Source organism: Mesorhizobium sp. B2-1-3 (assembly GCF_006442495.1).
In the GTDB taxonomy this organism is placed as follows: Bacteria; Pseudomonadota; Alphaproteobacteria; order Rhizobiales; family Rhizobiaceae; genus Mesorhizobium.
Window position 1 is genome coordinate 1 of the sequence record NZ_VFWL01000005.1, and the last position, 55,524, is coordinate 55,524.

Consider the following 55,524-nt stretch of genomic DNA (forward strand, 5'->3'; position numbering starts at 1 on the left):
TACCGGTCGCGGTAGCGTCGGAATTGCCGCTCCGACATGCCAAGCAACTCGCCTGCCTCCATCATCGAAAGATCGCCGCCATTCCAGCGGCTCAATACGTCCCGAAACTTTTGCATTCTCCGGTCCTGTAGCCATGCTGTCCGCTTCATCCCCAGCCTCCATCCGCTGGCGATAAAACCGGACAACTCACGTGCTACCTAATCCGGACAACTCATGTGCTTACGACACCTCTGTCGACTTCCTCTTGGCAATGGGCCGGCCGGCTTGTATAGAGCCCGCCACTCCCAATCCAACCAGACAAGGACGACCCAATGGCGCTCGAACGCACCTTTTCCATGATCAAGCCGGACGCAACGCGGCGCAATCTCACCGGCGCTATCACCAAGATGCTGGAAGATGCCGGTCTGCGCGTCATCGCTTCGCGCCGCGTTTGGATGAGCCGCCGTGAGGCGGAAGGTTTTTACGCCGTCCACAAGGATCGTCCGTTCTTCGGCGAGCTGGTGGAATTCATGTCGTCGGCGCCGACGATCGTGCAGGTGCTGGAAGGCGAGAACGCCATTGCCAGGAACCGTGAGGTGATGGGCGCCACCAACCCGGCCAACGCCGCCGAAGGCACCATCCGCAAGGTGCATGCGCTGTCGATCGGCGAGAATTCGGTGCACGGTTCGGACGCGCCGGAAACCGCCGCGCAGGAGATCAAGTACTGGTTCTCCGACACCGAGATCGTCGGCTGAGCCGACCCTGGCATTGTGACCGAAAAAGGCCGGCGGATTGCCGGCCTTTTTCATTGAAACGGATCGATCCGGCACTGCCGTTGAACCCTTGCCCGCGCTAAAGTCGGTCAGGCACAGGGAGCCGGCGAAGCATGACCAGCACCATTCCCGGCTTCTTCCAGGGCACCGAGATGCCATCGAGCGGCTGGTGGGAGGTGCTGTGGCCCGACCCCGGTGCCGTGCTTTCGTCAACGGGATTGAAGCCGGGCATGGAGGTGGCCGACCTCTGCTGTGGCGACGGCTGGTTTACGTTGCCCATCGCCAGGGTCGCCCGCCATGTCGTCGGCATCGATATCGATACCGACCTGCTCGACGTCACCCGTCGCCGGCTCAATGAAAACGGCACGAGGAATTTCGATCTCGTAGCGGGCGATGCCTATGAACTCGCGAGCCTGATATCCCGCCCCGTCGATTTCATCTTCATGGCAAACGCCTTCCACGGCGTGCCGGACCGGCCACGGCTGGCGCGAGCCGTTAGCGAAGCGCTCGTCCCTGCCGGACGCTTTGTTGTCGTCAACTGGCATCAGCAGCCGCGTGAACAAACCACGGTGCTCGGCGAGCCCCGCGGACCGAAGACCGAATTGAGGATATCGCCGGAACAGACCATCACGGCCGTCGAGGCGGCCGGCCTCAAATTCATCGAGCTGGTCGAGGTGCCGCCCTACCACTATGGCGCCGTGTTCGAAAAAATGAGCGGCTGACCTCCGCCGACAGCCGTTTCACGGCATCAGCTCGCGGCGCTGAAACGCAGGATCTCGCGGCCGTTCCCGTCGGCGATGGTCAACTTGCCGGCATCGACTTTATACGAAGCCGCCTTTGCCAGAGCCTCGAACAGCGCCTTTTCCTCCGCCATCACCTCGGGCGCGCAGGCTTTGTAGGTCGAGCCGATGTCGCTGATCGCGATCTTCTGGCCATCGAGGTTGGCGGTGGCAAAATAGCTGTTGCAGGGACCGTTGCCGTCGGCCTTGCCTGCTTCACTCACCCGGAATGTCGCTTGCGATGCGGTGATGGCTACGCCGTCGACATAATCGAGAAGCCAAAGCTGATCGAGAACGGAAGCAGTGGGCTCGGGACTTGGCGTCACCATCTTGAGCATGATTGTTTGCGGCGCATCGGTCAGCGGATCGACTTGATGGCGCTCATCCGAGATGAACAGGAGCCTGTCGCCGACGGTGATGCGGGCCTGCAACGCATAGGTCATCCGCCGCTGGATCCGGGACGGATCGAATTTGACCGCAAAGCTGATCGGCACCTGGCCTGCCGGCGTCAGCTTCTGTTCGCCGACGATTTTGGCGGGCGCGTCGGCCAACGAGACATCGGCAAGCTGGACCGAGAGCACGGCATTGGGCGGCAAAGCGATGCGCTCGCGGTAGGTCACCTCGCCTTTCAGGGCTTTTTCGGCGGCCACGGAGAGTTCCGGCACGGCCAGTATACCGACGACCAGAGGCACGAAACCGAAGACGAAGAACTCCGCTATCCTGTCCAGCACGACCATCTCCCTTCCCCGGGCTGGCCACAGCCCAGGCTGACCAACAACGAATTGGCCAAAGGATTGCGGTCAATGCGTGGCTGATGCAAAATTATTCGGACGGTGGCCTTTTCCAGCGCCCTGCCGCCTGCTCGTCTTTCTCCTTGGCCTCGACCCAGCCGCCCTCGGAGCCGTCGGCATGATGCTCCTTTTTCCAGAAGGGAGCCTGCGACTTCAGATAATCCATGAGGAAATTCGCCGCCTCGAACGCGGCTTGCCGATGCACGGAGGCCGCCACCACCAGCACGATGTTCTCGCCTGGCCGGATCTTGCCATGACGGTGGATGGCGGTGATGCCCTGCAGCGGCCAGCGCTGAACCGCTTCGGCCGCGATGCGGGCGATTTCGGCCTCGGCCATACCCGGATAATGCTCGAGCTCAAGGGCCGAGAGCGTCCCCTGCTCGTCACGGCACAGGCCCGAGAAGGTGACCACAGCGCCGATGTCGGCGCGGCCTTGCGTCAGTCTGGCGATTTCGGCGGCGACGTCAAAATCCTGCGCCTCGACGCGCACGACAGGTACGACCGCGCCGGCCATCTCAGCCCCCGGTCATCGGCGGAAACAGCGCGATCTCGCGCGCGCCAGATATCTTTTCGCCGTGCTCGACATGTTCCTGGTTGATAGCGACGCGGATCACGTCGGGATGTTGCAGCGCATGGTCGTATTCCTCGCCGCGCGACTTCAGCCAGCGCAACAGGTCCGCAACCGTGTCGACGCCATGCGGCAAGTCCACGTCTTCGTCCGGCTTGCCGATTCGCTCCCGCACCCAGGCGAAGTAGATGAGCTTCGTCATCCTATTCGTCCATGATGTGCTTGAGGCCGGCACGGAAATAGTCATAGCCGGTATAAAGCGTGACCAGGGCAGCGATCCACAACAGCACCAGGCCGGTCTGTGTGGTCAGCGGAAAAATCTTGTCGCCGGCCGGACCGGCGAGCAGGAAGGCGATGGCGACCATCTGGATAGTGGTCTTCCATTTGGCAAGCTGCGTCACCGGCACGGAGACCTTGAGCGCCGCCAAATATTCGCGCAGGCCCGAAACCAGGATTTCGCGGCACAGGATGATGATCGCCGCCCACAGAGACCAGCCGGCAATGCCGGCATGGCGGTCGGTGTCGGCGGCAAGCAGCAGCAGGCATGTCGCGACCAGCAGCTTGTCGGCAATGGGGTCGAGCATCTTGCCGATGTTCGAGGTCTGCTTCCAGGCGCGGGCGAAATAGCCGTCGAAATAGTCGGTGATGGACGCCAGCAGGAAAATGATCAGCGCCGACCAGCGGGCGAAGTCGCTCGACTTCAGATGTCCCTCGAGGAAAAAGCACAGCACCACCAGCGGCACCGCGATAATGCGGGCGTAGGTGAGGATGTTCGGAAGGTTGAACGCGCGCTGAGCCATATCCGGGGGAACTCTTTCTGCCTGCGTACTCAAATCAGAAGCTGATGTAGGGGGTCAACAGGCCAAAATCGATTGGCCAGCAAAAATAGGCCAATCTTGTCATCTCGCGGGCTACGCCGCGCCGCTCCTTGCTTCGCCCGGGAGCCGACGGTCGCTTTCGGGCGACATGCATCAGTTCTCGTGGAAATGGTTGTAAACCAGTCTGGCCACCTGCTCGGAAATGCCTTCGACCTTTACCAGGTCCTCGATTGCCGCGCGACCGACCGCCTTGGCGGTGCCGAAATGCATCAGCAGCGCCCGCTTGCGGCTGGGGCCGATGCCGCCGATCTCGTCGAGCGGGCTCTTGACCATCTCCTTCTTGCGGCGGGCCCGGTGCGAGCCGATGGCGAAACGGTGAACCTCGTCGCGTAGGCGCTGGACAAAATAGAGCACCGGGTCGCGTACCGGCAGCGAAAACGAGTCCCTGCCCTTGACGAAGAAGCGCTCGCGGCCCGCGTCGCGGTCCTGGCCCTTGGCGATGCCGATGGCCACGACCCGGTCCTCGATGCCGAGATCGGCGAGGATCTTGCGCACGGCGCTCATCTGGCCCTGGCCGCCATCGATCAGGATGACGTCGGGCCAGGCAGGGAAGCCGCCCGACATGTCGCCCTCATCGCTGTCCGCCTCGCCTGCCGCGGCATCGTTGGGCGTCACATCGCCATGCTCCTTGAGCAATCGTGAAAAGCGCCGCTCCATCACTTCGCGCATCATGCCGAAATCGTCGCCGGGCGTGATCTCGGTCGAGCGGATATTGAATTTCCGGTACTGGTTCTTCACAAAACCTTCCGGCCCGGCGACGACCATGGCGCCGACGGCGTTGGTGCCCATGATGTGCGAATTGTCGTAGACCTCGATGCGCACCGGCGGCTTTTCGAGCCCGAAGGTCTCGGCGAAGCCGGCGAGCAACCTGGCCTGCGTCGAGGTTTCGGCCAGCCGACGGCCGAGCGCCTCGCGGGCATTTTGCAACGCGTTGTCGGTCAGGTCCTTCTTCTCGCCGCGCTGCGGCACCGAGATCGATACTTTGCGGCCGGCGCGGGTCGAGAGCGCCTCGGCCAACAGTTCCTGGTCCTCCACGGCGTGCGACAGCAGAATGGCGCGCGGCGTCGGCTTGTCGTCATAGAACTGCGCCAGGAACGAGCCCAGCACCTCGGCCCCTTCCAGCGCCGGATCGGCCTTCGGGAAATAGGCGCGGTTGCCCCAGTTCTGGCCGGTGCGGAAGAAGAACACCTGGATGCAGACCTGGCCGCCCTCCTGATGGATTGCGAAGACATCGGCCTCGTCGACGGTCTGCGGATTGATGCCCTGGTGGCTCTGCACGTGCGAGAGTGCCGCCAGCCGGTCTCGATAGATGGCGGCGCGCTCGAAATCGAGGTCTTGCGAGGCCTGCTGCATGGCGGCCGAAATCTCGGTCTTCACCTTCTGGCTGCGGCCGGAAAGAAAATCCTTCGCCTCGGCAACCAGCTCGGCATAGTCGCTATGCGAAATCTCGCCGGTGCACGGACCGGCGCAGCGCTTGATCTGATAGAGCAGGCAAGGCCGCGTGCGGTTCTCGTAGAAGGAGTTGGTGCAACTCCTCAGGAGGAAGGCGCGCTGCAAGGAATTGATGGTGCGGCCGACCGCGCCCGCGGAAGCGAAGGGGCCGAAATAATCACCTTTGCGCGAACGCGCGCCGCGATGCTTGTAGATGCCGGGCGAGACATGGTCGCCCGTCAAGAGAATGTAGGGAAACGACTTGTCGTCGCGCATCAGCACGTTGAAACGTGGCCGCAGCCGCTTGATGAGGTTGGCCTCCAACAGCAGCGCCTCGATCTCGGTGCGGGTGACGACGAACTCCATCGTCGCGGTCTCGCGCACCATGCGGCCGATGCGGTTGGTGTGGAAGCGGCCTTGCGCGTAATTGGTGACGCGCTTCTTCAGGCTGCGGGCCTTGCCGACATAGAGCACGTCGCCATTGGCATTCATCATGCGGTAGACGCCCGGCGCATTGGGCAGCCGCTTGACCAGCGTCTGGATCACTTCGGCGCCGACCATGCCGTCGGCATCGCCGGCATGCGGCGTCCAGTCGATGGCGGTGAAGGCGACGTCCGGGCCGGCCGGTTCGACGATCTCCTCCGCCGCCTCGTCCTCGAGGTCGATTTCGGGTGGCAGATCGTCGGCGCCGCCACGCATCTTGTGTTTCTGCTCTGCGGGACTCATTCCGTCATGCCTGTCACATCAGGTGTGCGCCATGCAAGATGCTGGCCGCCATCAAGCGCGATCATCTGCCCGGTAACCGAGCGGGCTTCCCAGAGATAGCGGATTGTGGCGCCGAATTCCGGCAATTGCGGGCCGCGTTTCAAAATGAGACCGGCGAGCTGCGCGGCAAAGTCACTGTCGTCCTGGTGCGCGTTCTTCAAGGTCGGGCCGGGACCGATGGCGTTGACGCGGATGCGCGGGCCGAGCGCCTGCGCCATCATCTGGGTTGCCGTCCACAAGGCGGACTTCGACAGCGCATAGGAGAAGTAGCGCGGCGTCGGCCGCCAGACACGCTGGTCGATCATGTTGACGATCAGCCCCTCCTGCCCGTCCGGCAGGGCCCGGGCAAAGTTCTGCGTCAACAGTGCCGGGGTCTTCACATGAATGGCGAAGTGGCGGTCCCAGCCCTGCCAGTCGAAATCAAGAACCGAATCGTCCTCGAACAGCGAAGCGTTGTTGACCAGCAGCGAGATCGGCCCGAGCGCGGCTTCGGCGCGGCCGACCAGGTAGCCGACCTCGGCCATATCGGTCAGATCGGCGGCGACCACGGCGGCGTGGCCGCCGGCGCGGTTGATCCGCTGGGCAAGCGCATCCGCGTCGTCGCGCGAGCGGTTGCAGTGAATGGCGACGGCAAAACCGTGGGCGGCGAGATCCTCGACAATCGCGCTACCGATCCGTTTTGCCCCGCCCGTCACCAGCGCCGCGGTGGCTTTGCTCATCTGTTGTCAATCCTCGGTTTCGGCGCGAAGGAGGGCGCCGGCAAATTATGGCCCGCCACCCGTTAAATGGCGTTCGCAGCTGCGGCAACATTGTGGCGAAACGGCCGGTTCGGCATTTCGAGCCGGCCGGCAATGAGCCGGCCTCAACACAATATAGGAGGCTGGACTCCTTGCACCAAGCCACCTGCGGTGCAGCACGGCCAATCTGCTGACATTTCGCTGTTGCGAAGATGCAACGCCAAATTTCTGCCTCATTCGCGCCGGGGAATGACCCAAGTTCAGGTTCGCTTCAGCCGTATTTCGACACGACATTTGGAACCGACGAACGCCAGATCCGTTTCACCCCCCGGACGGGTTGATGGGCGATCGTAAGAACAAGCCTGTGTCCTGTGGCTTAAGGAGTAAACAACAATGCAAGCCAATCTCAAATTCGCACGGCCGCTGGCCGTAGCGCTCGGGCTCTTCGCCCTCGGTGGAACTGCCTATGCCGCCGATGTGGTCCAGGAAGAGCCGCCGGCCCCTGCCCCGGTCGCCGAACTGCCCGTCGCGTCCTGGGCCGGCCCCTATGCCGGTCTTAATCTTGGCTATGGCTTCAGCGGCCGTACCAAGGAAAAGGATTTCGACGTTGAAACCGATACCAAGGGCTTCATCGGCAGCGTCTTCGGCGGCTATCAGTGGCAGCAGGAGAACTTCGTCTACGGCGGTGAAGCCGAACTCGGCTACAACGGCGTCAAGGGCGACGACAATGGCATCGACTCCAAGGCCGGCTTCGAAGGCTCGCTGCGTGCCCGTCTCGGCTACGCTGTGACCCCGGAAATCCTGCTCTACGGCACCGGTGGTCTCGCCGGCAGGAGCCTGAAGGTGGAGGACAGCGTCCTCGGCGCCAGCGACCGCGCCACCCTGATCGGCTGGACCGCCGGTCTTGGTACCGACATCAAGCTGACCGACAATGTGTTCGGCCGCGTCGAATACCGCTACACCGACTTCGGCAGCAAGGACTTCGATGGCATCGGCAAGGTCAAGGCCACCGACAACCGCGTCACCTTCGGCGTCGGTATGAAGTTCTAAGTCGTTCAAGCCACGACACGAAGAAGCCGGGCCTCGCGCCCGGCTTTTTTATTGTCGGCCGCTCACGCGGGAACGCAGGGTTTCAGGTCCGGGAATTTCTCATCGAAGCGCGCGGCCCAGCGGACCAGCCGGTTGCGGCCTTTTTCCCATTTCCCGGCGAAACGCAGCGCCAGGTAGCCAAGGCAGGCGCGCAGCGCCATCTGGCCGGCGGTGATCTTCTTCGGCAGTTTCGGCGGATTGGCGTTGAGTAGATCGAGCGCGGCGGTGATCTTCGCCCACTGGCGATCGAGCCAGGGCTGGTAGACCATCTCCTCGGGCCGCGTGCGGCGCTCATAAACCATCGACAGCGCACAGTCGCAGATGCCGTCCGCCAACGCTTCCAGCACTTCCGCTTCCAGCCGCTTGTCGGGATTGCGCGGAAACAGCGCGCTCTTCGACATCCGGTTGAGCTGCTGGGTGATGGCTCGGCTGTCGTGGATCGAGCGGCCGTCGTCGAGCACCAGCACGGGGATCTTGCCCAGCGGATTGGCGCCGATCAGTTCCGCCGGCTTGTCTTCGGTTTTGACAGGCGCCAGGTCGACCGCGATGCCGGCATAAAGGGCCGCCATTCGTACCTTGGAACTATAGGGGGACGTGGAGGCGTAAAGCAGCTTCGGCATGATCGGGTTCCTGTTGGCAGCCCGTCACTGTTGACCGGGCGCCCTTCCCCGCGCAACAGCCAGAAGCGGAAAAACCAGCCGCCAGCAGCCGGCGACCACTCCTGCATGCCCTGGTCTCTTGTACGCCTTGATCAGGATGCGCCACATGGTGACGGCGGCAACACTCCGACAGGCCGGACAAGACCAACGATCGTTCCGCCGCCGCACGATAGCGCGCAACAAAAAGCCCACCGGACTTCGCCCTGCGGCGAAGTCCTGGGAGCTGCGAAAGATATCTGGCGTCCGCCCCTCTCGTTGCGCCCCAATGCCAGAGCAGAGGGCGCGAGGCCTCAACGGCACCTGCCCTCATTTCTGCCGACACCGTCCCCGGCGCGAAGAAACGCGACTACTTCTTCGCGGCCTTCGCCGGCGCTGCTTTCTTGGCGGCTGGCGCCGCCTTCTTCACCGGTGCCGAAGACTTCGCCGCGGCAGCCTTGGCCGGAGCCTTGGCAGGGGCTGTCTTCTTTGCAGCGGGCTTGGCCGCGGCCTTCGCAGCCGGCTTCCTGGCCGGAGCGGCTTTCTTTGCCGGAGCGGCCTTCTTGGCCGGTGCAGCCTTCTTTGCGGATGCGGCGCTGGCCTTGGCGGGCGCTGCCTTCTTCGCCGCCGGTTTCGCGGCGGCCTTGGCTGCCGGCTTTTTGGCCGGTGCCGCCTTTGCCTTCGGCGCTGCCGCCTTCGGTTTGGCAGCGGGTGCTGCTTTCTTGACCGCGGTCGCGGCTTTCGCCGCCGCCGCTTTTACAGGTGCTTTCTTTGCCGGTGCCTTGGATGCCGGCGCTTTTGATGACTGCTTAGCCATGCGATGCCCCTTGCGTTATGCCGACGACCGTTAATGGCCCGGCGTGTCATGCTTATCTGACTCGCGCCTCGCTAGCCAGCGAAGCAATGATATGATTTTCTCAGCTTAAATTTTCGTTGCGATCGACACATGATCACACTCATCATCGCAAAAATATGGCGTTATCTTCCGATATCGCCAGCAATTTGGCATCGACATTCTCGATGCGCTGCGTCGGCGCGCCTGCCATGAAGCTGCAAAGATCAGCAAGCAGCTTCGCGCATTGATCTTCGGCCGCGAATATCATGAGCTGCGGCTTATAGAGAATGATCATCTTTTGCAGGCGACCGGTCCCTTCGGATTACAAGTGCAATGCGATGCGCCGATCTGGAGATCACCTTGTCAAGCCTGGCTTCATCACTGAATTGACAGATTACTCTGTATACCAGAGTATTCTGGCAAGTGTGTTCGATGTCGTTCACAAAGGCGAATGGTTAGTACTGCCCGAGGCTGCAGAGCCGTAGGGTGACAGCTCAAGGTCCGCAGCATTGGAGCCATTGATGAGTGCCGACGACATCATCCATCAGGGTACACGGCTCAGGATCATGGCCGCCCTGAACACGCTGGAAAGACGCGAGGCGCTGGAGTTCACGCAACTGAAAGCCATGATCGAAACCACCGACGGAAATCTCGGCGCGCATCTCGATACGCTGGCCAAAGCGGGCTACGTCGATGTTGAAAAGCTTTTCGTCGGGCGGCGGCCGCGGACACGGATCAAAGCAACGACGATCGGGCGCCGCGCTTTTCGCAGTCACGTTGCCTTTCTTCGAAAGATCATCGGTGAAGCCGAGGCGACGCGAGGCAGGAAATAGCACTGCGATTGGCAAACATTGTCGGCGCGTGCCGCGCGGCACATATTTTCGTCAGGGCCGATACCCCGAGTCGCAGAAAAGGCCCGCGGCTTGAGCCGCAGGCTCTAACGAAATCGAGACTGGAAACCGCCCGCTAGCGCAGGATGCGGCAGCGGCCGTTGTAGACCATCCAGCGGTCGAAGCCCGAGACGCAGAATTCGACATTGTCGCCGATCGAGGCAAAGCCCTGGCCTTCCTCGATCAGGTACCAGATGGCGCGGTCGCGGCCATCTGACAGGGCGACCGTGGCGCCGCAATAGCGCCGGCCGATCGGCCATTCCTCGCTGGCCGGCAAGTAGCGGTGCTGGTGGATGCGGTGGAAATCGGTGATCGCGACATCCGGCAGGTGCGGGACGTGCCGCACCTGATAGGAGAAGCGGCTGGTGATCTTGTTCAGCACCCAGGCTTCGCCGCAAATGCCGCTGTCCTCGTCAGAATAGACGGCAAGATCGGCGGCTTGCGCCGCCTGGGTGAAGCCAAGCGATGTGCCAAATGGCGTGCAGAGCGAGATCAGGGCGGCAAGGGCGGAGCGGGCGAAGCGAGTCATGGCAGCCTCTCAAGGTCGATTGCGCGCACTGTGCGGGATTCGCCGGGCGGCGGTCAAGCGATTGCATTGACAATGGTTTCCAGGGCGTGGCCGCCGACTTTGGCCGCCGGCCATCAGCCGGGGCGCGCCGCCAGCAGCAGCCCGCCGATAACGGCGATGTTGACCAGGAAGGCGGACCTCAGCGCCTGCCTTTCCGGCCCGTGATGGCGCCAGAAGGGCAGGACGAGCAGGTTCGCCGCCACCGTGAACAGGATGAGCGCGCCGGCGGCATAGGGCACCGCGGCGCCGATGGCGAGGCAGAAGCCGGCCACCAATTCCAGCGGAGCGGAGCCGGGCCGGCCGCAGACCCGCTTTAACTGTTTGTCTTGGCGCATCTGTAAGGACGCCGCTCGCAGCCTGCATCCCGCTGCTACTCCCCTGCCAGCCAGTTCAGCGTCCAGTGCGCCGGCTTTTCCAAGACCAGCAATTTGTGCAGGGCCGGCAGGAGAATGCGCAATTCACCTTCCAGCGTGAAAGGCGGGTTGGCCACGACCAGGCCGCTGCCGTCGAGGCTGGGCTCTTGCGACGCGGGCCGGATTTCGAATTCGATGTCGAGCAATTTCGGAACGCCGGTTTCCTTCAGTGCCTTGCGGAAGCCAATCACCGCCTTGCGGTCCTTGATCGGATACCACAGCGCATAGATGCCGCCCGGCCAGCGCTTGTGCGCCTTCGCCAGCCCGTCGACGAGGCGGCCGAACTCGCCCTCTTCCTCGAATGGCGGATCGATCAGCACCAGTCCGCGCTTTTCCTTCGGCGGCAGGTGTGCGCCGAGCGCCAGCCAGCCGTCGAGCTCGATCACCCTTGTCTGGAAATCGCCGGCGAATTCCGTCTTCAGCTTCGCGACATCCTTCGGGTGCAGCTCGATCGCCGATAGCCGGTCCTGCTTACGCAGAAGGTGCCGCGCGACCAGCGGCGAGCCCGGATATTTTTTCAATGGACCGTCTGCGTTGCACGCACGCACCGCGTCGAGATAGGGCGCGAGCAGCATTGCGGCCTGGGCTTCGGGCGCAGCATCGACCAGCCGGCCGATGCCGCCTTGCCATTCGCCGGTCTTCTGCGCCTCGAGCGAGGACAGATCGTAGCGGCCGATGCCTGCATGAGTGTCGATAACGCGGAACGCCTTGTCCTTCTGCTTCAGATATTCAAGCAGCCGCGTCAGCACGACGTGCTTGACGACGTCGGCAAAATTTCCGGCGTGATAGGCGTGGCGATAGTTCATGTGGAACCCCTGCCCCAACGTGGCGGCGGTGGCTGTGAATTCGGATTTTGCGGCCGGCCGCCGGCAGAACGCAAGGACAGCAGGAAGCCGATCAAGCCGATCGCCATCAGCGCGAAGCCAACCGGTCGCGCACGGCTGTCGGTCTCGCCCACACCGGAGCGCAAGACAAGATCGACCGCGCGTATCGGGATGTCGTCAGCGTCGCCGGGACCGACGGTGAAGACATAGGGGCCGGGGCCGACGGTCCGGATCACGCCAGCCTCATCGCGGAAGATCTTGTCGGGCAGTTGCGGGCTCGCCTGACGCGGATTGTCGGAATGATTGAACTGAAGCGTCGAGGCAAGCACCGTGCGGCCGCCGGAGGCGGCTGTCAGCGTCAGCACCGTGCGCTGCTGCGAAACGATGCGCTCGGCCCTCGCGGTCAAGTCGACCAGCACCCTGACCGGCGCATCGCGCGCGGCAAGCGGCACTGTGACCTGCCTGAAGCGGCCGCCCTCATAGACCCGCCAGCTGCCGATCTGGTGACCGGAGAAATTAGTCATCGCCCATGGATAGATGGCGCCGACGCCGATGCCGGCGAGCAGGATCAACAGGAACAGAAAGCGCATTCAGGGAATCACCTTGTAATCGGACGTTGCCGGACAATTAGGCTGCATTGGCGCTGTCGCGCAGGCGCTCCATTTCGTCCAATAGCATGTCAAGGCCGAGTTCGAATGTCTTGTCGAAACCGCCGGTGCCGAAATAGGTCCCGGCCGCCATGACACTGGGGAAATCCTTCGCCAGTTGCTCGTCGTCGACGGTGGTCACCGCCGACGGGCCCTTGGCGTAGCCCGCGGTCTCGTCGAGGATCGCGCCCATGAGATAATAGCTGGCGGTGCGAAACAGCCTGGCGCTGAGTTCCGGGCCGAAACCGCCAGCCTCGAACAGGCCGATGACGCCGTTCAGCATCGCAAGGCAAGGCGGCGAATTCATCCGGTAGACGACAAGGAATGGCGCAAAGGCCGGGTGCTCCCTCGCAACACGGCGAAACTCATGCATGACCATCCGAATCCTGTCGCGCCACGGCATGCTGTCGTCGGGGATAACCATCCCGCTGACCTGGCGATCGACCAACGCCTCATAGAGGTGCGCTTGCGAGGGGAAGTGATGATAAATGCTCATCGCCTCGCAGCCGAGCACGGCGGCGAGCTTGCGCATCGAAAAACCGGAAAGGCCCTCCTTCTCGATCACCTCGAAAGCGGCATTCTCGATCATCTCGCGGGACAGCCGTCCGCGTGCTCGCTTTTTTTTGATCGATGAGTCCATGGCCGCGCTTGACAACTTACAGCGTAAGGTTCATTTTTCACTTCACCTTACACAGTAAGGCTAACAAAGACCAGAGGAGGAAAACATGTCACACCATCGCATTGCCAAATCCGTGCATTCGTCCCTCCATCGTGCGTTGGCTCTAACCGCCCTAGCCTGCGTCCTCGCCGCGGCCCCTGCCTATGCCGACGACTACGATGCAACCATAAAGGACATCCAGTCGACCATGGGCGGCGTGCCGAGCTTTGTGAAGCAACTTCCCAAAGCCGGTCTGCCCGGCGCCTGGGCCGAGGTCAAGGCCATCGAACTCAGCGACAAGACGGCGCTGCCGCCAAAGGTAAAGTCATTGATCTCGCTGGCAGTGGCGGCGCAGATCCCGTGCAACTACTGCATCTGGTCGGACACGCAAAACGCCAAGCGCGCCGGCGCTACCGATGAGGAAATCCAGGAGGCGGTGGCGATGGCGGCGCTGACCCGCCATTGGAGCACCATCTTCAATGGCATGCAGGTCGATTTCGACACGTTCAAGAAGGAAATGGGCGGGCAGTGAAACGACACCCGCGGTGGTCCGCGCCTGCGGGCCACCGCAGAACTGCCCTCATCCGACAGCCGTCATCTTCGCCTTCGATTGTCATCCAGCGGGAAATGCCGCATTGAAAGTGCAATCGCAAAGCATGGACGAGGCCGCAAATGGCGCCGGTCAAGGTCGACCCCGACAAGGTGCACGAATTCGAGGACGCCGAGAGCTTTTATACTTGGCTCGGTGAACATCATGACAGGGAAACCGAGGTCTGGATCAAAATCCACAAGACCGGCTCGGGACTGAAGTCGATCTCGGCAAAGGAGGCGATCGAGGTCGTGCTGTGCTGGGGCTGGATCGACGCGGTGCGCAAGGGGCTCGACGACAAGAGCTTCCTGCAGCGTTACACGCCGAGGACGAAGAAAAGCATCTGGAGCCAGATCAACATCGACAATGTCGCCCGGCTGATCGACGACGGCCGGATGACGCGGCATGGGCTCGCCGAGGTCGAAGCCGCCAAGGCCGATGGCCGCTGGGCGCGTGCCTATGCCAGCGGCAAGGACATGAAAATTCCCGATGACCTGCAGGCCGCGATCGATGCCGAGCCAGAGGCTCGGCAAATGCTCGAAAAACTCAGCGCGCAGAACCGCTTCGCGCTCGCCTTCCGTATCCACAACATGAAGACCGAAGCCGGGCGCAGGAAGAAGATCGAGACTTTTGTCGAGATGCTCAAGCGCGGGGAGACGATCCATCCGCAAGTGAAGAAGTAAGGCTGCTCATGTGACGAGCGACAGGTTTCTTCCGGCTCGATGATCGCGATCCACATTATCAACAAGGCAGTGATCAGCCGCCGCTGACGTCCCTCAAGCCTTGCGTTCCCAGCGGCGGTCGGGCGTCTGCTGCCAGTAGGTCACCGCGTGGCCGGCGTCTTTCATCGTCTTCCAGTGCCCGCGGGCGGCCTCGACCTGGGCGGCATCGTGACCGTCGAACAGGAATACGGCGCGCTCGTAGCCGCCAAGGTCAGGCGGCGCCGCTCCGTCCACCAGAAAGCGTATCTGCGCCGCGTTCGGGTTGGCTTCGCCGGTGGTCAAAAGGATCGGCTGCTCGGCGGGATGGGCTTCGCGGTCGGTGGCGTGCGCGAGGAAAGAATCGTCACGGAACGTCCACAGATGCTGGTCGAGCGCGTCGCGCCGCTCCTCGGTGCCGGTCTGCACCACGGCGCGCCAGCCGCGATCGACGCTGCGCTCAAGGAGGCCGGGCAGCGCATCCTCCAGCGTCGATTCAGTCAGGTGATAAAACAGCACGTCGGCCATGGGTCCCGATCAGCTCTCGTAGTGGTCGCGCACGAGCCGGTCGAGCAGCCGCACGCCAAAGCCGGAACCCCAGGACTGGTTGATTTCGTTCGACAGCGCCCCCATGGCGGTGCCTGCGATGTCGAGATGGGCCCAGGGCGTGTCCTTGACGAAGCGCTGCAAGAACTGCGCGGCGATGATGGCGCCGCCATAGCGGCCGCCGATGTTCTTCATATCGGCATTCTTGGAATCGATCAGCTTGTCATATTCAGGACCGAGCGGCATGCGCCACAGCCGCTCCTGCGTCGACTGCCCGGCTGTCGCCAGGCGTTCCGCCAGTTCGTCATTGTTGGAGAACAGGCCGGCATAGTGCTGGCCGAGCGCGACCATGATCGCGCCGGTCAACGTCGCCAGATTGACCATGAACTTCGGCTGAAAGCGGTCATTGCAGTACCAGAGCGCGTCGGCCAGCACCAGGCGCCCCTCCGCATCGGTGTTGAGCACCTCGATGGTCTGGCCCGACATCGAGGTAACGATGTCGCCGGGACGCTGCGCATGGCCGTCGACGGCGTTTTCCACCAGCCCGATGATGCCGACGACATTGGCCTTCGCCTTGCGGGCGGCGAGCGCATGCATCAGTCCGGTCACCGCCGCGGCGCCGCCCATGTCGCCCTTCATGTCCTCCATGCCGGATGCCGGTTTCATCGAATTGCCGCCGGTGTCGAAGGTGACGCCCTTGCCGATGAACGCGACGGGGCTGTCCTTGGCCTTGCCGCCGTTCCACTGCATGACGGCCATGCGGGCGCCGCGCGGCGAGCCTTGTGCGACGCCGAGCAGCGACCCCATGCCGAGTTTCTTCATTTCCTTCTCGGCCAGGATCTCGACCTTGACGCCGAGGGCCTCCAGTTCCTTGGCGCGGGCGGCAAACTCGACCGGTCCCAGGACGTTTGCCGGCTCGTTGACGAGGTCACGCGCCAAAAGCACGCCGTCGATCACAGCCTCAGTCTCGGCGAAGGCCTTCTTCGCGCCCGCCGGATCGGCGGTGTGGATGGTTATCTTGGCCGGCTTTTTCGGCTCGGCCTTGTCGCCTTGGCCATCGTCCTTGTCTTTCCTGGTCTTGTACTTATCGAAGGAATAGCTGCGCAGAAGAATACCCGCGGCAAGGCTGGCCGTCTGCGCACCGCTTGACGAGGCGCCGACCACGTCGAGCACCACCGCCACGTCCGTCGCCTTGCGTAGCGACCCCGCGATGGTGCCTCCAAGCTTCGTCCAGGCGTATTCGTCGAGCCCGGATACCTTGCCGGCGCCGATCGCGACCAGCCTGTCGAGCGAGCTTGCCTGTGGCGTCAGCACTTCCACCACGCTGGCGAACTTGGCCGTGAATTCGGCCACAGGGAAGGCCCGTTCCAGCGTCTTGCCGGGATCATACGCCGCGGCGGTTTCGCTCAGGCCGCCATCATCCGCCGCCAGCACGAAGACCGTCCCCTTCCTGTTCGCGGCGGTCTGCGGCGCGGCGAATTTTGCGAAGGCGATCGAGGGTCTCTGGTTCATCATGTCCTGCTTTCGGGGAATGCGCGGCTCGCGCGAAGCGGTTGGAAGCGATCCGCGACATTTGGTCGTTTTCCGGCATTTGGCAAGACTTTGCCAAACGGGCTCCCCATATGGCACATGAATCGACGGCGATTCGTCGCGGCACGGCTCCGCTTTTTGGCCGCAACCTGTTGTTAACCATCGATGTTCGCCCTTTCTTATCCAATCCCGCCGACACTCCGGCCCAACTTGGCGCGCGATGTGGGACGGGAACCGGATCGTCTGCCTGACAGAGCCCGACGCAGCCAGTTGTGCGGGCGTCGCCGGACGGCTACCCTTATCCGGTGGCATGATGCCGTTCGAGAAAATTGAGAAAAGCCTTCATGAAGGTCGTTGAACGCTACATCATGCGCCGCGCTTTCGTGGTCTTTATTGCAGCGCTGGCCTGGACGCTGGCCATTGTCTGGACGACGCAGGTGCTGGCCAAGATCGACCTCGTCACCGACAGCGGCCAGTCGGCGCTGACCTTCTTCGAGGTTGCGGCCCTCATTCTTCCCTCGATCATTCCGATCGTGGTGCCCTTCGCGCTCGTGGTGGCGGTTGCCCAGACGCTCAGCGTCATGAATTCGGATTCGGAGCTCGCCGTCGTCAACGCAGCGGGCGCCTCGCGCTGGACCATCGTGCGGCCGATCATGATTCTCGCGGCCGCGGCCAGCGTCTTTTCCTTCGCCGTCGACAACGGCATCGACCCTTACGCGCGCCAGAAGAACCGGATGCTGGTGGCGGAGTCACGCGCGGATCTTCTGTCGCTGATCATCCAGGAGGGCACATTCCGCAAGATCGATGATGGGCTGTTCCTGCAGATAGGCGAGCGGCTTCCCGACAACCGGCTGGGCGGCATCTTCGTCGCGGATTCGCGCGAGGAAGGCGTCAACCTCGTCTACTATGCCAAGACGGGCAGCATCATCGAACGCGGCGGCGAAAAGGTGCTGATGATGAATGACGGCGTCATCCATCGAAAGACACTGACCGGCGACCTCTCGGTCATCCGCTTCACCTCCTATGCCTTCGACATGTCGGCCTTCATGGCGGCAGCGTCGGAGGTGACGCTGATGCCAAAAGACCAGACGACCCAGTACCTGCTCAACCCGAGTGCCAACGACAAGGTCTACCAGCAGCGCCCGAACGAATACCGGGCGGAGGTCGACCAGCGGTTCTCGGAATGGCTCTATTCCATGGTTTTCGCCTTGATCGCACTCGCGGTCGCCGGAGACGCACGCTCGCATCGCGAGGCGCGCGTCAATCCGCTGATCACGGCCATCGCGATATCGCTGTTCGTGCGCTGGCTGGGCTTCTTCGCCGCCAGCAAGGCCGACGAGGTCCCGCAATATGCGTATATGGTCTACGGCGTGCCCATCGTGTCGTCGGCGGTGGCAATTTGGTTCATCGCATCCAACCGGACGATGGAACTGCCAGTGGCCTGGGCAGATTGGCTGACGAATCTCGCCAGCCGGATGGCTGACGCCTGGAATGCCGTCAAGCTGCGCCTGTCCCGGCGCAGCGCCTCGGGCCAGGGGGTCAGCTAATGGGCTGGACGCTGGGACGCTACTTCTTCTTCCGCTATGTCACGATCACCGTGTGGTTCTTCATCGGCCTGCTTGCGCTGGTGTTCCTGATCGATTTCACCGAGCTTTCCGGCCGCACGACCGGCCTGCCCGGCTTCACCTATGGAACGGCGCTGGCCATTTCCGGACTCAGGATGCCGATGATCATGCTGCAGACCGTGCCGTTTGTCGGTCTCTTCTCGGCGATGGCGACGCTGGTCTCGCTCAACCGCAGATATGAACTGGTCATAGCGCGCTCAGCCGGCGTTTCGGCCTGGCAGTTCCTTCTGCCGTGCTGCATCGGAGCGCTGTTGTTCGGCGTCCTGTCGGTCGGTCTCATCAACCCGCTCGCAGCGCACGCCTTTTCCTGGTCCGAACAGATCGAAACCCAGTTGCGCTCGGGCAAGTCGAATACGGTGTCGGCCGACGCCGCGCCCTGGATCCGGCAGAAAACCAGCTCCGGAGACACCATCATCGGAGCGCGCGCCATCCTCAATCAGGGCCTGGAGATGGCTGACGCTGTCTTTTTCATCCTCGACCCGCAAGGCGATATCGTCGAGCGCAAGGATGCCGCGCGCGCCTATCTGCGGGACGGCTACTGGGAATTGCAGGACGTCAAGACCTTCAGGAACGGCACCATCCAGCCTGCGGCAAACGATCGCGTGCCGACCAATCTGAAGCCCGAATTCGTGCAGGAGCGGCTGGCGCGCCCGGAGACCATTCCATTCTACGATCTGCCGGGAAAAATCGAGGTTGCCCGTTCTTTCGGTCTCAAGGCAAATGCCTTTGCCATGCAGTTCGATTCGCTGGTGGCGTTGCCGTTCCTGCTCGTCGCCATGACGCTGATTGCGGCAACAGTTTCAATGCGATTTGCGAGGATGGGGCAATCAGCAACGATGATTCTGGGTGGCGTCGTTGCCGGGTTTCTGCTTTATGTCGTTTCGGTGCTGGTGAAGGCATTCGGCGTGGCGGGGTTCGTGCCGACTGTCGTAGCTGCCTGGGTGCCGGTCGTGGTAGCTATGTTCTTCGGGGTGACTTTCCTGCTATACAAGGAAGACGGCTAGTGAGGGAGGCCTTTTTGCCCAGTAACAGGCAGGCCGGTTTGGCGCGCCTTTATGCGGCGACCGCCTTGGCATGCCTGTTTGCATGCGCGGTTCCGCTGCCTGCGATCGCGCAGGATGTCGGCGACATGGCGACCAAGGTGCCGTCCGGCTCGCAGATGCTGCTGGCGGCCGATACGCTGGTCTATAACAACGACAATCAGACCGTGACCGCCGTCGGCGGCGTGCAGATCGACTATGGCGGCAACCGACTTGTCGCGCAGAAGGTCGAGTACAACCGCAACACCAAGCGCATGGTCGCAAGCGGCAATGTCGAGGTGATCAACAGCGACGGCACCAAGATCAATTCGGATCATATCGACATCACCGACGACTTCGCCGACGGTTTCGTCAACGCGCTCCGCGTCGAAACCATCGACAAGGCCTATTTCGCCGCCGAAAGCGCCGAACGCATGGGCGGCGTGCTGACCACCTTCCACAATGGCGTCTACACTGCCTGCGAACCGTGCGAGGACAAGCCCGACAAGGCGCCGACCTGGCGTGTGAAGGCCAGGAAGATCATCTGGAACGGCGAAAAGAAGACGGTCCGCTTCGAGAACGCGAATTTCGAATTCTTCGGCTTCCCGCTCGCCTACCTGCCGGCGTTCGAGATCGCCGACCCGACGGTGAAGCGCAAGAGCGGCTTCCTGATCCCCGGCATCGTCTTCAAAAGCGATCTGGGCGTGGGGGTAAAGGTCCCCTATTATTTCGCGCTCTCGCCGACCTACGACCTGACCGTCACCGGCACCGGCTTTACCAAGCAGGGCTTTCTCGGTGAGGCCGAGTGGCGCCAGCGCTTCAACAATGGCGAATACAGCCTGAAGATCGCGGGGATTCAGCAGCGAGACCCCGATGCCTTCATCGACGCCGCCGGCCGCAATATCGATTCGGGCGAGGCCGGCGATCCCAACAAATTCCGCGGCATGATGGGCACACAAGGCCAGTTCGCCATCAATTCGCGCTGGAATTTCGGCTGGGACGTGCTGCTGCAGACCGACAAGAACTTCTCGAATACCTACGCCATCGACAAATACAACGGGTACGTTCACCAGTCGTCGGTTTACCTGACGGGGCTCGACGGCCGTAATTATTTCGACCTGCGCGCCATGCATTTCGAGGTGCAGGAAAACACGCTCGACAGCAGCATCGCTGCGCGAAGCGGCCAGCAGCCCTGGGTGCTGCCCTCGCTCGACTATGCCTACATTCCGGATACATCGGTCGCAGGCGGCCAGCTGTCGTTCAACGTCAATTCGCGCGTCATCCGCCGCGATGACCTCGACGAGACCTATTTCACTCCCTACTTCCCCCCTTCAGGCACCCAACGTGTGCGCGGCATCGAGGGCGAATCCGGCCGGCTCACCGCCCAAGCCGAATGGAAGCGGTCATTTGTCACCGATGACGGGTTGGTGCTGACACCCTTACTGGCGCTGCAGGGCGACGTCGACTATGTCAACGCGTCATCAGCTTCACTCGCAGCCGTCAACCAGATGGCGACCAATTTGGGCGAGCAGGATGATATGCGCTCCTCTTTCGCCCGCTATATGGCAACCGCCGGACTCGAGATGAGCTGGCCGCTGCTGTTTTCCATGACCAGCGGCTCCAGTCATGTGTTCGAGCCGATGGCGCAGGTGTTCTTGCGCCCGAACGAACAATATGTCGGCGGCCTTGCTGTGCCGAACGAAGATGCCCAGAGCATGGTCTTCGACGCGAGCACCTTGTTCGAGCGCGACAAGTTCTCCGGCTATGACCGCATCGAAGGCGGCTCGCGCGCCAATGTGGGCCTTCGCTATTCCGGTTCCTACATCAACGGCTGGGGCACCAACGCCATCTTCGGCCAGTCCTACCAGATCGGCGGCGAGAACTCCTTCGACGCGCCGGACCTGGTCAATGTCGGCGCCTATTCGGGCCTCGAAAACACCAAGTCGGACTATGTTGGCCTGTTTGGCGTCAGCAGCCCGAACGGGTTCGCCGCCTCGGTCAGCGGCCGTTTCGACGAGCAGAGCTTCGAGGTTCGCCGCGCCGAGGTAAAGGCCGCCTATTCCGGCCTGCCGGTATCGCTGAGCGCCAAATACGCCTTCATCCAGGCTCAGCCGCTCTATGGCTTCACCACCGACCGCCACGAGGTCACGCTCGGCGCGTCCACGCATCTTGCCGAGAACTGGCGCGTGTTCGGGACGGGAACCTATGACCTCGAGGAAAGCCTGCTGGTCAAGGACGGGGTCGGTTTCGCCTACAATGATTCCTGCTTCACCTATCTGATGACGTACTCGCAGTCGCGCGACCTGAACACCAGGGAGGTGACGCAGAGCATCGGCTTCAACCTGTCGTTCCGCACCCTCGGCGATTTCGGATCGTCGAGCAGCGCCTTCGACACCACCCAGTAGCCCGCGACATCGTTTCGCCGCATAGGGCTGGCAGGGACTTCACAAACCCCGAAGAAGGATGAAGTTGGGCGGGACCGGGATAGAATTGGGATGTTTGCGATGAGGAAATACCTCTTTTCAGCAGGGTTGGCGCTGCTTGTGGCGGCGACATCCGTGTCGATGACCGTCATCACGCCGCCGGCTTTCGCCAGCGAGATCAAGTACGTCGTCAACGACATACCGATCACCAGCGGCGACATCGCGCATCGCGCCGCCTTCCTCAAGCTGCAGCGCAAGAAGGGCGACGCCGGCCAGGAAATGATCGATCAGACCTTGCGCATGGCCGAAGCCAGACGGCTTGGGATTCACATCAGCGACGCGCAGGTCGAGGCCGCGTACCAGCGCTTTGCCTCGAGCAACAAGATGCAGCTCAGCCAGCTCGACGGCGTCATGGAAAAGTCCGGCGTCAGCAAGGGCCATTTCAAAGAGTTCATCCGCGCCCAGATGGCCTGGAATCAGGCCTTGAGCGCGCGGTACCGTTCCGGCGAGGGCGGCAGCGTGACCGAGCAGGACGCGGTCAGGCGCATGCTCGACAAGGGCGGCTCCAAGCCGAGCGCCACTGAATACATGCTCCAGCAGGTCATCTTCGTCGTGCCGGCGGCCGAACGCAGCGCGACGCTGGGCAAGCGCAAGCGCGAAGCCGACGCCATGCGTGCCCGCTTCAATGGCTGCAACACGACGCGGCAGTTCGCCAAGGGCCTGATCGACGTCACGGTTCGCGATCTCGGCCGGGTGCTGGCGCCGCAACTGCCGCCGGACTGGGCCGAGCAGATCAAGGCCACCAAGGTTGGCGGCGCCACGCCGACCCGCCAAACGGAGCGCGGTGTCGAGTTCATCGGCATCTGTTCGTCGCGCGAGGTGTCCGACGACAAGGTCGCCCAGATGGTGTTCCAGAGCGAAGGCTCCAACGACAAGGCAGCCGACGATCTCAGCAAGAAATATGTCGACGAGCTGAAGGCAAAAGCCCGCATAGTCAAGCGCTGAGGTGGACAGGGCGATGCGCGCGCTGGCGTTGAGCGTCGGCGATCCATCCGGCATCGGGCCGGAAATCGCGATTGCCGCGTTTCTGGCGCGTACAGCCGCAGCCCTTCCGCCCTTCTATCTCCTCGCCGATCCCGCGCTGATCGCCTCGCGGGCGCGCCGCCTCGGCGTTTCGCTGCCTATCGAGGAAACGACGCCAGCGCAGGCAACCGAGGTCTTTGGCCACGCACTGCCGGTCGTTACGCTGGCTGCCCGCTTCATCGACAGCCCCGGCCAGCCGGACCCGGCCAATGCGGCGGGCATCATCGAAGCGATCGATCGGGCGGTGGCCGCTAGCCTCGCCGGCGACGCCGCGGCCGTCGTCACGTGCCCGATCGCCAAGAAGCCGCTCTACGACGCCGGCTTCCGCTTTCCCGGCCACACCGAATATCTGGCGTATCTGGCGGCGCGGCACAGCGGCGTGGAAGCGATGCCGGTGATGATGCTGGCAGGCCCCGACCTGCGCACCGTTCCCGTCACCATTCACATCGCGCTGGCCGAAGTGCCGAAGGCGCTGACCACCGACCTGATCCTCGCCACGACGCGGGTCACCGCCGCCGACCTCAGGGACCGCTTTGGCATCGCCAACCCACGGCTCGCCATCGCCGGCCTCAATCCGCATGCGGGCGAGGATGGCTCCATGGGCCAGGAGGACCAGCGCATCATCCGACCGGCGATCGAGATCCTGCGAGCCGAAGGCATCGACGCGTTCGGGCCATTGCCCGCGGATACCTTGTTCCATGCCCGGGCCCGGGCAGGCTACGACGTGGCGCTGTGCATGTATCACGACCAGGCGCTGATACCGGCCAAGGCGCTGGCCTTCGATGAAGCGGTCAATGTCACGCTCGGCCTGCCCTTCATCCGCACCTCGCCCGACCACGGCACCGCCTTCGGTATCGCCGGCAGGGGCATTGCCCGGCCCGACAGCCTGATGGCGGCGCTGCGGCTCGCACGGCAGCTGGCCGACACCGACGCCAAACTTGTCACGCAATGAGGCTCAACTCATGAGCATGGATGGGCTGCCGCCGCTGCGCGAGGTCATCGAGCGCCACGGTTTGCAGGCAAAGAAGGCACTGGGCCAGAATTTTCTGTTCGACCTCAACCTGACCGGCAAGATAGCGCGCGCCGCCGGCAGCCTGGCGGAGACGACGGTGATCGAGGTCGGCCCCGGCCCTGGCGGGTTGACAAGGGCCCTGCTTTTCAACGGCGCGCGCAAGGTCGTCGCCATCGAGCGCGACGAACGCTGCCTGGCGGCCCTCGCCGAGATATCGGCCCATTATCCCGGACGGCTGGAGGTCGTTTCCGGCGACGCTCTGAAGATCGACTTCCCGACGCTTGCCGCGACCGCCGGAGACGGCGGTCCGGTCAGGATCGTGGCCAACCTGCCCTACAATATCGGCACGGAACTGCTGGTCCGCTGGCTGACCGTCGCGGATTGGCCTCCCTTCTATGCCTCGATGACCCTGATGTTCCAGCGTGAGGTGGCCCAGCGTATCGTCGCCGCGCCTGGCAGCGAGGCCTATGGCAGGCTCGGCGTGCTGGCGGGGTGGCGCACGCAGGCCAGGATAGCGTTCGACGTGCCGCCCCAGGCGTTCACACCGCCGCCCAAGGTGACCTCCTCCGTCGTGCATCTCGAGCCGCGCGCGACACCGCTATGCGCCGACGTGAAAAAACTCGGCCGCGTCACGGAAGCCGCCTTCGGCCAGCGCCGAAAGATGCTGCGGCAGAGCGTTAAGAGCCTCGGCGGCGAGGCCCTGCTCGAACGCGCCGGGATCGACCCGACCCGGCGCGCCGAGACGCTCGATGTCGAGGAGTTCGTGCGGCTGACCAACGCGGTGTAACACCGCCGGCCATGGAAGCGCCGCGCAATTTGATCCGTGTCGAGCGCACAATTCGAACTACACGCCCAACACCGCTTTAACGCGCTCGCGCGTGTAGGGCAGGTCATAGATGCGTTTTCCCGCCGCATGGCGGAAGGCATTGGCGATCGCGCCGGCTGTCGGGCCCTGCGCTGCTTCCGCGACGCCGAGATAGGGCGTGCCGGGATTGTCGACGACATGCACTTCCACGCTGTCCGGAACGGCGCTGAAGCGCAGGATCGGATAAGCCGACCAATCCGCGCTCAGGATGCGGGTGTCGTCGAAATGGACGGCCTCGAAAAGCGTCCAGCTCAGCGACTGCAAGATACCGCCTTCGGTCTGGTTGATGATCGAATCCGGCGCCACCGCTTCGCCGCAGTCGACCGCCGAGACCACATGCGAGATAGCGATCGCGCCGCTGTCGCGATCGACCTCCGCTTCAAGCGCGACTGCGAGATAGGCGGCGTGGTTCTTGTACTTGGCGAAGGCGAACCCCCGGCCGCGGCCCTCCGGCATAGGATCATTGCTCCAGCCGAATTCTTGCGCCGCAACCTCGATCACCTTCCTGGCGCGCGGGTCCTTCATGTGCCTCAACCGGTATTCCACCGGGTCGGCGCCGGCCGTGAGCGCCAGCTCGTCCATGAAGCTTTCGATCGAGAAGACGTTGCAGTAGGCGCCGAGACCGCGCAGCGACGAGACGCGCACCGGCATGTCGGCGACGAAATGCCAGTTCACCCGCTGGTTCGGCACATCGTATAGCGGGATGGCGTTGCGGTCGCCATTGCCGAGCGGCGAGATCTGCAGCTTGGCCGGATCGGGCGGGAAATGCTTCGCCACCAGCCGGCCGGCGATCAGCGAACCTGCCGTTCCCGGCCGCGTGCCGTGACTGTTGCTCCACAGATCATAGTGCCAGTTGACGATCTTGCCGCCGGCGTCGAGCGTTGCGCTGGCGCGCGTCAGCATGCCAGGGCCATAGGGCTCCCACAAATGCTCCTGATCGCGCATCCACTGCACGCGCACCGGCGTGCCGGGCAGCGCCTGCGCGATCAGCGCGGCGTCGGCCGCCGCGTCGTCGGCGCCATTGTGGCCGTAGCAGCCTGATCCCTCGGTGTGGATGCAGCGCACCTTTTCCGGTCCGACGCCGAGCATCTCGGCGATCGCCTTGCGGTCTGGATAAACGCCTTGAGTGTGCGTCCACACCGTGATGAGACCCTTGTCCGACAGGGCAACGGCAGCGGAGGGGCCGATCGACCCATGCATCTGGTAGGCGCGGGTGAACTGCGCCTGCAGCGTCTTTGCGCCGGCTGCCGTTTCCGCGCCGACCGAAGTCACGGTGCCGACCTCGGCGACCGAGCGTTCGAGGAAGGCGGGGATATTGTCCTGGTCCGGCAAGGCCGGCTGCACCTGCCACTTCGCCTTGGCGGCCATGGCGCGCATGGCCTGGACCGCCTGGAATTCCTGCCTGGCCACCACGGCCAGGAAGTCGCCGTCGCGGATCACCGCCACCACGCCCGGCATCGTCTTGATGGCGGCCTCGTCGACGCTGACGAGCTTGGCCAAATAGCTTGGTGGGCGAACGACGCGGGCATGCACCATGCCGGGAAGCCGCATGTCCTGGACGTAGGCCTCGCCGCCCGTCACCTTTGCCGGAATATCGACGCGGGCGAACGGCTTGCCGATCGCGTGATAGCTGTCCGGCGATTTCAGCGCCGTGTCGGCCGATGCGTCCACATGCAGCAAATCCGCTACCACGAGTTCGCCATAGCCCACGGACTTCCCGTCCGGCCCGGCGATCCTGCCGCTTGCCGCCTTGAGCTGGTCGGCCGGAACACCGAGCTTCTCGCTGGCCTTGGCGACCAGGATCTGGCGCACCTGCGCCGAGGCGTAGCGTATGGCGGTGCCGCTGTTCTGGATCGTCTGGCTGCCGGCGGTATAGCCCTCGTTCGGCGTCAGCGCGGTATCGGCGGTGATGAGCTTGATGGCCGCCGGCTCGACCTCCAGTTCTTCGGCGGCGATCTGGCGCAGCGACGTCCTGGTGCCTTGGCCGAGCTCGGCCTTGCCGGTGAAGACGGTGATCGAACCGTCGGCATCCAACCTGATCCAGGCGTCGAGCGAGGGGGTATCGGCAAGGCTGCCCGGCAGTTTCTTGGCCGGGGCCGGCGTCGCGGGCGTCTGTGCCGAGGGCGCCGCCTCCTGAGCCTGCACGGGAATGGTGAAGGACACGACCAGCGCGCCGGTCCCGGCGAGAAAGCCGCGTCGTGTCAGGTCGGGAAAGGTCGGCGCGTTCATCATGCCCTCCCTGCGGCCGCGGCCGGCGCGAGGCCGGCCGATTTCGATTTCATCAGGTCGCGCGCGCGACTCACTGCCCGCAGGATGCGCATATGCGTGCCACAGCGGCAGAGGTTGGGCTCCAGCGCCTGCCTGATATCGGCCTCACCGGCATCGGGTTTGGCCTCGAGCAGCGCTTGCGCCCGCATCATCATGCCGGCGATGCAATAACCGCATTGCGCCGCCTGCTCCTCGATGAACGCTTTCTGCATCGGACCCGGGTTCTCGATCGTGCCCAAGCCCTCGACGGTCTTGACCTCGCGGCCCTCCACCAGCATCGCTGGCGTCAGGCAGGAGAAGACGGGCTTGCCGTCCACCATCACCGTGCAGGCGCCGCATTGGCCAAGGCCGCAGCCGAACTTGGCGCCGTTCAGCTTCAAATCGTTGCGCAGCACGTAAAGCAGCGGCGTCGCGGGATCGACGTCGACGTGGTGGGAGATGCCGTTGACGTTGAGATTGATCATCTGTCCTTCGCTCCTACATTGTCCGGGCCGCGCTCGATGCCGTCCGAGGGCCGGACGCTGACTTGGTATTTTCCGCTCCTGGTGTCGGCGATCCTGGCGGCCGCATCCTGCCAGGCCGGCTTGCCGGCAAAGGCATCGCGCAGATAGGCCAGCAGGTTATTCACCTGGTCGTCCTTCAGCGTCGCTGCGAATCCCGGCATGATGGCGCTCGGGCGCCCACTCGCCGCCGGCAGGCCAAACAGCACCGTGTTGATGACGTTCTGCGGATCTGGCGCGTTGACCGCGCTCGACAGATGGAAATTGATACCGCCGAAAGGCGGCGGACGGCTGCCGTCGTGGCAGGTGGCGCATGCCGCCTGGTAGATGACGGCTCCACGCGCCGCCGGCGTATCGGCGGATGTCGGCGCCACGCCGGCGGTCGACGCCGGGTCGGCCGCGGCGCGGCCGCGGATGGCCCGCGCGGCGGCCGTCCGTTCGGCGGATGGTTCGCCCATGAGCGACATGACGTAAGTGGCCATGGCGTCGATGTCGGCATCGGGAAGCCGGCCGAGATTGCCCGTCACTTCGCCCATCGGGCCATTGGCGACGCCGTGGTCGGCATGCCAGCCTTGCCTGAGATAGGCAAACAGGCTGTCATGCGTCCACGGTATCGGCGCCGGTGAAGTGCCCTCGAGCGCAAAGGCCGTCCAGCCTTCGGCCTCGCCGCCGGCCATGTGCGACCCCTTCTCTTCCGCGCCGAACCGATTGCGCGGCGTGTGGCAGGCGCCGCAATGACCGAGCCCATCGACCAGATAGGCGCCGCGGTTCCACTGCGTGCTTTGCGACGCATCGTTTTGATAGGCGCCCCTGTCGAAGAACAGCAGCTTCCAGCCGGCCAGCACCAGGCGCATATCGAGCGGGAAAGGCAACTCGTTCGGAGGCGGCGGGTTGTTCACCGGCTGGCGCGTCATCAGATAGGCGTAGAGCGCGCGGTTGTCCTCATCGGAGACACGCGTGAAATGATCGAATGGGAAGGCCGGGTAGAGATGCCTGCCCTCGCGGTCGACGCCTTCGCGCATGGCGCGGTTGAAGGCTGCCTGCGACCAACGGCCTATGCCGGTCTGCGGATCTGGCGTGATGTTGGTCGAATAGATGGTGCCGAACGGCGTCGGCACGGCGAGCCCGCCGGCATAGGACTTTTCACCGGGCCTGGTGTGGCAGGAGGTGCAATTGCCGACCGAGGCCAGCACAGCGCCTTTCTCGATCAACGCCGGGTCGAACGACGATCGTTGCGGCGGCTCGACAGGATCGATTGCCGGCTTCCAGGCATAGGCGAAAAATCCGGCGCCGCAGACAATGATGATGGCAAGAACGCCCAGCCAGAAGCGTTTCAAGATCTGCTCTCCCTCATGGCGGTACGCTGAAACGCTGCCGCCCCGGCCGTTACCGGCGCCGCGGACGCGTTCGTGCGGGAGAAACTAGGGGCGCTGCCCTCTTCGTCAATTGTCTGATTTATGGCGCCGAAAAGCGCATCTTGCAGGCGCGACCTGCCCGGGCACATCGTTTGGTGCTGCCGGCCTTCGGCTTGTCCGCCGGCCCATCTTCGTGGGCAAAGGAAAGGCTAGCTCGTCTTCTCGTCCAAAAGTCCCGAGACGAAGTCGAACAAGCCGGGCCGACGATCGCGCCGCAACCGCTCGGCGACAACGATGCCGCGCACTTCGGCGAAGGCGCGATCGAGATCATCGTTGACGATGACGAAATCATACTCCTTCCAGTGCTCGATCTCGTTGCGCGCGTTCTTCAGCCGCGTCTCGATCACCGCTTCCTGATCCTCGGCGCGGCGCTTCAGCCTTGCCTTCAACTCCTTCATCGACGGCGGCAGGATGAAGATCGAGACGATGTCGGCGCGCATCTTCTCCTTGAGCTGCTGGGCGCCTTGCCAATCGATGTCGAACAGCATGTCGCGCCCTTGAGCGAGCGCAAGTTCCGCCGGTTCGCGCGGTGTCGCGTAGCAATTGCCATGCACCTCCGCCCATTCGAGCAGGGCGTCCGAATCGCGCAGCCGCTCGAACTCGCGCATGGTGCGGAAATGATAGTGAACGCCTTCGATCTCCGAGCCGCGGCGCGGCCTGGTGGTGACGGAGACCGACAGTTCGAGGCTGGAATCGCTCTCCAGAAGGTTGCGCGCAATTGTCGACTTGCCGGCGCCCGACGGCGACGACAGCACGAGCATCAGGCCCCGGCGGCGAATGCGGGACCCTAAATCCCTGGCGACCATCGGCTACTCCAGATTCTGGACCTGTTCACGGAACTGATCGACCACGGCCTTCAGTTCCAGTCCAATGGCGGTGACCGCGGCAGCGTTCGACTTCGAGCACAGCGTATTCGATTCGCGGTTAAATTCCTGTGCTAGAAAATCGAGCTTGCGTCCGATGGCGCCGCCGCCGGAAAGCAATGCACGACCGGACGTCACATGCGTCTTCAAGCGGTCGATCTCCTCGCGAATATCGGCCTTGGTGGCGAGGAAGGCGGCTTCCTGGTGCAAGCGGCCGACATCGAGGTTGGCCGAAGCATCCATCAAGAGCCGCACCTGTTCGGCGAGGCGCTCGCGGATAGCCGCCGGTTCGCGCGACGGATCCGCTTCAGCGCCCAGCGTCAGCGCCTCGATGGCGTCGATGTGGCCCAGCAGAAGCGTGCGAAGTGCCGCGCCCTCACCCTCGCGGGACCGCTCCAGCCCCTCCAGCGCCACATCGAGGGCCGCCATGACGGCGTTGTCGAGCGCCGTGCGCACATCCTCGGTTTCGGTGGTCTCGGGAATATCGAGCACGCCGCGCAGCGACAACAATCCGTCGGCGGTCGCAGGAGCAACACCAAATTGTTCCTCGATCCGCTTGGCGAGCCCGGCCAGGTCCTTGAGGAAGGCCTCGTTGACAACGGGCTGGGACTGCATTCCGGCGGCGCGCGTGATGGTCAGCGTCGCCTGAAAATTGCCGCGCGCGAAACGTTTCTGAAGCGTCTGCCTGATGGCCGGCTCCAGCCGCTCGAAGCCCTGCGGCAGCCGCAGCCGCACCTCGACGCTCTTGCCGTTGACGGATTTGACCTCCCAGGCAATCGAGGTGCCGTCATGCTCGGCGACAGCACGCGCAAACCCGGTCATGCTCTGCAAATTCATGGTGCCTGCATACCCCCTGGCGCGTACTACGGATACTGCTTGATCCGGCCTCGCGCACCTTCAGAAAGCCGAAATGCCCGCCTGCCAATCGGCTTACGAGGCGCCCCGATAAATCCAAACGCTCCTGTCTTCAACCGATAGCGTGGACGAGCTGGAAAAACCGTGCGCCGCTACTGGGCCGCCCCCGCGTCGCCGTCAATGGGCGCGTCGGTCTGCCCCTCCACCTTGGCATCAGCCTTGGCCGCGTCGTCGACTTGCTTCTTCTGCTGGGCTCGATAGCGCGCGACGTTCTCATTGTGCTCGTTAAGCGTGGCGGCGAAGACGTGTCCGCCAGTGCCGTCGGCAACGAAATAGAGGTCGTCGGTCTTTGATGGATTGGCTACCGCCTCCAGCGCCGCGCGGCCGGGATTGGCGATAGGCGTCGGCGGCAGGCCGTTGATCACATAGGTGTTGTAGGGCGTCGGCTTCTGGATGTCCGACTGATAGATCGGCCGGTCGGCGGGTTTGCCCTTGCCGCCGAACAGACCGTAGATGATGGTCGGATCGGATTGCAGGCGCATGCCCTTGGCCAGCCGGTTCAGGAAGACCGCGGCGACGCGCGAGCGCTCATCGCCCTTGCCTGTTTCCTTCTCGACTATCGAGGCCAGCGTGACGAACTCGTCAATGCTGGCGAGCGGCAGGTCGGCGGCGCGCCGCTGCCAGACCTCCTCGACCAGCTTCTTCTGGTCGGCCAGCAGCTTGTCGATCATCTGCTGGCGCGTGGCGCCGCGCGTGAAGCGCAGCGTATCGGTGGCGAGACTGCCCTCTGGAGGCACGGTGGCCGGCATGTCGCCGCTCAAGGCGGGCTCGCCTGCGATGCGCGCCAGCGCCTGCTCGACTGTCAGCCCTTCGGGAATGGTCAGCGAGTACATGACCGACTTGCCGCTCTTCAGCAATTCCATGATGTCGCGCATGGACGCCCGGGGCTTGATCTCGTATTCGCCGGCCTTCAGCGCCGAATCATTGCCGAAGGCCCTAACGCCAAGACGGAATATGCGGGCGTCGCTGATCAGGCCGCGCCGCTCGAGCTGGTCGGCGATATCCTGGACGCCAGTGTTCGGCTTGACCAGGAAGGTGTCGCCATTGGCCGATGGGCCGGGCTCGGTGAATTCCTGCTTGCCGAAGTAAAGCGCGATACCCGCCGCCAGAACCATCAGCATCACCAAGGAGATGACGAAGTTCATGAACACGACGACCTGACTGCGCGAAGCACGCGAGCGCTTCGGCGGCGGCGTGCCGGCCTCCGGCCGCAAGGCTTCGGCGGCTGTCTTCGGTACGATCGGCCCCGATGTCGCCTGCCCTTGCCCGAACTCTCCGTTGCCGGCCGGATTTGTGTTCATTTCGCCCTACCGTTTGATCTCTCAACGAATCCCCTGCGGCAGAGTAGGGGCGAATATGGCAAAATTGACGACACGCCGAAGCGCCGTCCGGCAGGCGGACGGTCAGCCATTGTAGCGCTGGAAGACCAGTGAAGCGTTGGTGCCGCCGAAGCCGAAGGAATTGGACAACGCCACGTCGATCTGGCGGGCACGCGGCTTGTTCGGCACCAGGTCGATCGCGGTCTCACGCTCCGGATTGTCAAGGTTGATGGTCGCCGGCGCGATGTTGTCGCGGATGGCGAGGATCGAAAAGATCGCTTCGGCAGCCCCTGCCGCGCCGAGGAGATGGCCGATCGACGACTTGGTCGACGACATCGAAATCTTCGATGCGGCATTGCCGACCAGCCGCTCGACAGCGCCGAGCTCGATCGTGTCGGCCATGGTCGAAGTGCCGTGCGCGTTGATGTAATCGACATCGGCGGGCGTCAGCTTTGCCCGGTTCAACGCCGCCGTCATGCAACGGAATGCGCCGTCGCCATCTTCAGCCGGTGCGGTGATGTGATAGGCGTCGCCGGTCAGGCCGTAGCCGGTCACTTCCGCATAGATCTTCGCGCCGCGCGCCTTGGCATGCTCGAGTTCCTCAAGCACGACGACGCCGGCGCCCTCGCCCATGACGAAGCCGTCGCGATCGCGGTCATAGGGCCGCGAAGCCGTTTGCGGCGCGTCGTTGCGCTCGGTCGACAGCGCACGGCAGGCAGCGAAGCCAGCGATCGACAGTCGCGTCACCGGCGCTTCGGCGCCGCCGGCGACCATGACGTCGGCATCGCCCCAGATGATCAGCCGGGCTGCGTCGCCGATCGCATGCGCGCCGGTCGAGCAAGCGGTGACGACGGCATGGTTGGGGCCTTTCAGCCCATGCCGGATCGAAACCTGGCCGGAGACGAGATTGATGATCTGGCCGGGGATGAAGAAGGGGCTGATGCGGCGCGGGCCGCGCTCCTTCAGGATCATCGCGTTCTCGGCGATGCCTTCGATGCCACCAATGCCCGAACCGATCAGAACGCCGGTGGCGCACTGCTCGGCATGGGTCTTCGGCTGCCAGCCGGAATCCTTCAGTGCCTCGTCGGCGGCTGCGATCCCGTACAGGATGAAGTCGCCGATCTTGCGCAGTTCCTTCGGCTCGAGCACCGCCTCGGGATTGAAGGTGGCGTTGCTGCCGTCACCACGCGGAACGACATGGGCGATCTTGCAGGCAAGATCCTCCACCTCGAACTCGGTGATGCGCTTGGCGGCGCTGCGGCCGGTCAGAAGTTCCTTCCAGCTGTGCTCGAAGCCCATGCCGAACGGCGACAGCAACCCAAGGCCCGTGACGACGACACGCCTCATCGCAGGTCCTCCCCGGTGATGACTGCGGAAAGCGTCAGGCCGAAGCCTTGTCGATGTACTTCACGGCATCGCCCACCGTCAGGATGGTTTCAGCCGCGTCATCGGGGATCTCGACGCCGAATTCTTCTTCAAACGCCATGACGAGTTCGACCGTGTCGAGACTGTCGGCGCCCAGATCATCGATGAAGCTCGCCTGCTCCGTCACCTTGTCGGCATCGACGCCCAGGTGCTCGATGACAATCTTCTTGACGCGCTCTGCGGTGTCACTCATTTGGGGCATCCTCGTCTTTTGGTTGTCTGTCTTCGTTAGCGGGCGGAATGCCGCTAATCAAGCTGAAAGATGGTCCCGCCGGAAACGCAATGGCCGCAGACCGGTTTTTGCCCGAACCGCCGGGTTGCGGGCCGCATTACACGAAAAATCGTGGGCGTCCAAGCCGAAATGGTCGCTTTTCACAGCCCGCCCAGGCGTTGCCTGTCGCCGTCTCAAAGCCACCGCGAATGCCCGGGCCCGGCCCGAAATGCATGCTTTGGCCGACCCGATCAGATCATCGCCATGCCGCCGTTCACATGGATGGTTTGGCCGGTGACGTAGCCGGCCTCGTTGGAGGCAAGATAAGCGACGGCGGACGCCACTTCGGCGCTGGTGCCCATGCGGCGCGTCGGGATAGCGGCCATGATCGCCTCCTTCTGCTTGTCGTTGAGCTTGTCGGTCATCGCCGATTCGATGAAGCCCGGGGCGACACAGTTGACGGTTATGCTGCGGGTGGCGATCTCCTGCGCCAGCGATTTGGAAAAGCCGATCATGCCGGCCTTGGAGGCGCAGTAGTTGGTCTGGCCGGGATTGCCGGTGACGCCGACCACCGAGGTAATGTTGATGATGCGGCCGTGGCGACGGCGCATCATCGGATGGGTCAGCTCACGCGTCAGCCTGAACACGGCCGTCAGATTGACTTCGAGCACGCTGTCCCAGTCGGCGTCCGACATCCGCACGAACAGCCCGTCCTTGGTGATGCCGGCATTGTTGACCAGGATGTCGACGCCCTCGAGATCGGCCTCCGCTTTCTGGCCGAGCGCCTTGACCTCGTCGCGGTTCGACAGGTCGGCCGGAAACAGCTTCACCCGGTCGCCCAGGTCGGCGGCCAGCGCCTCCAGTCTCTCGACGCGCGTGCCGTGCAGGCCGACGATGGCGCCTTGCGCATGCAGCACCCTGGCGATCGCCTCACCGATGCCTCCCGACGCGCCGGTGACAAGTGCCTTGCGGCCGGTCAGTTCGAACATGTGTTTTCCTCTTTGGTTTCGGAAGCTCAGCGAGCAACCTTATCTGTATACGTCTCGCGGGTATCCGATTGCCATCACCAACGGAATATCTTCAGCGATACAAGCCGCGCCATCAAATTCACACGCGGCGCCTCACCCGAGCGCCGCCAGTGCGGTTTCGACCTCGGCCGCGGAACCGACCGATGCCGTGGCGATTTCGCGGTTGATGCGCCGGGCCAGCCCTGAAAGCACTTTTCCCGCGCCGACTTCATAGAGCGTGGTGACGCCGTTCGCGCCGAACCACTCCACCGTCTCGCGCCAGCGCACGCGGCCGATCACCTGTTCGAACAGACGGCGCGCAATGATTTCGGGATCGCTGGTCGGAGTGACCGTGACATTGGAGACGAGCGGCACGACAGGCGCGTTCTTGGTTACCCCGGCCAGCGCCTCGCGCATGATCTCGGCGGCGGGCGCCATCAGCGCCGAATGGAAGGGCGCGGAGACCTGCAGCATCAGCGCTCGCTTGGCGCCTTTTTCCGTGCACAGCTTGGCAGCCAGTTCGACCGCTGCCTTGGCGCCGGAAATCACCAGCTGGCCACCGCCATTGTCGTTGGCGATCTGGCAGACCGATCCTTTGGCAGCCTCGGCGCAGGCGGCTTCGACATCGGCCTGCTCCAGTCCGATGATCGCCGCCATGGCGCCTTCGCCGGCGGGCACCGCCGCTTGCATGGCATTGCCGCGGATGCGCAGCAGCCTGGCGGCATCGGCAACCGAGACGAAGCCGGCGGCGGCAAGCGCCGAATATTCGCCCAGCGAATGGCCGGCGACGTAGGTAATCTTGTCCTTCAGCGAGAAGCCGCGCGCTTCCAAGGCCCTGATCGCGGCCAGCGATACGGCCATCAGCGCCGGCTGCGCGTTGGCGGTGAGCGTCAGCGTCTCTTCCGGCCCTTCCCAGATCAGCTTCGACAGGTTTTCGCCGAGCGCGTCGTCGACTTCGCTAAAAACCCTACGCGCCTCGGGGAAGGCATCGGCGAGGTCCTTGCCCATGCCGACAGCCTGGCTGCCTTGTCCCGGAAAGGTGAATGCAACGGCCATGTGTGGGCTCCCAAAGCTCGGTTCTGCTTGCCTGATACACGAATTTTCCTGCCTGTGACGCAACGCGGCCTGCCAAGTCAAGCCCGGTTCGACCCGGCCCCTTGGCAGCTTTGCCGGCCGAGTGCCTGTTCCAAAAGGCTTTTTGGCGATCACTCCTGATGAAAACCGCTCACGAATCGTTTGCTGGCTCTTCTTATTTCCGCCACAGGCGCTAGCTTTGCGTGACAATTCCATGACAATCGAGTGACGGGTCTGTCGCTGGGTGGGGAAGTTAAAGTGGCTAGGATTTCGAAAGGCGCAGGCAAAGCCGCGCCACAGTTTCTGGAAGACGATCCTTCCACCGGCTACCTGCCGGGACGGAAGTGGCCGACCATACGCTATGGGCTGACCAGCCTGCTGATCGCGGCCGTCCTGGTGTTCGCCATCGAATTGATCGTGCGCGGCGACTTCGCCGGCACGGTTTCCTTCTTCCTGCAGCCGCTCAAGCCGGGCTGGACCACGATCGTGGTGTTCGCACTGGTTCTGGTCGGCCTCGATGCCGTTTTCGGCCGCAGCTATCAAAGCCTGATGATCGTCGCGCCGCTGACGCTCTCGCTGGCTTTCATCGGTCACCAGAAATCGCATTATCTCGGCGATCCCCTCTACCCGACCGATTTCCTCTACTCCCGCCAGATCGTGGCGCTTCTGCCGCTTCTGGTGCGTGACCGCCCGATGACTGCCCTTGCCATGATTGTCGGCATTGTCGCCGGCCTGTCGCTGCTCATCTATGGCTGGCGGGTCTGGCGTCGAAAGGTGCCCATACTCAGCCGCAAGGGCCGTCTCGCCCGGCTGACGCTGGCGGTGCCGCTGCTCGCCTTCTTCGTCTCGATCATGGACTATGCCACCTTCTCCTGGACCCGGGACCGGCTGCAGATCATCCCGATTATGTGGGACCAGAAGGAAAATTACGCCTCCAACGGCTTTGCGCTCGCCTTCGCGCTCAACGTGCCGATGGCGCATGTCTCGGCGCCGCCAGGCTATTCGGAAAAGGCGATCGCGGCCATCGACAGGCCGCAGGTGACCGCCTCGGTGCCCCAGGAAAAGCCCGACATCATCGTCGTCATGAGCGAATCCTTCTGGGATCCGACCAAGCTGCCCGGGGTCACCATCACGCCCGATCCGATCCCCAATGTGCGGGCGCTGCGTTCGGGCTCCATGTTCTCACCCGAATTCGGCGGCATGACCGCCAATATCGAGTTCGAGGCACTGACCGGCTTCTCCAACGCCTTCCTGCCGGCCGGCAGCATCCCCTACCAGCAATATGTGCGCACGCCGACGCCATCGCTGGCGACCTTCCTGAAGAGGGAGGGCTACAGGGCGCGCGCCATCCATCCGGGCACCAACTGGTTCTGGAACCGCGGCGCGGTCTATGCCGATTTCGGCTTCGACGACTTCAGATCGGAAGAGACGCTGCCGCCGATGCAAAAGCGCGGGCCGCTGGCATCCGACGCGGCGATGACGGACGAGATCATCAGCGAGGCCGATGCCAGCGATGCCCCGGTGTTCTTCTTTGCCGTCAGCCTGCAGAACCACGGCCCTTACGAGCCGAACCGCTACTACAACCCGACCCACACCGTGCAGGCGCCGATCAGCCAATGGGCGCGTGAATCGCTGCTGAGTTACACCGAGGGCTCGGCCGACGCGGACCGCGGTCTCGAACGCCTGATCGAATGGGCAAAGAAACGCTCTCGCCCCACCGTCATCGCCTTCTTCGGCGACCATCTGCCGCCGCTTGGGCCTGTCTATGTGGAGACCGGGTTCATGAAGGACAATGTCGCGCCGCGCAAGGAGGCTTCCGCCGAGGCGGCGCTGGAGCATCATCAGACGCCACTGGTCATCTGGTCAAACCGCACAGGCCCTGCCAAGGACATGGGCGCCGTCAGCCCCGCCTTCCTGCCCTATCACATCCTGAAAACGGCCGGCATCACCCACCCCTACTATACCGGCTTCCTGGGCGAGATGCGCGAACGCTACCGCGTGGTCGACCGCAATCTGCTGCTGACGCCGGCGGGAGAAGCCACGCCCGATTGGGCGCGGCAAAAGCAGATCGACCCGGCGATCCGCGACTTCCGGCTGCTGCAATACGACATGATGTTCGGCAAACGCCACGCGGCGCCCGACTTCTTCCCCGAAACGGTGGACAAGGTCGTCGCCCATATGAGCTGAAATTCGCGGCATCCTTCCAGGATGCCGCCCAGCGGGGTCGAGCGTTCAATTCGTCAGTTGCAATTTCGAGAATTTGTTGGCGATCTGCTGGAACACGTTCGGCAATTTGTTTGGATCGTTGACGGCATAGTAGTCGCTGGGATCCGAGGCGCAGGCGCTGTAGAGCGTGCGGTTGGCGGCGGTGTCGGATTGCAGCACCATCGTGTAGATTTCGGCGCCCTGCTTCTTCAGCTGCGTGCAGACGCTTTTGGTCCATCCGTCGACATTGCGCGCGGCGGTCGTCTGGTTGTCCGATCCAAGCCGACCGGCAGCGCCATAGTCTGAGCCCGCGAGAAAACCATAGGACGTATAGTCGGACTTGGTCGTCTCGTTGCTGGCGCCGTAGACGACATTCTCGCCGTCGGTGAGCAACATGACGATCTTGCTCACCCCAGGCGTCTTCCAAGGCGTCCCCTCGGCATATGGCGCACTCGGCGACAACACTCGCTGGCCCCAGGCCAGGCCCTCGGAAACATTGGTGCCGGACCCCGCCCATGCAAGCATCTTGGCGGCCTCGTTGCGAAGTTTTGTAAAGTCTTCGGTCAAGGGGACGATTGGCGAGGGACAGGACCGGTTTGGCCCCACCGTCAATTGCAAGGCGTTTGGATCGTTTGTGACCGCGGTGGCAATGGCGGTGTTCTGCGGCGCCACATATTTGGCGACTGTTTCAAGATCACCCCGCAAAAGCCCGGCAGCACTTCCAAGCAAGCCGCTCAGGTCTATTCCGAGAATATTCAGTCCGCCATTCCGAGCAAGTTTGGCCTCGTCGGGGGCGTCGTCGATAAAGGAATTGTTGTAGTGATAGGCATCGTTTGAATAGCCGCTGGAAGGTCTCGTCCCCTTTCCCGGACTGTCCGGCGCGAAATAAGGCACGAACAGAGTGTCAGGGTAACGTGGATCAGGCGGCGTATCGGCGATATTAAGGACACCAGGCCGCGCCTCGACGCAGCCTTTCCAACCCGTATCCTCCCCCTTGCCGTCCTTCCACCCCGTCAATTTGGCGGCAGAGGCCGGATCTTTCATCAACTGCCTGAACAGCGCCATATGATTGGGACGCTTGTCGTTGATGACGGGGAAATTGATTCCATTGGTGGATGACTTGCCGTCCATGTCGATCCAGGACGGGTCGAACCCGTCGCCGTTGACATTGACAGCCGTGACGAAGGGGACCAGCGCCACGCGGACCTTGCGCGTCGGTGATTGCGCCGCTTCCAGATATTTGAGCAGATTGTCCGTCGCTGTCTTGAGGGCAGCAATTTTGGCGCCGGCCATCGAGCCGGTGTTGTCCAGAACCAGCACGACTTCGAGCTGGTTGTTCGATTCGACCGCCGAGGCATCGACCACGATGTGCCTGCTCTCACCGAGCAGAAAGGCGAAGTTCAAATCGACGTCAGCCGAGGCGACGGCCTTCGTCTTGACGAAGTTGACGCCCCTGTCGACCGTCAACGTGGCCTGCGCATTTGTGAGTTCGCCATGTCCGGCTACGTTGGCCTGGAAATAGCGGTTGAAGGCGTCGGTGCGGGTGATGTCCAGATCGCCGAGATGCGAGGAGGCGAGATTTGCCGCGTCGAGCGCATTCTGCAGGTTGCTCTTGGCCCGCATGATGGTAGAGACATCGGCTGCGAAGGCCACCGCCGACAGGATGGCCGGCAAGCCGATCCCGAGCAAAAGCGCGAAGTTGCCGCTTTTCGAGCGCCAGAATTTCTTGAGAAGCATCCTTACCCCCGGAAATGCCTAGCCCGTTGCTGACAGCGGGATGCCGCTTTTTGCGCCAGACATGATGAATCGGCGGTTGATGCCGGGGCCGCAACCCCATACAACCTGTCATGGTGGTTAAGGCCTGGTTTCCGGGAACCACGGAGTCCTGTTTCCGCACATGCCGGTTTTTCCGGCCCTGCGACATCCGGGATTGCCGCTTGCTCTTGCCTTCCACGTGGATTGCTATATAGACGCCGCCAATCTGCCGGTCCCAGCTGGGGGCTGAACGGAGGGCCGGAGGTTTTCGAAAACCTTCGCGTGAAGCCAGAAGCGCTTCCGCCTCCCGTGTCTCCGCTCTCGACCGTCTCGTCATGCTCCTTTCTTCCCCGCTCCTGGCGGGTCAGAGAAGTTGCAGAGGCTTTTGCCGCCGGGAACCGGGAGAGAAACGAAGAAAGGCGAAAAGACATAATGGCTCTTTACGAACATGTGTTTCTTGCCCGGCAGGACCTCTCGCAGCAGCAGGTCGATGCGCTTGTCGAACAGTACAAGGGCGTCATCTCCGCCAATGGCGGGTCCGTCGGCCGGGTCGAGAACTGGGGACTGAAGTCCCTCACCTACCGGGTCAACAAGAACCGGAAGGCATACTACACGCTGATGGATCTTGACTGCCCGCCGGCAGCGCTCAACGAAATGGAGCGCCAGATGGGCCTGTCCGAGGACGTGCTGCGTTTCCTGACCATCAAGGTCGATGCGCATGAGGAAGGTCCCTCCGCCATGATGCAGAAGCGCGAAGAGCGCTCGGAACGCGGCGGCTTCGGCGACCGTGACCGCGGCGACCGTGGTCCGCGCTCGTTCGGCGACCGTGATCGCGGCGATCGTCCGCCACGCAGCTTCGGCGGCGACGCCGGTGGCGATCGTGGTCCGCGCCGTCCGCGCGAAGGCTTTGAAGGGGGTGCAGAATAATGGTCGACATCAACCAGATCCCGACCCGGCGCCCGTTCCATCGCCGCCGCAAGACCTGCCCGTTCTCGGGCGCCAACGCGCCCAAGATCGATTACAAGGACGTGCGCCTCCTGCAGCGCTATATTTCCGAGCGCGGCAAGATCGTGCCGTCGCGCATCACCGCCGTCAGCCAGAAGAAGCAGCGCGAGCTCGCCAAGGCGATCAAGCGCGCCCGCTTCCTCGGCCTGCTGCCCTACGTGGTTCGCTAATCCTTGACGCGGGCGGCTCCGCCGCCCGCTTCTGTTCCACGGCGACGGGCGCCGCTGGATTACTCATCAAATCCCGAGTTGAGGTCAAAAGCCTCTAACTGCCGCGACAGGCAGGACAGCGACACCGGCGGCAACGCCCTTTTGCTTCCTGACCTGTTCCAGAGAATTCGGCACCGATCCCTTGATTGGCGCCCTAACGAAAGGAACAAAACCATGGAAGTCATTCTTCTCGAACGCGTTTCCCGCCTCGGCCAAATGGGCGATACCGTCAAGGTCAAGGACGGCTTTGCCCGCAATTTCCTGTTGCCGCAGGGCAAGGCGCTGCGCGCCAACGAAGCCAACAAGAAGAAGTTCGAAGGCCAGCGCGCCCAGCTCGAAGCCCGCAATCTCGAGCGGAAGTCCGAAGCCTCGCAGGTCGCCGAACAGCTCGACGGCAAGAGCTTCATCGCCGTTCGCTCGGCCGGCGAGACCGGCCAGCTCTACGGCTCGGTGTCGACGCGCGATATCGCCGACCTGCTGACGGCAGAGGGCTTTTCGGTCAACCGCAACCAGATCCAGCTCAACCAGCCGATCAAGACCATCGGCGTGACCAATGTGGCGATCGCGCTGCATCCGGAAGTCGAGGTCACGATCACGCTCAACATCGCCCGCACGGCCGACGAAGCCGAGCGGCAGGCCAAGGGCGAGACGCTGACCACCGCCGAGGCCATCTATGGCGAGGACATCAACGACAATGCCCGGCCGGAGAACTTCTTCGACCCGAACGCCGAGTTCGAGGGCGGCGAAGAGAACGCCTGACATCGGCGCGGCGCGCCTGCCGGCGCGCCGCATTCGGCTTCGGCCTCAATCAGTTCAATCAGACTGGCAGCTCCAATCAGACTGGCAGTTCAAGCCAGACTGGACCAATGCCCGGGTTCACCACCTGGGCATTTTTGTGCCAAAAGGAACTTTTCGAAACCCTATATATTGATGCAGAGTAGGACAGCCTGTCTGACCGAGAGGGGACATTTGGGTCATGAATATTCTGTTGAAACGCGTTCTGGACCGCCTGGTGCGCACAGGCAATCTCAAGGTGACCGGCCCACAGGGCACGACATTCGTGTTCGGTGACGGCAGCGGCGAGCCGGTGCACCTGCACATCAAAACCAGGCACGCCGAGCGCGCCATTACCTTCGATCCGATGCTGGCCGTGCCGGAAGCCTACATGGATGGCGAACTCGACATCCTCGAGGGCGGCGTCCTTGGCCTGATGCGCATCGCTTTCCAGAACATGGGCAGCGGCGGCATCGACGCGACGTGGTCGAAAGCCATCGAAGGCCTGCGCCACGCTTTCCGCCGCCTGCAGCAGATCAACACCGCGTCGCGTTCGCGCCGCAACGTGCAGCGCCACTATGATCTGTCGGGTGACCTTTACCGGCTCTTCCTCGATGAGGACATGCAGTATTCCTGCGCCTATTTCGAGCAGCCGGACATGACGCTGGACGAGGCGCAGGCAGCCAAGAAGCGCCACATCGCCGCCAAGCTCAGGCTGAAGGCCGGGCAGACGGTGCTCGACATCGGCTCCGGCTGGGGCGGGCTAGGCCTCTACCTTGCCAAGGCCTTCGACGTCGACGTACAGGGCGTGACACTGTCGACCGAGCAGCACGGCGTCGCCACCGACCGGGCGCATGCCCAGGGCCTGGAAAACCACGTTCACTTCGAGCTGAAGGATTACCGCGAACTCAACGAACGCTTCGACCGCATCGTTTCGGTCGGCATGTTCGAACATGTCGGGGTCAATCACTACCGCACTTTCTTCGACAAGAGCGCGACGTTGCTGAAGCCTGACGGCGTCATGCTCCTGCACACGATCGGCCGCTCCGGCGTGCCGTGGGCGACCAGCGCCTTCATCCGCAAATACATCTTCCCGGGCGGCTACATTCCCGCGCTTTCCGAAGTCATGCCGGCGATCGAGAAGTCAGGCCTCGTCGTCACGGACATCGAAATCCTGCGGCTCCATTATGCCGACACGTTGAAGCATTGGGGCCAGCGCTTCGCCGCCAACCGCGACAAGGCCAAGGCGATCTATGACGAGCGCTTCTGCCGCATGTGGGAATTCTATCTGGCAGCCTCGGAAGCCGCCTTCCGCTGGCAGGATCTGGTCATCTTCCAGATCCAGCTTGCCAGGAAGAACGACACCCTGCCGATGGCGCGCGACTATATGGTCAAATGTGAAAAGGCGCTCGAAATGCGCGACATGGGCCATCGCGAAGCGGCTCTGGTCGAAGAGCCCGCCAAGCCCGCCCGGCGCCGCAAGGTGGCGGAGTAGGAACAGACCGCTTTGCCGCATTGGCGCTTGCCATTCCCGGCTCGTGCCCTGAAAAAGGCCTCGTGATCGTCGCGAGGCCTTTTTCATGACCTACCTCCTCTATGCAGCCGCGGCGCTCGCCGAGATCGCTAGCTGTTTTTCGGTGTGGGCGTGGTGGCGGCTGGAGAAATCGCCGCTGTGGCTGCTGCCAGGTTTCGTTTCGCTCGTTCTCTTCGCCTGGCTTCTGGCCCTGGTGGACACCGGCGCGGCCGGCCGCGCCTATGCCGCCTATGGCGGCATCTACATCGCGGCGTCACTGGCCTGGCTTTGGCTGGTGGAAAGCGTGCGTCCCGACCGGTGGGACCTTGCGGGGGCGGCGCTCTGCATACTCGGTGCCTCTGTCATCCTGCTCGCACCACGAGGGGCATGAGCCGTGGAACTGCCCGCCCCGCTTCGACAGGCCGTCGACCGTGCCCTCGAAAACGTGCCGCTGCCGGTGCTCAGGCAGGCGGCGAAAACCCTGTCGGACCGTTACCGCGCCGAGATGCGCGACGGCCGCCTGCATATGGCGCAGGATATGGCGGTCAAGGCTTATCTGGCGACGCGGCTGCCGGCGACCTATGCCGCCGTCCGCGCCAGCCTTGACGCGGTGAACGAAGCCCAGCCGGAATTCGCGCCGAAAACCCTGCTCGATGTCGGCGCCGGCCCGGGCACCGTGCTTTGGGCCACGGCTGACCTGTGGCCCGATCTTCAGCATGCCGTTTTGCTGGAGGCCAGTGCTGCGGTGCGCAAGGTCGGCGAGGCGCTTGCCGCCGATGCGATCGCTGCCCGGATCGCCTGGCAGGCCGGCGATGTGACCATCGACCTTGACGGTTCGCAGCCGGCGGACCTCGTCACCTGCGCCTATGTGCTGGACGAGATCACACCGGCATCACTGCCCAAAATGGTCGATCGGCTGTGGCAGCTCACGACAGACACGCTGCTGATCGTGGAGCCGGGCACGCCGGCGGGCTGGCAGCGTGTTCTCGCGGTTCGTCGGCAACTGATGGAAGCGGGCGCGCATGTACTGGCACCTTGCCCGCACGAAGCCCCCTGCCCGCTCATCCCGCCCGACTGGTGCCACTTTTCGCGGCGCGTCGCCCGCTCGCGCCTGCACCGGCTGGCCAAGGACGCCGAAGTGCCATGGGAGGACGAGAAGTTCATCTATGTCGCGGCTTCGAGGCAGCCGGCGCCAGTCCGCGCGGCGCGGGTGATCGCGCCACCGAAAACCGGCTCGGGCAAGGCGGCGCTCAAGCTTTGCCGGCCGGACGGCAGTGCCGGAGAGACGCTTTTCAGCAAGCGTGACGGTGAACTGTTCAAGGCGGCACGGCGGTCGGACTGGGGCGATGTGCTCGATACAGCGTAGGGATTCGGGTGACGATCGTTCTTGCTTTGTTCCAAACCGTCGCGTAGAATCAGCACCTTGTCGAGTCAATCGGAATCAGGGCACGGGAATACTGTCCTGTGGACGGTTTTTTGTTTCTGTGAACAGTGGGCATCAAATCTGCTTGGGTGATAACTGTTGCAGATAAGTCAGCACTCAACTTTCCGATTCTGATATCGAGAGACCGGGATCGAAATCGGGGACATCATGGCAGAGGCAGCGCGGAAATTCGGCGTGGCGGAGCAACCGCTCTATCGCGAGGCGCCGAACAACATCGAGGCGGAACAGGCGCTGCTCGGCGCGATCCTGGTCAACAACGATGCCTTCTATCGCGTCTCCGACTTCCTGAAGGCCAGCCACTTTTACGAACCCCTGCATCGCAAGATCTTCGAGATCGCGGCAGAGCTCATTCGCATGGGCAAGGTGGCAACGCCGATCACGCTGAAGACCTTCCTGCCGGCCGACGAGAAGGTCGGCGACATGACGGTAGCACAATATGTCGTGCGCCTGGCGGTCGAAGCCGTCACGGTCGTCAACGCCGCAGATTACGGTCGCGCCATCTATGACCTTGCGACGCGTCGCGCCCTGATCACCGTCGGCGAGGACATGGTCAACATCGCCTATGACGCGCCGGTCGACATGTCGCCGTCCGAGCAGATCGAGGATGCCGAACGGCGCCTGTTCGAGCTGGCCGAAACCGGACGCTATGACGGCGGCTTCGAGAGCTTCACCGACGCGGTCAAGACCGCGGTCGACATGGCCAACGCCGCCTACATGCGCGACGGCCACCTGTCGGGGCTGGCCACCGGCATGCGCGACCTCGACCGCCGCATGGGCGGCCTGCAATCGTCCGATCTGATCGTCCTTGCCGGCCGTCCGGGCATGGGCAAGACGTCGCTCGCCACCAACATCGCTTTCAACGTCGCCGAGGCCTATGTGCCGGCGCAGCAGGCCGACGGGTCGTTCAAGGCGGCGAATGGCGGTGTCGTCGGCTTCTTCTCGCTCGAAATGTCGTCGGAACAGCTCGCGACCCGTATCATCTCCGAACAGACGGAAATCTCCTCCTCGAAGATCCGCCGCGGCGAGATCACCGAAATGGACTTCGAAAAACTGGTCGCCTGTTCGCAGACCATGCAGAAGATCCCGCTGTTCATCGACCAGACCGGCGGCATCTCGATCGCCCAGCTCTCGGCCCGCGCCCGGCGCCTGAAGCGCCAGCGCGGCCTCGACCTCATCGTCATCGACTATATCCAGCTGATGCAGGGCTCCAGCGCCAGGGCCTCGCAGAACCGCGTGCAGGAAATCACCGAGATCACCACGGGCCTCAAGGCACTGGCCAAGGAGCTCGCGGTGCCGATCATCGCGCTGTCGCAGCTCTCGCGCCAGGTTGAAAGCCGCGACGACAAGCGCCCGCAGCTCTCGGACTTGCGCGAATCCGGCTCGATCGAGCAGGACGCCGACGTCGTGATCTTCGTCTACCGCGAGGAATACTACCTCAAGAACCGCGAGCCGAAGCTCGGCACCGACGAGTACATCAAGTGGGAAAACGAGATGAACGAGATGCGCGGCAAGGCCGAGGTGATCGTGGCCAAGCAGCGTCACGGACCGACGGGCACGGTCACGCTAGCCTTCCACGGCGAATTTACCCGCTTCTCGGATCTGGCGGAGGAACATCATATCGCGGAAAGGTTTGAGTAGCTTTTTTGACTCACCGTCACGCTCCGTCACACCCCCTCTGTCCCGCCCACCTATCCAGCATCGGCGATCCCGAAGCAGGCCTCGCTAATGGCTAAATCCCGCGTCCAGTTCATCTGCCAGAACTGCGGATCGGTGCATCAGCGCTGGGCCGGCAAATGCGACGCCTGCGGCGAATGGAACACGCTGGTCGAGGAAGGTACGTCCGGCGGCATCGGTTCCGGGCCGGCCAATACGCGCAACGCCCGCAAGGGCCGCGCGGTGGTGCTGACCACGCTTTCCGGCGATATCGAGGACGCGCCGCGCATCGTGTCGGGCATCGGTGAGCTCGACCGCGCCACGGGCGGCGGCTTCGTGCGCGGCTCGGCGCTGCTGGTCGGCGGCGATCCCGGTATCGGCAAGTCGACGCTGCTCACCCAGGCTGCTGCTGCCCTTGCCTCGAGGGGCCACCGCATCGTCTATGTCTCGGGTGAGGAGGCGGTCGCCCAGATCAGGCTGCGCGCGCAGCGCCTCGGCGTCGCTTCCACACCGGTCGAGCTTGCGGCCGAGACCAATGTCGAGGATATCCTTGCCACGATTGCCGACGGCAAGCGGCCGGACCTGGTGATCCTCGATTCGATCCAGACGCTGTGGACCGACCTCGCCGATTCGGCGCCCGGCACCGTCACCCAGGTGCGTGCGGCCGCCCAGGCGATGATCCGCTATGCGAAATCCACGGGTGCTGCGATCGTGCTCGTCGGCCATGTCACCAAGGAAGGCCAGATTGCCGGCCCGCGCGTCGTCGAGCACATGGTCGACGCCGTGCTCTATTTCGAGGGCGAAGGCGGCCATCACTACCGTATACTGCGCACCGTCAAGAACCGTTTCGGGCCGACCGACGAGATCGGCGTCTTCGAAATGTCGGACAAGGGGCTGCGCGAGGTTGCCAATCCGTCCGAGCTGTTCCTCGGCGAGCGCCACGCGAAATCGCCGGGAGCGGCGGTTTTCGCCGGCATGGAAGGCACAAGGCCGGTGCTGGTCGAAATCCAGGCGCTGGTCGCGCCCTCCTCGCTCGGCACGCCGCGCCGCGCCGTCGTTGGCTGGGACGGCGCCCGGCTGTCGATGATCCTGGCGGTGCTCGAGGCGCATTGCGGCGTGCGCTTCGGCCAACAGGACGTCTATCTGAACGTAGCCGGCGGCTACCGCATTTCCGAGCCCGCGGCCGATGTGGCGGTGGCGGCCGCACTGGTTTCCTCGCTCACCGGTCTTGCCCTTCCCGCCGATTGCGTCTATTTCGGCGAAATCAGCCTTTCTGGCGCCGTGAGGCCGGTTGCGCATGCGCAGCAGCGTCTCAAGGAGGCCGAAAAGCTGGGTTTCGCAAGCGCGGTTCTGCCCTTGGGCAGCGAGGAACTTGCCGGAGGAATCGGGGCCGGCGCTTTCCAGCCCACCGAGCTCGCCGACCTCGTGGCGCGCATAGCCGGCTCACGGCGCAGCCGCGCCAACGACGAAGAATGACGGGCTCACCTGGTGGTGAGCGACAGGGAGTGGGGCGACAAAGATGCCGATAACGCTGCTTGACGGAATTCTCGTCGGCTTCACCCTGGTCTCGGCGATGCTCGCCATGGTTCGCGGCTTTTCACGCGAGGTCCTGTCCATCGTGTCCTGGGCGGCGGCGGCCGCGGCAGCATTCTTTTTCTACAAGCCCGTCCTGCCCTACCTGAAGCCCTACATCGACAATGAAAAGATCGCCATGGCGGCCTCCGCCGGCGTCGTCTTCATCATTGCTTTGATCGTCGTCAGCGTCATCACCATGAAGCTCGCCGACTGGATCATCGATTCCCGCATCGGCGCGCTCGACCGCACGCTCGGCTTCCTCTATGGCGCCGCCCGCGGCATTCTGGTGGTCGCCGTGGCCCTGCTGTTCTTCAATTGGCTGGCCGGCGCCAAGGCACCGGCCTGGGTCACGGAGGCCAAGTCGCGGCCGCTGCTGGAGCAGATCGGCGCCAAGCTCGAAAGCCTGCTGCCCGAGGATCCGGAAAACGCCATCCTCAAGAAGCTCAATCCGAATCAGCCGGCCGCCGAAACGCCCGCCGCACCGGACGCACCGGCCACGGATGCCCCGGCGGGAGGGGACGATGCCAATGCGCCGGCTCCTGACGACAGCGATGCCGGAACGCCTCCCGCGGACAACGCGCCGGCCAATCCGGCCCCGGCGGCGCCGGCGAATTGATGAGTGATCGGGCGCCGCAGAACAGGCGCCCGAGACTGGCGGTGATCGTGAACCATCGCCGGGCGCGTTGCTTTTACGGCGCTGTCGCCTTATATGGCGATTTTAGCGGAGCTTGAGCCCCATGGCAGACGCAGACCACGTGCTTTCCGCGGAAGCTGACGATCACTTCCACGACGAATGCGGCGTGTTCGGCATTTTCGGCCGGCAGGACGCGGCGGCCATCGTCACGCTCGGCCTGCACGCGCTGCAGCATCGCGGCCAGGAAGCGGCCGGCATCGTCTCCTACGACGGCACCCAGTTTCATGTCGAACGCCATGTCGGCCTGATCGGCGACACCTTCACCAAGCAACGCGTCATCGACAGCCTGCAAGGCAATCGCGCCATCGGCCACACGCGCTACGCCACGACCGGCGGCGCCGGCATGCGCAACATCCAGCCCTTCTTCGCCGAACTGGCCGATGGCGGTTTTGCCGTGGCCCATAACGGCAATCTGACCAACGCCATGACCGTGCAGCGCGCGCTGCAGAAGCAAGGCGCGATCTTCTCCTCGACCTCCGACACCGAGACGCTTCTGCACCTCGTCGCCACCAGCAAGGAGCGTGATCTCAACTCGCGCTTCATCGATGCGGTGCGCCAGGTCGAGGGCGCCTTTTCGCTGGTGGCGATGACGGCCAAGAAGATGATCGGCTGCCGTGACCCGCTCGGCATCCGCCCGCTGGTGCTGGGTGACCTCGACGGTGCCTGGATCCTGGCCTCCGAAACCTGCGCGCTGGACATCATCGGCGCGCGTTTCGTGCGCGATTTGAAGCCCGGCGAAATGGTCGTGGTTACCTCCAAGGGCATCGAAAGCCTGTTCCCGTTCGAGCCGCAGAAGACCCGCTTCTGCATCTTCGAATATGTCTATTTCGCACGCCCGGATTCTTCGGTCGAAGGCCGCAACGTCTACGAGGTGCGCAAGCGCATCGGCGCGGAACTCGCGCAGGAAAATCCCGTCGAGGCCGACATCGTCGTGCCGGTGCCGGATTCCGGCACGCCGGCGGCAATCGGTTTTTCGCAAGCCGCGGGCATTCCCTTCGAGCTCGGCATCATCCGCAACCACTATGTCGGCCGCACCTTCATCCAGCCCGGCGATTCGATCCGCCACATGGGCGTCAAGCTGAAGCATAACGCCAACCGCCGCATGATCGAGGGCAAACGCGTCGTGCTGGTCGACGATTCCATCGTGCGCGGCACGACCAGCCAGAAGATCGTGCAGATGGTGCGAGACGCCGGCGCCAAGGAAGTGCACATGCGCATCGCATCGCCGCCGACCAGGGCCTCCTGCTTCTACGGCGTCGACACGCCGGAAAAATCGAAGCTTTTGGCATCACGCATGTCGATCGAGGAGATGGCCGAATTCATCCGCGTCGATTCGCTCGGCTTCCTGTCGATCGACGGACTCTATCGCGCCGTCGGCGAGGCCAACCGCGACAACGAGCAGCCGCAATTCTGCGACGCCTGCTTCACCGGCCAGTATCCGACCCGCCTGCTCGACTTCGAAGGCCACGACAATGTGCGCACGCTGTCGCTGCTGGCGACGAGCGGCGCATAGGATTGCCGCACTGCCAGTTGCCATAGCCATATTTCCGGAATCTATCGCATGACCTTCGACCTTTCCGGCCGCGTTGCGGTCGTCACCGGCGCCTCGCGCGGCATCGGTTACTTCATCGCCAGGGAACTGGCTGCCGCTGGCGCCCACGTCATTGCCGTGGCGCGCACCGTGGGCGGGCTGGAAGAACTCGACGACCAGATCAAGGCCGAGCGCGCCAAAACCGGCAAGGGCGAAGCGACGCTGGTGCCGCTCGACCTTGCCGACATGGCCGGCATCGACCGCCTGGGCGGCGCCATCCATGAGCGGTGGGGCAAGCTCGACATTCTCGTCGCCAATGCGGGCGTGCTCGGCGTGATCTCGCCGATCGGCCATGTCGAGGCGAAAACCTTCGAGAAGGTGATAACCATCAACGTCACCTCGACCTGGCGGCTGATCCGCTCGGTCGACCCACTGCTGCGGCTCTCCGACGCCGGCCGGGCCATCATCCTGTCGTCCAACGCTGCTCACTCGGCGCGCGCCTTCTGGGCGCCCTACGCGGCTTCCAAGGCGGCGGTCGAGACGATGATGCGCTCCTGGGCACATGAGACGCAGAGCCTGCCCTTGCGCGTCAATGCCGCCGATCCGGGGGCCACCCGCACCGCGATGCGCGCGCAGGCCGTGCCCGGCGAGGACCCGGAAACGCTGCCGCATCCCTCCGAGATCGCCAAACGCATCGTGCCGCTGGCAAGCCCCGACCTGAAAGAGACAGGATTGATCTTCCAGGCCAAGCACAACCGTTTCGTCGCCTACCGACAGCCGGAATAGCCGCATCTTTTTTATCGGAAGAATTCGGCTCCGGGCGGCGTTCCTCGAATGTACATTCGAGGCTCAAACCCGGAGGACCGACATGCGCAGACTTATTCTCATCGCCGCCACCGCCATTGCCTCAGCCTTGGCCGCCGGCACAGCCTTGTCACAAGATGCCAAGATGAGCTTCTTCGTCACCAGCGTCGGCTCGGGCAAAGGGGCAGACCTCGGCGGCCTGAAGGGCGCCGACGCGCATTGCGCCTCGCTGGCGGAAGCAGCCGGCGTCACCGGCAAGACCTGGGCCGCATATCTGTCGACCAGCACCGAGGATGCGCGCGACCGCATCGGCAAGGGACCGTGGGTGAATGCCAAGGGCGTCAAGATAGCCGACGACGTCGCCTCGCTGCACGGCGATGCCAACGGCATCACCAAGCAGACGGCGCTCACCGAGAAAGGCGAGATGGTCAACGGCCGCGGCGACACGCCGAACCGCCACGATATGCTGACCGGCTCGAAACCCGACGGCACCAGGATCGCCGACCAGACCTGCGGTGACTGGACGATGAGCGGCACGGAAGGGGCAGCCATGATGGGCCATCACGACCGCACCGGGCTCGACGATTCAGCTGCCGCCAAATCCTGGAACTCTTCGCATGCTTCGCGCGGCGGCTGCGGTCAGGAGGCGCTGAAAGGCACCGGCGGCGACGGCCTGTTCTATTGTTTCGCAACGAATTGACCAGACCTCGCCCGCCCCGCCACATCACGCGGCTGTGATGTGGCGGCGGAAAGCTGAGTCGCGGTCATGCTTTCGTCATTTCCGCAGAGTTGATAGGATCGCATAGATTCCCACAACAAGCCCCGCTGGGCAGAGCAAGGAAATTCCCATGGCTTCGAGCGTAGCGTTGGTCTGGTACCTGGTAATCGCCGGCCCGCAAGGCGGCATGGTCGTGTTGCCCAGCACGTTCGACAAGCGCGAACAATGCACCGCCGCCATCACCGAATACCAGAAGCAGCCGGCCCCGACCGGCTGGTCGCTGCAATGCGTGCCGAGCGCGTCACCCTTCACCGATGAGGGCGACGCGGAGGAACCGGCAGCGCAGTAAGGCGCGATGCGGCGTCAGCGCCGTGCGCTGACCGTCAGTTCCGGCGTCTGGTTGATGGTCTGGAACACCACGCAGTAGCGTTCGGTCAGCTTCAGCAAGGAATCGATGCGCTCCTGCGGCTCATCGGTGTCGAGACTGAAATTCAGCCTGATGGCGCGAAAACCGACCGGCGCATCCTTGGCAACGCCAAGCGTGCCGCGAAAATCAAGGTCGCCTGCGGCCTCGACCGTGGCGGCGCCGAGCTTGAATTCGAGCGCCGTCGCCACCGCCTTGAGCGTCACGCCGGCGCAGGCCACAAGTGCCTCCAGCAGCATGTCGCCCGAGCAAAGCTCGAGCCCCGAGCCGCCGGTTGCGGGATGCAGACCGGCAATCGCGAGAGCCCTGCCCGTCTCGACCTTGCAGGCGATCGACTGGTCATCGAGACTGCCTCTGGCCCTGAGCGTGATGAGCGCGCGCGAAGCATCATCGCGATAGGTCTCTTTCAGCGGCGCCTGCATGGCCTTCAGTGCGGTGGCGTCCATTTCGCTGCCCCTTTCGACGATCGTTTCTGGCGCTGGCATGCGTCAACCCACCGAGATTTGACCCGATCACACCGGAAAGCAAACATAATCATCGCGTTGGGACACAGGCGCGCAATCACTATCCCAAATGGACATTGACGGACGAGGTCTCAAAGACCGTCTGAGCCGTGCGAGTGCCGTCGTCCCATTTTCTGGTGACTGACTCGGGTCAACAAGGGCTGGCGATGGGCAGTCGGGTGTGCCAACGGTTTCTCCTGATAGGAATTTTTTCTTGACAGGGTGAAGGCAGCTATGGTACATTTCTGGTTATGGTGCTGAGTTGCGCCAGGGACCCGCCGTACAGGCGGTTTTTTTCATTCAATGCTCTCTCAATAGCGCGTCGAGAAGGCTTGCACGGAACCCGCTGACCCGGATTCGTTGCTTGATGGCGGGCGATCCGTCTTCAGCCGGACAAGCCTTTCCTTTGACTTCGATCGCATCGGCTATAGCTATGCGACAAGCGTTCTCGCGGAGGCGTCATGCCGTTCAAGTTGAAACTGATCTCTCTCATCCTGCTGATGCTTGCTGCCTTCGCACAGCCTGTCCTGGCTGAAACGCCGGAGAGGCCGGCGCCGACCGGCGGTGTGCTGTCGCTGCTGCCGCCGCCGCAGGTCACCAGCCATTCGATCACGGTTGCCGGACGCAAGCTGGACTATCAGGCCAAGACCGGCACGCTGTCGCTGCTTTCAGGCAAGGCCGACGTCACGGCGGAGATCTTTTATGTCGCCTATACGCTGCGGCCACCGGCTGACGCGGCAAAAACGGCACCACGCCCCATTACCTTCGTCTTCAATGGCGGCCCCGGGGCGGCTTCCGCCTATCTGCATCTCGGTGCGCTCGGTCCGCGCATCATCACGACCGGAGCCGATGGCGAATTCCTGCCGCCGCCGCAAAAGATCATCGACAATCCGGACAGCTGGCTCGACATGACCGACCTCGTCTTTGTCGATCCGGTCGGCACCGGCTACAGCCGCGAGGCTCCCGGGCAGAACACCCACGACTTCTGGGGCGTCAACCAGGACGCCAGCTCGATCGGCGCCTTCATCCGGCTCTATCTGGCGCAGAACGGCCGCAGCAGCTCGCCGCTTTTCCTGGCCGGAGAAAGCTATGGCGGGTTTCGCGCGGCGCTGCTCGCCAGGACTTTGCAGGAAGATGTCGGCCTTAGCCCGAGCGGCATCGTGCTGATCTCGCCGGCGCTGGAATTCATGCTGGTGCAACCCGACGAATTCGAGCCGCTGCACTGGGCTCTCGAACTCCCCTCGCTGGCGTCGGTGCGGCTCAGTGCCGACGGCGTTACCGGCGAGGCGCTGCGGGCGCAGTTGGCCGCGGTCGAGCGCTATGCGCTTGGCGACTACCTCACGGCGCTTGCCAGCGGGCTGGAGCAAGGCGGGCGGCTGGCGAGCCAGCGGGTGGCCGAGATCACCGGCCTGCCCCTCGACCTCGTGCAGCGGAATTTCGCGCGTATACCGACCAGCCTTTTCGCGAGGGAGTTTGCCCGCTCGAAAAGCAAGGTGCTCAGCCCCTATGACGCCATGATCGGCACGGCCGACATCGCTCCTGAAAGCGCTCGCACCGCCGGACCCGATCCTGTGCTCGACCGCAGCGTTCCAGCATTGACCTCGGCTTTTGTCGGCTATGCCCGCGACGAATTGAACTACCACACCGATGTCAGCTACCGGCTGCTCAATGGCGAGATCAGCCGCAATTGGGACTACGGCACATCGCGGCAGGGCTATGCCGGCGTGATGAACGATCTGCAGCGGGCGCGCTCGCTCAATCCCGCGCTCGGCGTCGTCATCGTCAACGGCTACACCGACCTCGTCACGCCCTATCTGGCATCTCGCTATCTGGTGAACCAGGTACCGACGCTCGCCGGTGCAAAGCCCATCCGCGTCGATGTGCTGGACGGAGGACACATGATGTATTTCAGGCCGGACGGAAGGCGGGCGCTCAAGGCAGCGGCGGCGGAGCTTTACCAAGCGACGCAGTAAGCGTCGCTTGGAAACACCGGAGTGGCGGGCAGTCCGCGATACGCTGGCGGGACAGTTCGCTCCTCTGTCCTCCAGGCAAAGGAGCCGCGAAGGACATCGCAGTTCATCTTGGCCGCCGGCTGCCTTCAACCGGCCTGCGGCGCCGAAGCGATCTCACACCCGTGGCTGTGACTTCACATGGGCAATGTAGCCGCGCACGTCGCTGGCCGGGTCTGCATAGGCCTTGCCGAGCTTCTTCTCCATCGCGGCCATGTAGTCGCTGGCCCATTCGGGCAGGGCATAGTCGATGACGGCGAGAAATTCGAGTGTCGCCGCCAGGCGGATATCGGCGATAGACGGGTTCTTGCCTCCAATGAAGGGCTTGCCGTCCCTGAAGAAGGAGTGGAACACCTCCAGCGGTTCGGAGATGGCGGCGATCGCCGCCTTCTGGGCCTCGGCCTTCCTGTCGGGATGAGCGTCGCTGTGGCCGACCTCTCCGGCATATTGCGGGAAACCGAGCGCCGGATAGGTGGCGCGCGCCACATAGGGATAGAGCGTGCCGATCAGGTAGAACATGGCGCTGTCGATCATCGCCCGCTTGGCAGGCGCCTTGGGGTAGAATTTCTCCAGCCCGTGCTTGTTGGCGAGATACTGCATGATGGCGCAGCTTTCCCAAAGCACCCCTCGCGGCAGGCCCTTGTCCTCGATCATCGGAGTCAGATGGGCCGGGTTGCGCGCCATGAATTCGGGCGAACGCGTGCTGCCCCAGGCGTCGGCCTCGGCATGGTCCAGCCCGGCGGCGCGGGCAAACACCCGAACCGTCATGTTGTTGACGCTCGGCTTCAGCATGCTGATCATCAGGGCGGGTTTCTTCGCCGACTTCCCCTTGGTCCTGGACGCGGCTTTGCCGGCAGTTGCTGCTTTTGACGTCGCCTTGGCCGAAGGCTTTGCCGATATTTTTGGCGCCGGCTTGGCTGAAGCTTTTGCTGCTGGCTTTGCCATAGCCTTTGGTGTCGCCTTGGCCGCCGGCTTCCTCGCACCCTTCGTCGCTGTCTTTGCCATCTGTTCCTCCCTTTGTTTATTCAAAATCAATATGGATTGCGCGGCGCCCTGTCGGC

Annotated in this window: 57 protein-coding genes (1 of these 57 only partly in view); 28 read left to right on the top strand and 29 right to left on the bottom strand. The window is 63.5% G+C overall.

Annotation, left to right across the window (positions count from 1 at the left end; genetic code table 11):
• The first annotated feature begins 311 nt into the window (after nt 1–311).
• On the top strand, nt 312–734 hold the full coding sequence (ndk, locus tag FJ973_RS10705) for a nucleoside-diphosphate kinase (protein WP_010915217.1): 423 nt from the start codon (nt 312–314) through the stop codon (nt 732–734).
• Between the two features lie 131 nt (nt 735–865).
• Nucleotides 866–1,474 carry a class I SAM-dependent methyltransferase gene (locus tag FJ973_RS10710; RefSeq protein WP_140520628.1) on the top strand — a complete coding sequence of 203 codons (609 nt, stop codon included), beginning with the start codon at nt 866–868 and terminating at the stop codon, nt 1,472–1,474.
• 26 nt (nt 1,475–1,500) lie between these two features.
• Here FJ973_RS10710 and FJ973_RS10715 read toward each other — a convergent pair whose 3' ends face one another.
• From FJ973_RS10715 to FJ973_RS10740, 6 genes are all read right to left on the bottom strand, one after another.
• Nucleotides 1,501–2,262, bottom strand: coding sequence for a YbaY family lipoprotein (locus tag FJ973_RS10715; RefSeq protein ID WP_140494392.1), 762 nt, complete (start codon nt 2,260–2,262; stop codon nt 1,501–1,503).
• Between the two features lie 91 nt (nt 2,263–2,353).
• Nucleotides 2,354–2,836 (bottom strand): molybdenum cofactor biosynthesis protein MoaE, encoded by a 483-nt coding sequence (locus tag FJ973_RS10720; protein ID WP_140517865.1) that lies wholly within the window; start codon nt 2,834–2,836, stop codon nt 2,354–2,356.
• Nucleotide 2,837: 1 nt separating this feature from the next.
• The gene (moaD, locus tag FJ973_RS10725) at nt 2,838–3,092 is read right to left on the bottom strand and encodes a molybdopterin converting factor subunit 1 (protein WP_140555727.1); all 255 of its coding nucleotides are present in this window, start codon (nt 3,090–3,092) and stop codon (nt 2,838–2,840) included.
• A gap of 1 nt (nt 3,093) precedes the next feature.
• Nucleotides 3,094–3,690, bottom strand: coding sequence for a CDP-diacylglycerol--glycerol-3-phosphate 3-phosphatidyltransferase (pgsA, locus tag FJ973_RS10730; RefSeq protein WP_140494400.1), 597 nt, complete (start codon nt 3,688–3,690; stop codon nt 3,094–3,096).
• A gap of 171 nt (nt 3,691–3,861) precedes the next feature.
• Nucleotides 3,862–5,925, bottom strand: a complete 2,064-nt coding sequence (uvrC, locus tag FJ973_RS10735; RefSeq protein ID WP_140520632.1) for an excinuclease ABC subunit UvrC — start codon at nt 5,923–5,925, stop codon at nt 3,862–3,864.
• Entirely contained in the window at nt 5,922–6,683 is a 762-nt protein-coding gene (locus FJ973_RS10740; protein WP_140555729.1) for an SDR family oxidoreductase, read from the bottom strand. The genes uvrC and FJ973_RS10740 overlap by 4 nt, the downstream gene beginning before the upstream one ends.
• 411 nt (nt 6,684–7,094) lie before the next feature.
• Here FJ973_RS10740 and FJ973_RS10745 point away from each other — a divergent pair, with 411 nt between their 5' ends.
• The gene (locus FJ973_RS10745) at nt 7,095–7,751 is read left to right on the top strand and encodes an outer membrane protein (RefSeq protein WP_140555730.1); all 657 of its coding nucleotides are present in this window, start codon (nt 7,095–7,097) and stop codon (nt 7,749–7,751) included.
• A 62-nt stretch (nt 7,752–7,813) separates the two neighbouring features.
• Here the strand turns inward: FJ973_RS10745 and FJ973_RS10750 are convergent, their stop codons facing one another.
• Nucleotides 7,814–8,410: a glutathione S-transferase family protein gene (locus tag FJ973_RS10750; RefSeq protein ID WP_140494408.1), complete on the bottom strand. Its 597-nt coding sequence runs from the start codon at nt 8,408–8,410 to the stop codon at nt 7,814–7,816.
• Between the two features lie 578 nt (nt 8,411–8,988).
• Here FJ973_RS10750 and FJ973_RS30865 point away from each other — a divergent pair.
• Nucleotides 8,989–9,276 carry a hypothetical protein gene (locus tag FJ973_RS30865; protein WP_181167201.1) on the top strand — a complete coding sequence of 96 codons (288 nt, stop codon included), beginning with the start codon at nt 8,989–8,991 and terminating at the stop codon, nt 9,274–9,276.
• 108 nt (nt 9,277–9,384) lie between these two features.
• On the opposite strand, the gene FJ973_RS30870 is transcribed toward FJ973_RS30865, so the two are convergent.
• The gene (locus FJ973_RS30870; RefSeq protein WP_181167200.1) at nt 9,385–9,555 is read right to left on the bottom strand and encodes a hypothetical protein; all 171 of its coding nucleotides are present in this window, start codon (nt 9,553–9,555) and stop codon (nt 9,385–9,387) included.
• A gap of 226 nt (nt 9,556–9,781) precedes the next feature.
• Between FJ973_RS30870 and FJ973_RS10760 the strand changes: the two genes are divergently transcribed.
• Nucleotides 9,782–10,093: a transcriptional regulator gene (locus tag FJ973_RS10760; RefSeq protein WP_140520635.1), complete on the top strand. Its 312-nt coding sequence runs from the start codon at nt 9,782–9,784 to the stop codon at nt 10,091–10,093.
• A gap of 133 nt (nt 10,094–10,226) precedes the next feature.
• Here the strand turns inward: FJ973_RS10760 and FJ973_RS10765 are convergent, their stop codons facing one another.
• The 5 genes from FJ973_RS10765 to FJ973_RS10785 form a co-directional block, all read right to left on the bottom strand.
• Nucleotides 10,227–10,679 (bottom strand): hypothetical protein, encoded by a 453-nt coding sequence (locus tag FJ973_RS10765; RefSeq protein WP_140494414.1) that lies wholly within the window; start codon nt 10,677–10,679, stop codon nt 10,227–10,229.
• A gap of 113 nt (nt 10,680–10,792) precedes the next feature.
• Complete coding sequence (locus FJ973_RS10770) at nt 10,793–11,053, bottom strand: DoxX family protein (RefSeq protein WP_181165134.1); 261 nt, start codon at nt 11,051–11,053, stop codon at nt 10,793–10,795.
• A gap of 35 nt (nt 11,054–11,088) precedes the next feature.
• On the bottom strand, nt 11,089–11,937 hold the full coding sequence (locus FJ973_RS10775; protein WP_140494416.1) for a 23S rRNA (adenine(2030)-N(6))-methyltransferase RlmJ: 849 nt from the start codon (nt 11,935–11,937) through the stop codon (nt 11,089–11,091).
• On the bottom strand, nt 11,934–12,545 hold the full coding sequence (locus tag FJ973_RS10780) for a hypothetical protein (RefSeq protein WP_140555734.1): 612 nt from the start codon (nt 12,543–12,545) through the stop codon (nt 11,934–11,936). The genes FJ973_RS10775 and FJ973_RS10780 overlap by 4 nt, the downstream gene beginning before the upstream one ends.
• A gap of 37 nt (nt 12,546–12,582) precedes the next feature.
• Nucleotides 12,583–13,242, bottom strand: a complete 660-nt coding sequence (locus tag FJ973_RS10785; protein ID WP_140555735.1) for a TetR/AcrR family transcriptional regulator — start codon at nt 13,240–13,242, stop codon at nt 12,583–12,585.
• An 85-nt stretch (nt 13,243–13,327) separates the two neighbouring features.
• Between FJ973_RS10785 and FJ973_RS10790 the strand changes: the two genes are divergently transcribed.
• Both FJ973_RS10790 and FJ973_RS10795 read left to right on the top strand, forming a co-directional pair.
• Entirely contained in the window at nt 13,328–13,792 is a 465-nt protein-coding gene (locus FJ973_RS10790) for a carboxymuconolactone decarboxylase family protein (protein WP_140555737.1), read from the top strand.
• Nucleotides 13,793–13,932: 140 nt separating this feature from the next.
• Entirely contained in the window at nt 13,933–14,532 is a 600-nt protein-coding gene (locus tag FJ973_RS10795) for a YdeI/OmpD-associated family protein (protein ID WP_140517859.1), read from the top strand.
• A 93-nt stretch (nt 14,533–14,625) separates the two neighbouring features.
• Here FJ973_RS10795 and FJ973_RS10800 read toward each other — a convergent pair whose 3' ends face one another.
• Nucleotides 14,626–15,075, bottom strand: coding sequence for a DNA polymerase III subunit chi (locus tag FJ973_RS10800; protein WP_140517858.1), 450 nt, complete (start codon nt 15,073–15,075; stop codon nt 14,626–14,628).
• A gap of 9 nt (nt 15,076–15,084) precedes the next feature.
• Entirely contained in the window at nt 15,085–16,605 is a 1,521-nt protein-coding gene (locus FJ973_RS10805) for a leucyl aminopeptidase (protein ID WP_140555739.1), read from the bottom strand.
• A 362-nt stretch (nt 16,606–16,967) separates the two neighbouring features.
• Between FJ973_RS10805 and lptF the strand changes: the two genes are divergently transcribed.
• The 6 genes from lptF (at nt 16,968) to rsmA (ending at nt 24,572) form a co-directional block, all read left to right on the top strand.
• Nucleotides 16,968–18,170, top strand: coding sequence for an LPS export ABC transporter permease LptF (lptF, locus tag FJ973_RS10810; RefSeq protein ID WP_140517856.1), 1,203 nt, complete (start codon nt 16,968–16,970; stop codon nt 18,168–18,170).
• A complete protein-coding gene (lptG, locus tag FJ973_RS10815) occupies nt 18,170–19,252 on the top strand; it encodes an LPS export ABC transporter permease LptG (protein WP_140494432.1) in 1,083 nt (360 codons plus the stop codon). Before lptF ends, lptG begins: the two co-directional genes overlap by 1 nt.
• Complete coding sequence (locus FJ973_RS10820) at nt 19,252–21,672, top strand: LPS-assembly protein LptD (protein WP_181170890.1); 2,421 nt, start codon at nt 19,252–19,254, stop codon at nt 21,670–21,672. Before lptG ends, FJ973_RS10820 begins: the two co-directional genes overlap by 1 nt.
• A 90-nt stretch (nt 21,673–21,762) precedes the next feature.
• Complete coding sequence (locus tag FJ973_RS10825; protein ID WP_181167198.1) at nt 21,763–22,695, top strand: peptidylprolyl isomerase; 933 nt, start codon at nt 21,763–21,765, stop codon at nt 22,693–22,695.
• Between the two features lie 13 nt (nt 22,696–22,708).
• On the top strand, nt 22,709–23,725 hold the full coding sequence (gene pdxA / locus FJ973_RS10830; RefSeq protein WP_181170891.1) for a 4-hydroxythreonine-4-phosphate dehydrogenase PdxA: 1,017 nt from the start codon (nt 22,709–22,711) through the stop codon (nt 23,723–23,725).
• Nucleotides 23,726–23,735: 10 nt separating this feature from the next.
• Nucleotides 23,736–24,572, top strand: coding sequence for a 16S rRNA (adenine(1518)-N(6)/adenine(1519)-N(6))-dimethyltransferase RsmA (gene rsmA, locus FJ973_RS10835; protein ID WP_140555744.1), 837 nt, complete (start codon nt 23,736–23,738; stop codon nt 24,570–24,572).
• A 57-nt stretch (nt 24,573–24,629) separates the two neighbouring features.
• On the opposite strand, the gene FJ973_RS10840 is transcribed toward rsmA, so the two are convergent.
• The 10 genes from FJ973_RS10840 to fabD form a co-directional block, all read right to left on the bottom strand.
• Nucleotides 24,630–26,879, bottom strand: coding sequence for a molybdopterin cofactor-binding domain-containing protein (locus tag FJ973_RS10840; RefSeq protein ID WP_140555746.1), 2,250 nt, complete (start codon nt 26,877–26,879; stop codon nt 24,630–24,632).
• On the bottom strand, nt 26,879–27,382 hold the full coding sequence (locus FJ973_RS10845) for a (2Fe-2S)-binding protein (RefSeq protein ID WP_140555748.1): 504 nt from the start codon (nt 27,380–27,382) through the stop codon (nt 26,879–26,881). The genes FJ973_RS10840 and FJ973_RS10845 overlap by 1 nt, the downstream gene beginning before the upstream one ends.
• Nucleotides 27,379–28,755 (bottom strand): c-type cytochrome, encoded by a 1,377-nt coding sequence (locus tag FJ973_RS10850; protein ID WP_140555750.1) that lies wholly within the window; start codon nt 28,753–28,755, stop codon nt 27,379–27,381. Before FJ973_RS10850 ends, FJ973_RS10845 begins: the two co-directional genes overlap by 4 nt.
• Before the next feature lie 227 nt (nt 28,756–28,982).
• Nucleotides 28,983–29,639 (bottom strand): guanylate kinase, encoded by a 657-nt coding sequence (gene gmk, locus FJ973_RS10855; protein ID WP_140494448.1) that lies wholly within the window; start codon nt 29,637–29,639, stop codon nt 28,983–28,985.
• 3 nt (nt 29,640–29,642) lie between these two features.
• Complete coding sequence (locus FJ973_RS10860; RefSeq protein ID WP_140555752.1) at nt 29,643–30,533, bottom strand: YicC/YloC family endoribonuclease; 891 nt, start codon at nt 30,531–30,533, stop codon at nt 29,643–29,645.
• Nucleotides 30,534–30,703: 170 nt separating this feature from the next.
• Nucleotides 30,704–31,912, bottom strand: a complete 1,209-nt coding sequence (gene mltG, locus FJ973_RS10865) for an endolytic transglycosylase MltG (RefSeq protein ID WP_140494453.1) — start codon at nt 31,910–31,912, stop codon at nt 30,704–30,706.
• Nucleotides 31,913–32,014: 102 nt separating this feature from the next.
• The gene (gene fabF / locus FJ973_RS10870) at nt 32,015–33,277 is read right to left on the bottom strand and encodes a beta-ketoacyl-ACP synthase II (protein ID WP_140494455.1); all 1,263 of its coding nucleotides are present in this window, start codon (nt 33,275–33,277) and stop codon (nt 32,015–32,017) included.
• 34 nt (nt 33,278–33,311) lie between these two features.
• On the bottom strand, nt 33,312–33,548 hold the full coding sequence (locus tag FJ973_RS10875; protein ID WP_006203723.1) for an acyl carrier protein: 237 nt from the start codon (nt 33,546–33,548) through the stop codon (nt 33,312–33,314).
• A gap of 269 nt (nt 33,549–33,817) precedes the next feature.
• A complete protein-coding gene (gene fabG / locus FJ973_RS10880; protein ID WP_140494457.1) occupies nt 33,818–34,555 on the bottom strand; it encodes a 3-oxoacyl-[acyl-carrier-protein] reductase in 738 nt (245 codons plus the stop codon).
• 132 nt (nt 34,556–34,687) lie between these two features.
• The gene (gene fabD, locus FJ973_RS10885) at nt 34,688–35,629 is read right to left on the bottom strand and encodes an ACP S-malonyltransferase (protein ID WP_140517846.1); all 942 of its coding nucleotides are present in this window, start codon (nt 35,627–35,629) and stop codon (nt 34,688–34,690) included.
• A gap of 276 nt (nt 35,630–35,905) precedes the next feature.
• Between fabD and FJ973_RS10890 the strand changes: the two genes are divergently transcribed.
• A complete protein-coding gene (locus tag FJ973_RS10890) occupies nt 35,906–37,834 on the top strand; it encodes an LTA synthase family protein (protein WP_224646406.1) in 1,929 nt (642 codons plus the stop codon).
• A gap of 45 nt (nt 37,835–37,879) precedes the next feature.
• On the opposite strand, the gene FJ973_RS10895 is transcribed toward FJ973_RS10890, so the two are convergent.
• Nucleotides 37,880–39,589, bottom strand: a complete 1,710-nt coding sequence (locus FJ973_RS10895) for a pilus assembly protein (RefSeq protein WP_140555754.1) — start codon at nt 39,587–39,589, stop codon at nt 37,880–37,882.
• 450 nt (nt 39,590–40,039) lie between these two features.
• On the opposite strand from FJ973_RS10895, the gene rpsF reads away from it, so the two are divergent.
• The 13 genes from rpsF to FJ973_RS10960 all read left to right on the top strand — a co-directional run bounded on the left by rpsF (nt 40,040) and on the right by FJ973_RS10960 (nt 51,876).
• Entirely contained in the window at nt 40,040–40,534 is a 495-nt protein-coding gene (rpsF, locus tag FJ973_RS10900; RefSeq protein WP_140494463.1) for a 30S ribosomal protein S6, read from the top strand.
• On the top strand, nt 40,534–40,782 hold the full coding sequence (gene rpsR / locus FJ973_RS10905; protein ID WP_006203718.1) for a 30S ribosomal protein S18: 249 nt from the start codon (nt 40,534–40,536) through the stop codon (nt 40,780–40,782). The genes rpsF and rpsR overlap by 1 nt, the downstream gene beginning before the upstream one ends.
• Nucleotides 40,783–40,995: 213 nt before the next feature.
• Nucleotides 40,996–41,580, top strand: a complete 585-nt coding sequence (gene rplI / locus FJ973_RS10910; protein ID WP_140494465.1) for a 50S ribosomal protein L9 — start codon at nt 40,996–40,998, stop codon at nt 41,578–41,580.
• 217 nt (nt 41,581–41,797) lie between these two features.
• The gene (locus FJ973_RS10915; RefSeq protein WP_140520653.1) at nt 41,798–43,090 is read left to right on the top strand and encodes a cyclopropane-fatty-acyl-phospholipid synthase family protein; all 1,293 of its coding nucleotides are present in this window, start codon (nt 41,798–41,800) and stop codon (nt 43,088–43,090) included.
• 85 nt (nt 43,091–43,175) lie between these two features.
• Nucleotides 43,176–43,499, top strand: a complete 324-nt coding sequence (locus tag FJ973_RS10920) for a YnfA family protein (protein WP_140555757.1) — start codon at nt 43,176–43,178, stop codon at nt 43,497–43,499.
• Nucleotides 43,500–43,502: 3 nt separating this feature from the next.
• Complete coding sequence (locus FJ973_RS10925; RefSeq protein WP_140520655.1) at nt 43,503–44,474, top strand: small ribosomal subunit Rsm22 family protein; 972 nt, start codon at nt 43,503–43,505, stop codon at nt 44,472–44,474.
• 225 nt (nt 44,475–44,699) lie between these two features.
• Entirely contained in the window at nt 44,700–46,190 is a 1,491-nt protein-coding gene (locus FJ973_RS10930; RefSeq protein WP_140494474.1) for a replicative DNA helicase, read from the top strand.
• Nucleotides 46,191–46,277: 87 nt separating this feature from the next.
• Nucleotides 46,278–47,681: a DNA repair protein RadA gene (gene radA, locus FJ973_RS10935; RefSeq protein WP_140494476.1), complete on the top strand. Its 1,404-nt coding sequence runs from the start codon at nt 46,278–46,280 to the stop codon at nt 47,679–47,681.
• 43 nt (nt 47,682–47,724) lie between these two features.
• On the top strand, nt 47,725–48,396 hold the full coding sequence (locus FJ973_RS10940; protein WP_140494478.1) for a CvpA family protein: 672 nt from the start codon (nt 47,725–47,727) through the stop codon (nt 48,394–48,396).
• A 121-nt stretch (nt 48,397–48,517) separates the two neighbouring features.
• Nucleotides 48,518–49,987 (top strand): amidophosphoribosyltransferase, encoded by a 1,470-nt coding sequence (gene purF, locus FJ973_RS10945; RefSeq protein WP_140555758.1) that lies wholly within the window; start codon nt 48,518–48,520, stop codon nt 49,985–49,987.
• A 48-nt stretch (nt 49,988–50,035) separates the two neighbouring features.
• The gene (locus tag FJ973_RS10950) at nt 50,036–50,791 is read left to right on the top strand and encodes an SDR family NAD(P)-dependent oxidoreductase (protein ID WP_140555760.1); all 756 of its coding nucleotides are present in this window, start codon (nt 50,036–50,038) and stop codon (nt 50,789–50,791) included.
• 82 nt (nt 50,792–50,873) lie between these two features.
• A complete protein-coding gene (locus FJ973_RS10955) occupies nt 50,874–51,509 on the top strand; it encodes a hypothetical protein (RefSeq protein ID WP_140555762.1) in 636 nt (211 codons plus the stop codon).
• 148 nt (nt 51,510–51,657) lie between these two features.
• Nucleotides 51,658–51,876 (top strand): hypothetical protein, encoded by a 219-nt coding sequence (locus FJ973_RS10960; protein ID WP_140494486.1) that lies wholly within the window; start codon nt 51,658–51,660, stop codon nt 51,874–51,876.
• A 14-nt stretch (nt 51,877–51,890) separates the two neighbouring features.
• Here the strand turns inward: FJ973_RS10960 and FJ973_RS10965 are convergent, their stop codons facing one another.
• Nucleotides 51,891–52,397 (bottom strand): OsmC family protein, encoded by a 507-nt coding sequence (locus tag FJ973_RS10965; RefSeq protein WP_140555930.1) that lies wholly within the window; start codon nt 52,395–52,397, stop codon nt 51,891–51,893.
• A 518-nt stretch (nt 52,398–52,915) separates the two neighbouring features.
• Here FJ973_RS10965 and FJ973_RS10970 point away from each other — a divergent pair.
• A complete protein-coding gene (locus tag FJ973_RS10970; protein ID WP_140517839.1) occupies nt 52,916–54,427 on the top strand; it encodes a peptidase S10 in 1,512 nt (503 codons plus the stop codon).
• Nucleotides 54,428–54,580: 153 nt separating this feature from the next.
• Here the strand turns inward: FJ973_RS10970 and FJ973_RS10975 are convergent, their stop codons facing one another.
• The gene (locus tag FJ973_RS10975) at nt 54,581–55,468 is read right to left on the bottom strand and encodes a glutathione S-transferase family protein (RefSeq protein WP_140520661.1); all 888 of its coding nucleotides are present in this window, start codon (nt 55,466–55,468) and stop codon (nt 54,581–54,583) included.
• A gap of 26 nt (nt 55,469–55,494) precedes the next feature.
• Nucleotides 55,495–55,524 carry the 3' end of a VOC family protein gene (locus FJ973_RS10980; RefSeq protein WP_140555764.1) on the bottom strand. It continues 552 nt past the right edge of the window, so 30 of the gene's 582 nt are visible here — the last part of the coding sequence; its start codon lies beyond the right edge, outside the window; the stop codon is at nt 55,495–55,497.

Bases quoted from the DNA above. Each gene is read 5' to 3' on its own strand.
- rsmA (WP_140555744.1), top strand. From the start codon at position 23,736: ATGAGCATGGATGGGCTGCCGCCGCTGCGCGAGGTCATCGAGCGCCAC.
- FJ973_RS10955 (WP_140555762.1), top strand. From the start codon at position 50,874: ATGCGCAGACTTATTCTCATCGCCGCCACCGCCATTGCCTCAGCCTTG.
- mltG (WP_140494453.1), bottom strand. From the start codon at position 31,912: ATGAACACAAATCCGGCCGGCAACGGAGAGTTCGGGCAAGGGCAGGCG.
- FJ973_RS10960 (WP_140494486.1), top strand. From the start codon at position 51,658: ATGGCTTCGAGCGTAGCGTTGGTCTGGTACCTGGTAATCGCCGGCCCG.
- purF (WP_140555758.1), top strand. From the start codon at position 48,518: ATGGCAGACGCAGACCACGTGCTTTCCGCGGAAGCTGACGATCACTTC.
- FJ973_RS10760 (WP_140520635.1), top strand. From the start codon at position 9,782: ATGAGTGCCGACGACATCATCCATCAGGGTACACGGCTCAGGATCATG.
- FJ973_RS10840 (WP_140555746.1), bottom strand. From the start codon at position 26,879: ATGAACGCGCCGACCTTTCCCGACCTGACACGACGCGGCTTTCTCGCC.
- moaD (WP_140555727.1), bottom strand. From the start codon at position 3,092: ATGACGAAGCTCATCTACTTCGCCTGGGTGCGGGAGCGAATCGGCAAG.
- FJ973_RS10875 (WP_006203723.1), bottom strand. From the start codon at position 33,548: ATGAGTGACACCGCAGAGCGCGTCAAGAAGATTGTCATCGAGCACCTG.
- FJ973_RS10775 (WP_140494416.1), bottom strand. From the start codon at position 11,937: ATGAACTATCGCCACGCCTATCACGCCGGAAATTTTGCCGACGTCGTC.
- FJ973_RS10920 (WP_140555757.1), top strand. From the start codon at position 43,176: ATGACCTACCTCCTCTATGCAGCCGCGGCGCTCGCCGAGATCGCTAGC.
- FJ973_RS10765 (WP_140494414.1), bottom strand. From the start codon at position 10,679: ATGACTCGCTTCGCCCGCTCCGCCCTTGCCGCCCTGATCTCGCTCTGC.
- lptF (WP_140517856.1), top strand. From the start codon at position 16,968: ATGAAGGTCGTTGAACGCTACATCATGCGCCGCGCTTTCGTGGTCTTT.
- gmk (WP_140494448.1), bottom strand. From the start codon at position 29,639: ATGGTCGCCAGGGATTTAGGGTCCCGCATTCGCCGCCGGGGCCTGATG.
- FJ973_RS10940 (WP_140494478.1), top strand. From the start codon at position 47,725: ATGCCGATAACGCTGCTTGACGGAATTCTCGTCGGCTTCACCCTGGTC.
- FJ973_RS30870 (WP_181167200.1), bottom strand. From the start codon at position 9,555: ATGATCATTCTCTATAAGCCGCAGCTCATGATATTCGCGGCCGAAGAT.
- FJ973_RS10845 (WP_140555748.1), bottom strand. From the start codon at position 27,382: ATGATCAATCTCAACGTCAACGGCATCTCCCACCACGTCGACGTCGAT.
- radA (WP_140494476.1), top strand. From the start codon at position 46,278: ATGGCTAAATCCCGCGTCCAGTTCATCTGCCAGAACTGCGGATCGGTG.
- rplI (WP_140494465.1), top strand. From the start codon at position 40,996: ATGGAAGTCATTCTTCTCGAACGCGTTTCCCGCCTCGGCCAAATGGGC.
- FJ973_RS10860 (WP_140555752.1), bottom strand. From the start codon at position 30,533: ATGAATTTGCAGAGCATGACCGGGTTTGCGCGTGCTGTCGCCGAGCAT.
- FJ973_RS10800 (WP_140517858.1), bottom strand. From the start codon at position 15,075: ATGGCCGACGTGCTGTTTTATCACCTGACTGAATCGACGCTGGAGGAT.
- FJ973_RS10785 (WP_140555735.1), bottom strand. From the start codon at position 13,242: ATGGACTCATCGATCAAAAAAAAGCGAGCACGCGGACGGCTGTCCCGC.
- rpsR (WP_006203718.1), top strand. From the start codon at position 40,534: ATGGTCGACATCAACCAGATCCCGACCCGGCGCCCGTTCCATCGCCGC.
- FJ973_RS10780 (WP_140555734.1), bottom strand. From the start codon at position 12,545: ATGCGCTTTCTGTTCCTGTTGATCCTGCTCGCCGGCATCGGCGTCGGC.
- FJ973_RS10950 (WP_140555760.1), top strand. From the start codon at position 50,036: ATGACCTTCGACCTTTCCGGCCGCGTTGCGGTCGTCACCGGCGCCTCG.
- FJ973_RS10740 (WP_140555729.1), bottom strand. From the start codon at position 6,683: ATGAGCAAAGCCACCGCGGCGCTGGTGACGGGCGGGGCAAAACGGATC.
- FJ973_RS10895 (WP_140555754.1), bottom strand. From the start codon at position 39,589: ATGCTTCTCAAGAAATTCTGGCGCTCGAAAAGCGGCAACTTCGCGCTT.
- FJ973_RS10795 (WP_140517859.1), top strand. From the start codon at position 13,933: ATGGCGCCGGTCAAGGTCGACCCCGACAAGGTGCACGAATTCGAGGAC.
- lptG (WP_140494432.1), top strand. From the start codon at position 18,170: ATGGGCTGGACGCTGGGACGCTACTTCTTCTTCCGCTATGTCACGATC.
- ndk (WP_010915217.1), top strand. From the start codon at position 312: ATGGCGCTCGAACGCACCTTTTCCATGATCAAGCCGGACGCAACGCGG.
- fabD (WP_140517846.1), bottom strand. From the start codon at position 35,629: ATGGCCGTTGCATTCACCTTTCCGGGACAAGGCAGCCAGGCTGTCGGC.
- FJ973_RS10805 (WP_140555739.1), bottom strand. From the start codon at position 16,605: ATGAACCAGAGACCCTCGATCGCCTTCGCAAAATTCGCCGCGCCGCAG.
- FJ973_RS10750 (WP_140494408.1), bottom strand. From the start codon at position 8,410: ATGCCGAAGCTGCTTTACGCCTCCACGTCCCCCTATAGTTCCAAGGTA.
- FJ973_RS10970 (WP_140517839.1), top strand. From the start codon at position 52,916: ATGCCGTTCAAGTTGAAACTGATCTCTCTCATCCTGCTGATGCTTGCT.
- FJ973_RS10710 (WP_140520628.1), top strand. From the start codon at position 866: ATGACCAGCACCATTCCCGGCTTCTTCCAGGGCACCGAGATGCCATCG.
- FJ973_RS10790 (WP_140555737.1), top strand. From the start codon at position 13,328: ATGTCACACCATCGCATTGCCAAATCCGTGCATTCGTCCCTCCATCGT.
- FJ973_RS10975 (WP_140520661.1), bottom strand. From the start codon at position 55,468: ATGGCAAAGACAGCGACGAAGGGTGCGAGGAAGCCGGCGGCCAAGGCG.
- FJ973_RS10720 (WP_140517865.1), bottom strand. From the start codon at position 2,836: ATGGCCGGCGCGGTCGTACCTGTCGTGCGCGTCGAGGCGCAGGATTTT.
- FJ973_RS10770 (WP_181165134.1), bottom strand. From the start codon at position 11,053: ATGCGCCAAGACAAACAGTTAAAGCGGGTCTGCGGCCGGCCCGGCTCC.
- fabG (WP_140494457.1), bottom strand. From the start codon at position 34,555: ATGTTCGAACTGACCGGCCGCAAGGCACTTGTCACCGGCGCGTCGGGA.
- pgsA (WP_140494400.1), bottom strand. From the start codon at position 3,690: ATGGCTCAGCGCGCGTTCAACCTTCCGAACATCCTCACCTACGCCCGC.
- fabF (WP_140494455.1), bottom strand. From the start codon at position 33,277: ATGAGGCGTGTCGTCGTCACGGGCCTTGGGTTGCTGTCGCCGTTCGGC.
- uvrC (WP_140520632.1), bottom strand. From the start codon at position 5,925: ATGAGTCCCGCAGAGCAGAAACACAAGATGCGTGGCGGCGCCGACGAT.
- FJ973_RS10930 (WP_140494474.1), top strand. From the start codon at position 44,700: ATGGCAGAGGCAGCGCGGAAATTCGGCGTGGCGGAGCAACCGCTCTAT.
- FJ973_RS10825 (WP_181167198.1), top strand. From the start codon at position 21,763: ATGTTTGCGATGAGGAAATACCTCTTTTCAGCAGGGTTGGCGCTGCTT.
- FJ973_RS10915 (WP_140520653.1), top strand. From the start codon at position 41,798: ATGAATATTCTGTTGAAACGCGTTCTGGACCGCCTGGTGCGCACAGGC.
- FJ973_RS10965 (WP_140555930.1), bottom strand. From the start codon at position 52,397: ATGGACGCCACCGCACTGAAGGCCATGCAGGCGCCGCTGAAAGAGACC.
- pdxA (WP_181170891.1), top strand. From the start codon at position 22,709: ATGCGCGCGCTGGCGTTGAGCGTCGGCGATCCATCCGGCATCGGGCCG.
- rpsF (WP_140494463.1), top strand. From the start codon at position 40,040: ATGGCTCTTTACGAACATGTGTTTCTTGCCCGGCAGGACCTCTCGCAG.
- FJ973_RS10745 (WP_140555730.1), top strand. From the start codon at position 7,095: ATGCAAGCCAATCTCAAATTCGCACGGCCGCTGGCCGTAGCGCTCGGG.